This is a genomic window from Clostridium amazonense, from assembly GCF_056431285.1.
The window spans coordinates 403,198-460,868 of sequence record NZ_JBWKMH010000033.1 but is presented as its reverse complement, the minus strand read 5'-3'; the positions used below and the strand labels follow the sequence as shown (position 1 = coordinate 460,868).

General features: G+C 25.7%; 54 protein-coding genes, 1 other RNA gene and 2 riboswitches (2 of these 57 only partly in view). Of the genes, 39 read left to right on the top strand and 16 right to left on the bottom strand.

What is annotated here, in order from left to right; translation table 11 throughout:
• The 5 genes from AC07E4_RS16925 to rnpB all read left to right on the top strand — a co-directional run.
• Positions 1 to 511 carry the 3' portion of a Nif3-like dinuclear metal center hexameric protein gene (locus AC07E4_RS16925; RefSeq protein ID WP_478217033.1) on the top strand. Its footprint begins 305 nt before the window's first position, so 511 of the gene's 816 nt are visible here — the last part of the coding sequence; its start codon lies off the left edge, out of view; its stop codon occupies positions 509 to 511.
• A 291-nt stretch (positions 512 to 802) separates the two neighbouring features.
• A complete protein-coding gene (locus AC07E4_RS16920) occupies positions 803 to 1,255 on the top strand; it encodes a C-GCAxxG-C-C family protein (protein WP_478217032.1) in 453 nt (150 codons plus the stop codon).
• An 11-nt stretch (positions 1,256 to 1,266) separates the two neighbouring features.
• A complete protein-coding gene (locus AC07E4_RS16915; protein ID WP_478217031.1) occupies positions 1,267 to 2,391 on the top strand; it encodes a sodium/glutamate symporter in 1,125 nt (374 codons plus the stop codon).
• Between the two features lie 183 nt (positions 2,392 to 2,574).
• Entirely contained in the window at positions 2,575 to 2,709 is a 135-nt protein-coding gene (locus tag AC07E4_RS16910) for a CPC_1213 family protein (RefSeq protein WP_278245479.1), read from the top strand.
• A gap of 230 nt (positions 2,710 to 2,939) precedes the next feature.
• Positions 2,940 to 3,305: RNase P RNA component class A (gene rnpB / locus AC07E4_RS16905), an RNA gene on the top strand.
• Between the two features lie 57 nt (positions 3,306 to 3,362).
• Here the strand turns inward: rnpB and AC07E4_RS16900 are convergent.
• Together AC07E4_RS16900 and AC07E4_RS16895 are read right to left on the bottom strand one after the other, a co-directional pair.
• Entirely contained in the window at positions 3,363 to 3,638 is a 276-nt protein-coding gene (locus AC07E4_RS16900; RefSeq protein ID WP_478217030.1) for a tyrosine-type recombinase/integrase, read from the bottom strand.
• A 16-nt stretch (positions 3,639 to 3,654) separates the two neighbouring features.
• Positions 3,655 to 3,975, bottom strand: a complete 321-nt coding sequence (locus AC07E4_RS16895; RefSeq protein ID WP_430829656.1) for a hypothetical protein — start codon at positions 3,973 to 3,975, stop codon at positions 3,655 to 3,657.
• A gap of 235 nt (positions 3,976 to 4,210) precedes the next feature.
• On the opposite strand from AC07E4_RS16895, the gene AC07E4_RS16890 reads away from it, so the two are divergent.
• The 3 genes from AC07E4_RS16890 (at position 4,211) to AC07E4_RS16880 (ending at position 7,475) form a co-directional block, all read left to right on the top strand.
• Positions 4,211 to 4,612, top strand: a complete 402-nt coding sequence (locus AC07E4_RS16890) for a type II toxin-antitoxin system HicB family antitoxin (RefSeq protein ID WP_478217029.1) — start codon at positions 4,211 to 4,213, stop codon at positions 4,610 to 4,612.
• Between the two features lie 579 nt (positions 4,613 to 5,191).
• Positions 5,192 to 5,542 carry a hypothetical protein gene (locus tag AC07E4_RS16885; protein WP_478217028.1) on the top strand — a complete coding sequence of 117 codons (351 nt, stop codon included), beginning with the start codon at positions 5,192 to 5,194 and terminating at the stop codon, positions 5,540 to 5,542.
• A gap of 1,006 nt (positions 5,543 to 6,548) precedes the next feature.
• On the top strand, positions 6,549 to 7,475 hold the full coding sequence (locus AC07E4_RS16880; protein WP_478217027.1) for a DUF2935 domain-containing protein: 927 nt from the start codon (positions 6,549 to 6,551) through the stop codon (positions 7,473 to 7,475).
• A gap of 66 nt (positions 7,476 to 7,541) precedes the next feature.
• Here the strand turns inward: AC07E4_RS16880 and AC07E4_RS16875 are convergent, their stop codons facing one another.
• Complete coding sequence (locus AC07E4_RS16875) at positions 7,542 to 7,907, bottom strand: YmaF family protein (protein ID WP_478217026.1); 366 nt, start codon at positions 7,905 to 7,907, stop codon at positions 7,542 to 7,544.
• Positions 7,908 to 9,385: 1,478 nt separating this feature from the next.
• Between AC07E4_RS16875 and AC07E4_RS16870 the strand changes: the two genes are divergently transcribed.
• The 6 genes from AC07E4_RS16870 (at position 9,386) to AC07E4_RS16845 (ending at position 14,002) form a co-directional block, all read left to right on the top strand.
• Positions 9,386 to 9,670: a DUF4491 family protein gene (locus tag AC07E4_RS16870; RefSeq protein ID WP_034440310.1), complete on the top strand. Its 285-nt coding sequence runs from the start codon at positions 9,386 to 9,388 to the stop codon at positions 9,668 to 9,670.
• Positions 9,671 to 9,693: 23 nt separating this feature from the next.
• Positions 9,694 to 9,885 (top strand): hypothetical protein, encoded by a 192-nt coding sequence (locus AC07E4_RS16865; RefSeq protein ID WP_034440307.1) that lies wholly within the window; start codon positions 9,694 to 9,696, stop codon positions 9,883 to 9,885.
• A 219-nt stretch (positions 9,886 to 10,104) separates the two neighbouring features.
• On the top strand, positions 10,105 to 11,124 hold the full coding sequence (locus AC07E4_RS16860) for an asparaginase (RefSeq protein WP_478217025.1): 1,020 nt from the start codon (positions 10,105 to 10,107) through the stop codon (positions 11,122 to 11,124).
• On the top strand, positions 11,117 to 11,875 hold the full coding sequence (locus tag AC07E4_RS16855; protein WP_478217024.1) for a copper homeostasis protein CutC: 759 nt from the start codon (positions 11,117 to 11,119) through the stop codon (positions 11,873 to 11,875). The genes AC07E4_RS16860 and AC07E4_RS16855 overlap by 8 nt, the downstream gene beginning before the upstream one ends.
• Before the next feature lie 2 nt (positions 11,876 to 11,877).
• Positions 11,878 to 12,840 carry an ROK family protein gene (locus AC07E4_RS16850; RefSeq protein ID WP_478217023.1) on the top strand — a complete coding sequence of 321 codons (963 nt, stop codon included), beginning with the start codon at positions 11,878 to 11,880 and terminating at the stop codon, positions 12,838 to 12,840.
• A 676-nt stretch (positions 12,841 to 13,516) separates the two neighbouring features.
• A complete protein-coding gene (locus AC07E4_RS16845) occupies positions 13,517 to 14,002 on the top strand; it encodes a hypothetical protein (protein WP_478217022.1) in 486 nt (161 codons plus the stop codon).
• A 68-nt stretch (positions 14,003 to 14,070) separates the two neighbouring features.
• On the opposite strand, the gene AC07E4_RS16840 is transcribed toward AC07E4_RS16845, so the two are convergent.
• Positions 14,071 to 14,970 (bottom strand): chemotaxis protein, encoded by a 900-nt coding sequence (locus AC07E4_RS16840; RefSeq protein ID WP_478217021.1) that lies wholly within the window; start codon positions 14,968 to 14,970, stop codon positions 14,071 to 14,073.
• Between the two features lie 419 nt (positions 14,971 to 15,389).
• Here AC07E4_RS16840 and AC07E4_RS16835 point away from each other — a divergent pair, with 419 nt between their 5' ends.
• From AC07E4_RS16835 to AC07E4_RS16825, 3 genes are all read left to right on the top strand, one after another.
• On the top strand, positions 15,390 to 15,725 hold the full coding sequence (locus AC07E4_RS16835; protein ID WP_034440297.1) for a hypothetical protein: 336 nt from the start codon (positions 15,390 to 15,392) through the stop codon (positions 15,723 to 15,725).
• Between the two features lie 158 nt (positions 15,726 to 15,883).
• Entirely contained in the window at positions 15,884 to 17,446 is a 1,563-nt protein-coding gene (locus AC07E4_RS16830; RefSeq protein ID WP_034440296.1) for a ClC family H(+)/Cl(-) exchange transporter, read from the top strand.
• 123 nt (positions 17,447 to 17,569) lie between these two features.
• Positions 17,570 to 18,019 (top strand): rhodanese-like domain-containing protein, encoded by a 450-nt coding sequence (locus tag AC07E4_RS16825; protein ID WP_430829679.1) that lies wholly within the window; start codon positions 17,570 to 17,572, stop codon positions 18,017 to 18,019.
• Positions 18,020 to 18,079: 60 nt separating this feature from the next.
• Here the strand turns inward: AC07E4_RS16825 and AC07E4_RS16820 are convergent, their stop codons facing one another.
• The gene (locus AC07E4_RS16820; protein WP_034440294.1) at positions 18,080 to 19,243 is read right to left on the bottom strand and encodes an iron-containing alcohol dehydrogenase; all 1,164 of its coding nucleotides are present in this window, start codon (positions 19,241 to 19,243) and stop codon (positions 18,080 to 18,082) included.
• A gap of 349 nt (positions 19,244 to 19,592) precedes the next feature.
• Positions 19,593 to 20,378, bottom strand: coding sequence for a Cof-type HAD-IIB family hydrolase (locus tag AC07E4_RS16815; RefSeq protein ID WP_430829680.1), 786 nt, complete (start codon positions 20,376 to 20,378; stop codon positions 19,593 to 19,595).
• Positions 20,379 to 20,566: 188 nt separating this feature from the next.
• Between AC07E4_RS16815 and AC07E4_RS16810 the strand changes: the two genes are divergently transcribed.
• Positions 20,567 to 20,713 carry a small, acid-soluble spore protein, alpha/beta type gene (locus tag AC07E4_RS16810; RefSeq protein WP_074432675.1) on the top strand — a complete coding sequence of 49 codons (147 nt, stop codon included), beginning with the start codon at positions 20,567 to 20,569 and terminating at the stop codon, positions 20,711 to 20,713.
• 66 nt (positions 20,714 to 20,779) lie between these two features.
• Here the strand turns inward: AC07E4_RS16810 and AC07E4_RS16805 are convergent, their stop codons facing one another.
• From AC07E4_RS16805 to AC07E4_RS16795, 3 genes are read right to left on the bottom strand one after another with little or no spacing between them, the layout of a single operon-like run.
• Positions 20,780 to 21,601 (bottom strand): MetQ/NlpA family ABC transporter substrate-binding protein, encoded by an 822-nt coding sequence (locus AC07E4_RS16805; protein WP_430829681.1) that lies wholly within the window; start codon positions 21,599 to 21,601, stop codon positions 20,780 to 20,782.
• Positions 21,602 to 21,619: 18 nt separating this feature from the next.
• Positions 21,620 to 22,285: a methionine ABC transporter permease gene (locus AC07E4_RS16800; RefSeq protein WP_278245496.1), complete on the bottom strand. Its 666-nt coding sequence runs from the start codon at positions 22,283 to 22,285 to the stop codon at positions 21,620 to 21,622.
• A complete protein-coding gene (locus AC07E4_RS16795; RefSeq protein WP_478217020.1) occupies positions 22,278 to 23,315 on the bottom strand; it encodes a methionine ABC transporter ATP-binding protein in 1,038 nt (345 codons plus the stop codon). The genes AC07E4_RS16800 and AC07E4_RS16795 overlap by 8 nt, the downstream gene beginning before the upstream one ends.
• A 137-nt stretch (positions 23,316 to 23,452) precedes the next feature.
• Positions 23,453 to 23,551: riboswitch (SAM riboswitch) on the bottom strand.
• Between the two features lie 62 nt (positions 23,552 to 23,613).
• Positions 23,614 to 23,712, bottom strand: a riboswitch (SAM riboswitch).
• Positions 23,713 to 23,915: 203 nt separating this feature from the next.
• Here AC07E4_RS16795 and AC07E4_RS16790 point away from each other — a divergent pair.
• From AC07E4_RS16790 to AC07E4_RS16780, 3 genes are all read left to right on the top strand, one after another.
• Positions 23,916 to 24,704: a polysaccharide deacetylase family protein gene (locus tag AC07E4_RS16790; protein WP_430829683.1), complete on the top strand. Its 789-nt coding sequence runs from the start codon at positions 23,916 to 23,918 to the stop codon at positions 24,702 to 24,704.
• 628 nt (positions 24,705 to 25,332) lie between these two features.
• The gene (locus tag AC07E4_RS16785) at positions 25,333 to 26,130 is read left to right on the top strand and encodes a YhfC family intramembrane metalloprotease (protein ID WP_034440278.1); all 798 of its coding nucleotides are present in this window, start codon (positions 25,333 to 25,335) and stop codon (positions 26,128 to 26,130) included.
• A 63-nt stretch (positions 26,131 to 26,193) separates the two neighbouring features.
• Positions 26,194 to 26,727 (top strand): isochorismatase family protein, encoded by a 534-nt coding sequence (locus tag AC07E4_RS16780; RefSeq protein ID WP_034440277.1) that lies wholly within the window; start codon positions 26,194 to 26,196, stop codon positions 26,725 to 26,727.
• Positions 26,728 to 26,978: 251 nt separating this feature from the next.
• Here AC07E4_RS16780 and AC07E4_RS16775 read toward each other — a convergent pair whose 3' ends face one another.
• Complete coding sequence (locus AC07E4_RS16775; protein ID WP_430829685.1) at positions 26,979 to 27,500, bottom strand: GNAT family N-acetyltransferase; 522 nt, start codon at positions 27,498 to 27,500, stop codon at positions 26,979 to 26,981.
• Between the two features lie 632 nt (positions 27,501 to 28,132).
• Between AC07E4_RS16775 and AC07E4_RS16770 the strand changes: the two genes are divergently transcribed.
• The 9 genes from AC07E4_RS16770 (at position 28,133) to recJ (ending at position 42,278) form a co-directional block, all read left to right on the top strand.
• Entirely contained in the window at positions 28,133 to 28,846 is a 714-nt protein-coding gene (locus AC07E4_RS16770; RefSeq protein WP_478217019.1) for a metallophosphoesterase family protein, read from the top strand.
• Between the two features lie 194 nt (positions 28,847 to 29,040).
• The gene (locus AC07E4_RS16765; protein ID WP_430829687.1) at positions 29,041 to 29,835 is read left to right on the top strand and encodes a hypothetical protein; all 795 of its coding nucleotides are present in this window, start codon (positions 29,041 to 29,043) and stop codon (positions 29,833 to 29,835) included.
• A 35-nt stretch (positions 29,836 to 29,870) separates the two neighbouring features.
• Positions 29,871 to 30,983: an AAA family ATPase gene (locus tag AC07E4_RS16760; protein WP_478217018.1), complete on the top strand. Its 1,113-nt coding sequence runs from the start codon at positions 29,871 to 29,873 to the stop codon at positions 30,981 to 30,983.
• An 11-nt stretch (positions 30,984 to 30,994) separates the two neighbouring features.
• Entirely contained in the window at positions 30,995 to 32,359 is a 1,365-nt protein-coding gene (locus tag AC07E4_RS16755; RefSeq protein ID WP_478217017.1) for a vWA domain-containing protein, read from the top strand.
• A gap of 535 nt (positions 32,360 to 32,894) precedes the next feature.
• Positions 32,895 to 33,947, top strand: coding sequence for a tRNA 2-selenouridine(34) synthase MnmH (gene mnmH, locus AC07E4_RS16750; RefSeq protein WP_034440266.1), 1,053 nt, complete (start codon positions 32,895 to 32,897; stop codon positions 33,945 to 33,947).
• A gap of 96 nt (positions 33,948 to 34,043) precedes the next feature.
• Positions 34,044 to 35,987 carry a DNA gyrase/topoisomerase IV subunit B gene (locus AC07E4_RS16745; RefSeq protein ID WP_034440265.1) on the top strand — a complete coding sequence of 648 codons (1,944 nt, stop codon included), beginning with the start codon at positions 34,044 to 34,046 and terminating at the stop codon, positions 35,985 to 35,987.
• Positions 35,988 to 36,000: 13 nt separating this feature from the next.
• Complete coding sequence (locus AC07E4_RS16740) at positions 36,001 to 38,904, top strand: DNA topoisomerase IV subunit A (protein WP_478217016.1); 2,904 nt, start codon at positions 36,001 to 36,003, stop codon at positions 38,902 to 38,904.
• 26 nt (positions 38,905 to 38,930) lie between these two features.
• Positions 38,931 to 40,148 carry a M16 family metallopeptidase gene (locus AC07E4_RS16735; RefSeq protein WP_478217015.1) on the top strand — a complete coding sequence of 406 codons (1,218 nt, stop codon included), beginning with the start codon at positions 38,931 to 38,933 and terminating at the stop codon, positions 40,146 to 40,148.
• A gap of 363 nt (positions 40,149 to 40,511) precedes the next feature.
• The gene (gene recJ, locus AC07E4_RS16730; RefSeq protein WP_478217014.1) at positions 40,512 to 42,278 is read left to right on the top strand and encodes a single-stranded-DNA-specific exonuclease RecJ; all 1,767 of its coding nucleotides are present in this window, start codon (positions 40,512 to 40,514) and stop codon (positions 42,276 to 42,278) included.
• A gap of 308 nt (positions 42,279 to 42,586) precedes the next feature.
• Here the strand turns inward: recJ and AC07E4_RS16725 are convergent, their stop codons facing one another.
• Positions 42,587 to 43,084: a QueT transporter family protein gene (locus AC07E4_RS16725; protein WP_034440260.1), complete on the bottom strand. Its 498-nt coding sequence runs from the start codon at positions 43,082 to 43,084 to the stop codon at positions 42,587 to 42,589.
• Positions 43,085 to 43,648: 564 nt separating this feature from the next.
• On the opposite strand from AC07E4_RS16725, the gene AC07E4_RS16720 reads away from it, so the two are divergent.
• Positions 43,649 to 44,092 carry a MarR family winged helix-turn-helix transcriptional regulator gene (locus AC07E4_RS16720; RefSeq protein WP_478217013.1) on the top strand — a complete coding sequence of 148 codons (444 nt, stop codon included), beginning with the start codon at positions 43,649 to 43,651 and terminating at the stop codon, positions 44,090 to 44,092.
• Complete coding sequence (locus AC07E4_RS16715; protein ID WP_034440257.1) at positions 44,085 to 45,428, top strand: MATE family efflux transporter; 1,344 nt, start codon at positions 44,085 to 44,087, stop codon at positions 45,426 to 45,428. Before AC07E4_RS16720 ends, AC07E4_RS16715 begins: the two co-directional genes overlap by 8 nt.
• 52 nt (positions 45,429 to 45,480) lie before the next feature.
• On the opposite strand, the gene AC07E4_RS16710 is transcribed toward AC07E4_RS16715, so the two are convergent.
• The 5 genes from AC07E4_RS16710 to AC07E4_RS16690 all read right to left on the bottom strand — a co-directional run bounded on the left by AC07E4_RS16710 (position 45,481) and on the right by AC07E4_RS16690 (position 46,674).
• Positions 45,481 to 45,669, bottom strand: coding sequence for an alpha/beta-type small acid-soluble spore protein (locus AC07E4_RS16710; protein WP_034440255.1), 189 nt, complete (start codon positions 45,667 to 45,669; stop codon positions 45,481 to 45,483).
• Between the two features lie 82 nt (positions 45,670 to 45,751).
• Positions 45,752 to 45,940, bottom strand: a complete 189-nt coding sequence (locus AC07E4_RS16705) for an alpha/beta-type small acid-soluble spore protein (protein WP_034440255.1) — start codon at positions 45,938 to 45,940, stop codon at positions 45,752 to 45,754.
• Between the two features lie 69 nt (positions 45,941 to 46,009).
• Entirely contained in the window at positions 46,010 to 46,210 is a 201-nt protein-coding gene (locus AC07E4_RS16700; RefSeq protein ID WP_034440253.1) for an alpha/beta-type small acid-soluble spore protein, read from the bottom strand.
• A gap of 38 nt (positions 46,211 to 46,248) precedes the next feature.
• Positions 46,249 to 46,446, bottom strand: a complete 198-nt coding sequence (locus AC07E4_RS16695) for an alpha/beta-type small acid-soluble spore protein (protein WP_034440252.1) — start codon at positions 46,444 to 46,446, stop codon at positions 46,249 to 46,251.
• Positions 46,447 to 46,536: 90 nt separating this feature from the next.
• Positions 46,537 to 46,674: a hypothetical protein gene (locus AC07E4_RS16690; RefSeq protein WP_158644451.1), complete on the bottom strand. Its 138-nt coding sequence runs from the start codon at positions 46,672 to 46,674 to the stop codon at positions 46,537 to 46,539.
• A gap of 571 nt (positions 46,675 to 47,245) precedes the next feature.
• On the opposite strand from AC07E4_RS16690, the gene AC07E4_RS16685 reads away from it, so the two are divergent.
• The 7 genes from AC07E4_RS16685 to AC07E4_RS16655 all read left to right on the top strand — a co-directional run.
• Complete coding sequence (locus AC07E4_RS16685) at positions 47,246 to 48,319, top strand: undecaprenyldiphospho-muramoylpentapeptide beta-N-acetylglucosaminyltransferase (protein WP_034440251.1); 1,074 nt, start codon at positions 47,246 to 47,248, stop codon at positions 48,317 to 48,319.
• Positions 48,320 to 49,100: 781 nt separating this feature from the next.
• Positions 49,101 to 50,414, top strand: coding sequence for an MBL fold metallo-hydrolase RNA specificity domain-containing protein (locus tag AC07E4_RS16680; RefSeq protein WP_478217012.1), 1,314 nt, complete (start codon positions 49,101 to 49,103; stop codon positions 50,412 to 50,414).
• A 225-nt stretch (positions 50,415 to 50,639) separates the two neighbouring features.
• Entirely contained in the window at positions 50,640 to 54,158 is a 3,519-nt protein-coding gene (nifJ, locus tag AC07E4_RS16675) for a pyruvate:ferredoxin (flavodoxin) oxidoreductase (RefSeq protein WP_040329492.1), read from the top strand.
• Positions 54,159 to 54,807: 649 nt separating this feature from the next.
• Positions 54,808 to 55,182 (top strand): DUF1292 domain-containing protein, encoded by a 375-nt coding sequence (locus AC07E4_RS16670; protein WP_040329491.1) that lies wholly within the window; start codon positions 54,808 to 54,810, stop codon positions 55,180 to 55,182.
• A 677-nt stretch (positions 55,183 to 55,859) separates the two neighbouring features.
• A complete protein-coding gene (locus AC07E4_RS16665; protein WP_040329489.1) occupies positions 55,860 to 56,501 on the top strand; it encodes an HAD-IB family hydrolase in 642 nt (213 codons plus the stop codon).
• Between the two features lie 8 nt (positions 56,502 to 56,509).
• Positions 56,510 to 57,316 (top strand): aminotransferase class IV, encoded by an 807-nt coding sequence (locus tag AC07E4_RS16660; RefSeq protein ID WP_478217011.1) that lies wholly within the window; start codon positions 56,510 to 56,512, stop codon positions 57,314 to 57,316.
• Between the two features lie 121 nt (positions 57,317 to 57,437).
• A protein-coding gene (locus tag AC07E4_RS16655) for a DUF342 domain-containing protein (protein ID WP_040329485.1) crosses the window boundary here: on the top strand, positions 57,438 to 57,671 show its 5' end (the start). Its footprint extends 1,533 nt past the window's final position; only the first 234 of its 1,767 coding nucleotides appear in the window; the start codon lies at positions 57,438 to 57,440; the stop codon falls past the right edge of the window.

Below are 57,671 nucleotides of genomic sequence, written 5' to 3'. Positions count from 1 at the left end.
AAATTTGGATTCAGTTAAAAATGGAATAAATGATATGGCTGCTAAAATTTTAGGATATAATGATTTTAAAGTTTTAGATTGTAGCAAGGTTTTAGGATATAATGGTGGAAGTCATGGAATAGGAAGAATAATAAAACTTGAAGAACCAATAACTTTAAAAGAGCTATGTATTAAAGTTAAAAATAATTTTAATACTCCGTTTGTAAGATTTTGTGGAGAAGAAAACAAAGAAATTAAAACTATTTCTATAATTAATGGTAGTGGTGAGGATTATCTTACATTAAGTAAAATCAAAGGTGCAGACTGTATAATTACAGGTGATACTACATATCATTATGTAAGTGATATAAAAGAAGAAGATGTAGCTGTCATTGATGCAGGACATTTTGTAACTGAATGGTTACCTATGGTTTCATTTGCAAATGAATTTAAAAGCATATTAGAAAGTCAAGGGTATAAAAATGAAGTTATTATATCAGAAAAAAATTCTGATCCATACAAAGTAATGTAATAGAAAACTACTTAGAATAAATGTTTTGTTCTAGGTAGTTTTTTATTATATAATAATCGGAATTTAAGAAACTAAAATTATATAAATTTATTTAAAAAATTTTAATATAAGAAATACAAATAGTAGAAATGATTGTATTTATATATATAATTGGACATGATAAACTATATTTTATATAATTTACATGAATATAACAAAAATTTCACTAAAATATAAATCAAATTATAGATATTTTCTTAATATAATTTTAAAAGTGAAAAAATGAATTTTTAGAATGTGGGGGATTTTTTTATGAATAAGGATGAGTTAGTTAAAGAAGTCAGAGAAACAGCAGAAGGATATTTCAAAAGAGGCGAATTTTTTTGTTCAGAAGCAGTAGTAAAAACAATAAATGATTTACTTGGAAAACCATTCTCAGATGATGTTACAAAACTTGCATCAGGATTTCCAATTGGTGTAGGTAAGGCTGGATGTTTATGTGGAGCTGTTATGTCACTAGGTATGGTTTATGGAAGATGTCACGGAGAAGCTATGCAAGATGAAATGTTTCCTAAAGCTCAAGAATTACATAATCATATAAAGAGTATTTATAATAGTACTTGTTGTAGGGTTATGACTAAGGATTTTGAATTTGGATCACAAGAGAGAAAAAATCACTGTATAAAAATAACAGGTGAAGTAGCTGCTTATGTAGCAGGAAAATTATATGATGATGGAAAAATTCCATGTAATTCATGTAAATAAAGAGGAAAAATATGAAATTTACAGCAATTCAAACAGTGATTTTATTAATTATATTTTTAATATTAGGATATAAAATAAAAAATAAAACATCATGTTTAAAAAAATATTATATACCAGCTCCATTAATAGGCGGTTTAATATTTGCTATAATTCTTTTAATAGCTAATAGATTTACAAAAGTAGATGGAGATTTTTCTTTAACACCTATATTTGTAGCAGGATTTTTTGGAACTATAGGATTAAGAATTAATAAAGATGCATTTAAAAAGGGATTTAAACCACAAATGATATTTTTATTTTTTTCATCTTTGATATTAGTTATTCAAAATATTTTAAGTTTTTCAGTTGGAGCAATATTAAAAAAAAGTCATGTAGAGTCAGCAATATTGGGTTCGCTTGGAATTGGTGGAGACCATACACTTTTAAGTACTATGCCATTTCTAGCAAATGATATAAAAGAAAAAACTGATATGTTGTTAGGGATATCAGTTTTAATGCTTTATATAGGGACTATAGTTGCATGTATACTATATGCTAAATTATCAGAAAAAATAGACTTATCAAAGACTCTTAAAATAAAAGAACCAACTTTTAATCCAATGAGTTTTTTGAAAAATTTAGCTTTGATAGGTATCACTATATTTATAGGCATGTTACCTACAAAATTTGGATTTGGCAAATATATAAATCCAGCAGGTGGAGGATTTTTAGTAGCTTTAGTCCTTAGATTAATTATTGATGAAACAAAAGTTTATGAAATAGAAGTTCCATCAATAAATTTATTAGGAAATTTTTGCTTATCTATGTTGTTAGTATCAAATTATTCTATGTTTAATTTAAAATCTATATTAAGTTTAGATTTTTATAGCTTAATATTAATAATATTAAACACTATTATAATAATATTAATAGCTTATTATATAGTGTTCAAAGTATATAAAAAGAATGCAATGGCAGCTTATGTTGCAGCAGGATATGTTGGATTTAATTTAGGAATGCCAGCTAGTACAATGTCTACAATTCAAAGCATCACAGAAAAAGATGGTGCAATTCCTATGGTTTTATTTATAGTGCCACCAGTTGGTGCATGGATGGTTACAGTAGTTAACCCATTTATAATGAAACTGTTTTTTTAGAATAAATTTAAAAAAATTGCACAATATAATGTTGTAAGACATAGGACATAAATAAAATTCAATAATGATTGAAAAGTTTAAAGAATATGTCTTAAATATTAAAATTAAAGTCTAAATTTTATTTTTAAGCTTTATCATCTATGTTTTGCATTTTATTAAAGAGAATTAGGAGATGATGTAATTATGGGAAACAAAATGAAAAAGAAAAAAACAAATACGCACAAACATATTAATCATGATCCTAAAACAGAAAGTGCCAAAGCTATTTTTGGTGAACCAAAAGCAAAAGAATATAATCCAACAGACTTTAAAATTTAATATTAATAAAAAAACTTCAAGGATATACTCCTTGAAGTTTTTTTATTTCAAAAATCTAAAATTAGACTAGTTAAATACCTAAATTAAAATTTTGCATATATTAAAAAATAACTTTTAATGAAGAAAAAATTAATAAATATCTTGATTCAAATAGAAAGAATATTACCAATATAAGAGATTAGGGTGAAAAAATTTGCAATTAACATTGAGATGTGATAATATAAATCTTGCGAGTAAGCCAGACAATCGCTGCTGATTTATCAGGAGAGGAAAGTCCGAGCTTCATAGGGCAGGGTGCTGGGTAACTCCCAGTGGAGGTGACTCTAAGGAAAGTGCAACAGAAATATACCGCCAGAACAAGTTTACTTGTGAGTTTAGATTTATCTAACTGGTAAGGGTGGAAAGGTGAGGTAAGGGCTCACCAGCGTACTGGTGACTTTACGGCTATGTAAACCCCATCTGAAGCAAGATCGAATAGAGAGACATATGGGGCTGCCCGTCCCGTCTCTGGGTGTATCGCTTGAGCTTATTGGAAACAATAGGCCTAGATAGATGATTGTCTAATACAGAACTCGGCTTATAGGTTTAGTCGCACCATTGAAAACACTAGGTTTCGTACTTAGTGTTTTTTAATTTGCCATTCTAATGCCATTCTAAAAATTAAAAAGAGCATTTAATTTATTAGTAGCATCTTTTTGCATTTCTTTATTTACATGTGAATATATATTTAAAGTTGTACTTATATCTTTGTGACCAAGTCTTTCTTGAACTACTTTAGAATTAACGCCTTGTTGCAAAAGTAAAGTCGCATTTGTATGTCTTAAATCATGAAATCTAATATTCTTATTAATATTACATAATTTAAGCAATTTAGGTAGTTTATTTGTATAATACATTGGGTGAATATTCTTACCAGTTGACCAACACATAATAAAATCACATTCTTTATTTAATTATTTTCTTTATTTTACAAGTGTCTAAAAAATCTTCACCAAGCAAATTGACACATGTAGTATCAGCTAATGCTATAAATTTAAATTCATAGTTTAATGTGTTATAAGCATGGTCAGCTTCTTCAAAAGTTTCATAAAAGTTATATCTTTTATACTTATCAATTTTAGTCTTTTTAAACATAATTATATATTTTTCTTTTTCAACACGTTCCATATTATCAATATCTATATAGCCATTTTCGTCTATATAGTCATATTTATTTATATATTCAATTAACTTTCTATCTTCATCATTGTACAAATTAATTATCATTGTAACACCCCACAGTTCATATTATAATTTTTATTATAAATTAAAAACTTAGGTTCAACCATATTTTTTAAATAATTAGTTGATTTTTTAGTTGTCTTTGAAGTAATAAAAAATCTTGGACAAGTATGATTATATACAAGGATAGAAAAAGTTACTCATGAATGATAAAGAACTACGTAACACTAAGCTATAAAATTTATATAGATATTAACTAGTTATAATAGGAGGAATAAAAATGTATAAAGAAAATTATATATTTCCAGCTATAGTAGAAAAGTTAGGCAAGGAAGATTATAATGTTAAGTTTTTAGATTTTGACTATATAATTTCTTATGGTGAAACTTTATCAGACGCTTTTATCATGGCTGAGGACGCTTTTAAAATGGCTATATTTGATTTATATGAAGAAAAGAAAGAAATACCGCAAGCAACATCAGCAGATGATATAAAAGTCAATGACAAACAAACATTAATTTTAGTAAAAGCTAACTTAAAAGATATTTTAAAAGAATATGATAATAAGGCAGTAAAGAAAACTTTAACTATTCCATCATGGTTAAATAAAAAGGCTGAGGAAAATAATATTAATTTTTCACAATTATTACAAGAAGCTTTGAAGTCAAAATTAAATTTATAAAATATGTGGAAATAATAAAAAAGACATATAAGTTAATATGTCTTTTTATTATTTTACAATCAATACAGTGTAAATCATTCTAATTTGAATGAAAAACATACTTATACATAAATAAGAGTATACACAACGTTGAAATAAATATAGAATGCAAGACAATATAAACTAGATATTCTTTGAGTTGTAGAATATCTCTAAAAATAAACTGTAATGAAAGAAGGATTTGGCTTAAAATAATTAATAAGAAATGGTGATGTTAAATATATTATTTGTTAAATTTGATTTCAATGCATGGCATTATAAATGAACTCAATAATAGTATATTAAGTTATATAATAAATGGTGAAGAATATAAAATTTTAAATGTAAGAGTGTTTATAAATAAATCCAAAAAATTTGTTAAAAGTATAAGGACGTTAATTGAAAACACCCAGGTTTGGCATTAACAATATATACCAAAAAGAATAAATCAAAATTTAATAGATTTCTTTTTAGTTTAAAAATATCATGTAAAAAATACATCATGTTTGTTAAACAATATACGATATATTCAATAAATCTAACTATATAGGAGTGAATAGTATGAACTTAAAAGGTGTAAATATATCAAATTCTAGTTATTATACAAAATCAGTAAAAGAAAAATTTATGGTTAAAGATAATGAAAAACTTAAAAAAAATATAGAAAAGCAAAATGAAATTAGAAAAAATAATTTAGATTCAAATAAATTTCAAAATGAACAAGAGGAAAATGAAGAAGTCACAAGTTCTAAAATAATTACAACTACTGATGGAATGAAAACATTGCTATTAATGAAAGATTTAAAAGTAGTTTCATCATTAAGTCTTGGAAAAAGTACAAATGATTTAGAAAAAATACAGGAAAATGAAGTTAATAATATAAATATTAATATATCTGAATCAAATAAGTAAATATGCATTTTTATATAAAAAGATGTTTTATGCAATACTTATTATTAAGTTATGTAAAGTTAGGTAATATTACTAAAATAGTAGGTATAATATAAAAGTGTAATAGCAATTTTTTTGCATCACATGATCCAAAGACCCTTAACTTAGGCAATAAAAGATTTAGCATTCTTTTTATTGCCTAATTTTTTATAATAAAATAGTTAAAAGATAATGGGTAGAAAAGCAATTTGAATTATGAATAATTTAAAAGGATAATATATATAATACTAGTGTAGTTAAAAAATAAATATCATAGATGAATTATTTTGAGAGTGTGAAATATAATAGGAATGACTGTATATAGTTGTTCTTATTGTATTTTTTATGGGAAAAGATGGTTTATGTAATATTAACTATTAAATATGGAATTTAAATTAAAGAAAAGTAAATTAAGTGTACAATATAAGCAATAGAAGCAAATTTTTTTGTTTTAAATTATTCAAAAGTCCCTTAACTAAGCAATGAAGAGGTTTATAAAAAAATCTTTTTATTGCTTATTTTTATGCAAGGGAAGGTGAGGAAAGTTGAATGAAGGGTTAATGAAAAAATATGGATTTTCGACTGATTAATACTTGAAAATTTCGAATTATTTACGTGTATAAAGTAGTGAAAATTACATGTGTCAGTCATATATATGATATTTAGGTATTGCTGATAAAAGAGGTTTTGCCTGAAAATGTAAAAGCATCATCTAAGGTAGTGTGTTTTTTGTTAAGTTCTTTATGTAGTTCAAAGAGGATTATTTAAAGAGAAATGAAGCTTAAAAAAGGAATAATTAAAAATCAAGAAACAAATTAAAGAAACGTATAGAATTTAGTTTAAGTAGAACGTAGGATTATTATATCAATATTAAAATTTGTATAATATTTTATTTTTATACTTTAAAATAAATTACAATTGTAACATTTTATGCATAAGAATAATATAATGGTATCAGCAAGTAAGTGTTATATTAAGGAAGATTAAAATGTTATCTAGTATTGAATTTATAAGGCAGTCGTTAGAATTACATCTTTTCTTTGTAAGGATTATGAAAGAACATTCATTTTTCTTACAAATAGGTTTTATGGGAAAAGATTCAGATTTTATATGCAAGGCAGATACTCTAAGAATGGAATTTGACCAACTTTTAGAGGAGATTATATCTATTTCTAATGGTGTTGTAAGCGATGATATATTACAATCTGAAGAAGTTATAACACCATTTACATTAAAGGCTGAAATGGCTTCATCATATTTTACAGGAGTGAAAATTCCAACTAATTTGACAAAGGCAGAATCAACATTGATGGGATATGATTTCAAGAGAAACAACTCTATGCTTGAAGAAAGAGTATTTATGATTAATAAGAAGGCTATGGAGTTGGTTTTAAGCTTAGTACAATTTAAATCTTGTGTATTATCAGGTATTATTCAATGTAAAATATTCACAAATAATTATCCTTTACTTATAGAGCACATTTTAAGAGAAGCAACATTATATTACAAATTAATGGAAAGACTTCAAAATCATGAAGATATGAATTTTGAAAAAGAGGCTTATGAACAAGAAGTTTTCTGGAATAGAATTATGGCTGAACATTCAAAATTTATACGTGGATTATTAGATCCAACTGAAAACGAACTTATAGATATAGCGAATAAATTTGGAAATGAGTTTGACAAACTTACTAAAGAGACAATGAAAGCTATAGATATGACAATTCCACTTTCAGAAATAACAGAGAATAATTTAAAAGAAACTAAAAAAATTAAGGAATTCAAACAACAAGGTACACAAGGGTTAGTAGAGTGTAAAATAAAATCTATAATAATACCATTATTAGGTGATCATACTTTACGAGAGGCAAATCATTATTTACGATTATTAGAGATGTTTAAAACAAAAAATTAAAAAATATAATTATTTTAAAAACACTCACATATTAATTTAATATGTGAGTGCTATATTAAGACATAGTTATACTAAAGGACTTTCAATTAAGGTTGTGAATATGAAATTGTGTCTGTGTCCATCTGCAACAGTTGTCATACCTGTCACTAAATGAATGTGTTTTCCATCTCCTACAAATATAGCTGGGCCAGTAAATATACAAATTTTATGGAAATGATCAAAAAAATCTGTTCTTACTTCAATTTTATGGATATGAGAATTACCTCGTGGAATAGCTTGTCCAGTAACACCTGCAAAACGATGGTTATGCCTTTCATCACATTCTTCAGCAAGTTTTGTACTTCCTAAAAATTCATGAGTATGAGTTTGTTCTCTAGGGCAATTATCATCATAGTATTCATATTCACTATAATCATTGCAATTATAAGTCATAAATATACCCCCTAAAATATAAATATTATACATAATATAATATGACAATATAATATATATGATATTCAAATTATGGAATTAGATAAAATTATAAATAAAATTTGAAGTATATTAGGTTGGTTAATAGAATTAAAGTTCCAAAATAATGTGTTAGGGTTAATTATAGAGCAAAAATATTTTTTAGTTGAGGTGCAGAATTTACAATAAAAGATATAGAGTATAAATGGGCATATATTAGGAATTTTAGAAGATGATATATGTATTTCTAAAAGAGTAAAATTAATAAAGTAAGTTAAATCATGTTAGCTAAATTTTGTTATTTAAAATGATGAATATGTAATATTTTTAAGATATAATAGAGAAGTTCAATTCAAATATAGAAAAAATAAAAACTAGGGATGTTAAATTCCTAATTTTTATTTCGTCAAAAAAACATCAAAAACATTTTTCTAAAGAGTTCTATTTTATTCTAAATGTGAATTAAAAAAATCTTTTAAAGCATTGATTTTACTTGATTATTGAAAACAATTATATTTTAAATCAAGTATTTGCAATAATGAAGTAATATAATAAATTGTTTGAATTTGTACTAGAAAATGTATAGGAAATTTAAGGTTGGAGAGATAGTTATTTTAAATCAAGATTTAAATAAAATATAAAAGAGTATTATAAAATTAAGAATGGCAAATATAGATTTGCCATTCTATTGCCATTCTAAACATAAAAATATTAATAAAACATATGTTTTTATTATAATACAAATATATATTTTAGAGAGTGTAAAGTTAGGTGTAGCAATAACTTATATAATTATATATATACAAAAATACATTAATCTCAACTAATACAGAACTCGGCTTATAGGTTTAGTCGCACCATTGAAAACACTAAGTTTCGTACTTAGTGTTTTTTTATTTGACAGCATTTTGACATTCTAAAAATTAAATTATATTTATTTTAATTAAGATACAAGACACATTTCGCAGTTGAAATAAACATAATTTAATAATAGCTAAAGATAATAAAACAGATTTGAAATTTATAAGTATTATAAATATATTTTTAAAATTAGGTTTTAAAGATACATGAGAACTTGATGAAGGTGAGATAGTTATGAAATTACTAATTTAGGTTTTCATAAAAAGTATTTGAGTAATTATGATGTGAAAAATATTATAAACTGCAAGATAGAAATATCATGTAGTTTTTTATATTTGTACTTTAAAGGAGTTATAAATTTAGTGTTGAAATCTAGATTAGATGAAAATAAATTTATATAAAGGGAGAGGAATATGGATATTTTGAAAATGATGAGATTAATGAATAATTTTCAATGTGAGAATATTTAAATAAAAATTAATTTATTGTTGAGATGTATAATGTATTATATAATAATACTGAATATATTTCCAAATTAGAGAGAAATTTTATATATTGATAAGTATTAAGGTATAAGAGATTTATTTTGAGGTGATAAGATGAATTTTAATGGTATATTGATAGGTGTAATCTCATTTCTTATAATAGGTATATTTCATCCTATAGTAATTAAGGGAGAGTATTATTTTGGAAAAAAGATATGGCCTATATTTTTAATTAGTGGTATTATATTTATATTTTTATCTTTAAGTAGTAATATAGGAGTACTATCAGCTGTTTTTGGAATCTTAGGGTTTTCTTGCTTTTGGAGCATTAATGAAATAATAGAGCAAGAGGAAAGAGTAAAAAAAGGGTGGTTTCCTAAAAATCCAAAGCGTAATTAGTTTAGAATAAGGGAGGAATTATGATGGAAGAAAAAGAGAAGAAATGCCCTATTTGTGGATGTGAACATATAGGTAAAGGAACACAATATTCTTATGGAAAGATGTTTCCACTGGACAAGGTATTTTCAAAAGGATCAGAGGTTATAGCAGAGATTTGCACTGACTGTGGATATATTGTATCTATGAGAGTAAAAGATCCACATGATTTTAAATAGAAAATAAAAGTTAAGAAGATTAATGAGTTTAAAAACTAGGAATTTGTAATAGTTAAGTATATATTTTTTAAAATTTAACTTAATTATTATGAGTTCCTATTTATTTAGAAATAAATGAAATATTACAAATTTGATTTATAGTCCTGTAGTATGAATTTGGAAAAAATGGTACAATGAAATAAAAATTTAGAAATATAAATTAATTTAGGGGGGATTTGTGTGGAAGAAATTCTTGTTAAAGAGTACAGAGGGGATATTGTGGAATGTATTCACAAAGGATATATTTGTATTGTAGGTGATGATGGAAAGGTTAAGTGTAGTATAGGTGATGATAATTTTGTAACTTATATGAGATCATCTGCAAAGCCTATTCAAGCAATTCCATTAATAAAAAGAAATATAGATGAAAAATATAAATTAAATGATAAGGAATTAACTGTTATGACTGGTTCACATAGAGCTGAACCATTTCATGTAGAAGCATTAGAAGGGATAATGAAAAAAGTAGGTATTGAAGAGAGTGAATTAATATGTTTACCAACATATCCTTTAGGTGTGAAAGCTAAGGAAGATATTTTAAGAAACAATGGTGAAAAAAGAAGAATTTATCATAATTGTTCAGGAAAACATTTAGGACTTTTAACTTTATGTAGAGAATTAAAATGTGATACAAAAACATATTGGGATAAAGATAATGAAGCACAAAAAGAAATTCTTAAGTATATATCTAATCTTTCAGATTATAAAGAAGACAAGGTACTTATAGGAACTGATGGATGTGGTGTACCTGTATTTGGTATGCCAATGAAAAATCTTGCAACAATTTATATGAAAATGGCATGTCCAGATTTAATAAAAGAGGAAGATACAAGAACTGCAGTAAAGAAAATAACGACACTTATGAATGAAAATTATGAAATGGTGTCAGGAACAAATTTAATATGTTCAGTACTTTTACAAGATAAAAATATTATAGCTAAAGGTGGAGCTAAAGGAGTTTACTGTTTTGGTCTAAAAAAAGAGAGATTAGGAATAGCAATAAAAGTTTTGGATGGTTCAGAAGAAGAATGGCCACTTATAGTTTCTGAAATATTAACGCAAATAGGGTATGAAAATAAAGAAACTATAGAGAGATTAAATGATATATTTCCAAATGTAATAGTAAATGATAATAATAAAATTGTAGGACATAGTGAAACAGAATTTACAATTTCAATGGAGAAAAATAAAGATGAATAATAAAGTTACAATTGAAGTCTGTTGTGGTTCAGCAGAGGATGCAATTATTGCTGAGAAAGCTGGTGCTGATAGAGTTGAATTAAATTCATCCATATCATTAGGTGGAATTACGCCATCTATAGGAAGTTTAATTGAAACTAAAAGAAATTTAAATATACCAGTTATGGTTATGATAAGACCTAGAGAATCAGGATTTTTCTATGACAAATATGAAATAAAATCTATGGAAGAGGATATTAAACTTGCAATAAAATATGGGGCAGATGGTATTGTTTTTGGAGTATTAAATGAAGATGGAACTATAAATAAAGAAGCTTTAAAAAGATTTGTGGATATTATAGGTGATAAGGAAAAAGTTTTTCATAGGGCTTTTGATATAGTGAAAAATCCAATTGAAAGTTTAGATACATTAATTGAATTAGGGGTAGATAGAATACTTACAAAGGGACAAAAGAATTCAATAGAAGATGGATATAAAACTATAAAAGAAATTATAAAATACTCAAAAGGAAAAATAGAAATTTTAACAGGTGGTGTTAGACCATACAATGTGGAGTGGATGATAAGAGAGTTGAACTTTAGAAATTTACATGTAGCATCATTTATTCAGAAAGAAGATTTATCGATGTCAATTAATCCTAATGTATATTTTGGGAGTTCAAAAGATAAGTCAGAGTGTTCATATAGTGTTGCAAATTATGAGTATTTAAAAGATATGTGTAGAAAAATTAGAAATTTACAAGAGGAGTAGTTATGAGTAAATTTTATTGTGGTATAGATTTAGGTGGAACTAAAATATGTATAGGTATTTTTAATGAGAACTGTGATATATTAGCTTTAAAAAAGATAAAAACTAATGCTACAATTGGAAAAGAAGAAATAATTAAAAATATAAAAAGTAGCATAGTAGAAACATGTCTTGAAGCTAATATAAGTATAAATGATATAAGTAAAATAGGAATAGGTTCAGCTGGAAATATTGATTCTAAAAAAGGTATTATTAATTATGTAGTGAATTTACCAGATTTTATAAATGTACCTATTAAAGATATACTGGAAAATGAATTTAAAATAGAAACTGAGCTTTATAATGATGCAAATGTAGCAACCTATGGAGAATATAAACTTGGAGTAGGAAAAGGTTCGAAAAACTTTGTATATATGACTGTAAGCACTGGTATAGGTGGAGGAGTTGTACTAAATGGAAGGCTTTATGAAGGAGCAAATAGTAATGCATGTGAATTTGGTCATGCAACTATTGATTATAAGGGTGAAAAATGTAGATGCGGTAATTATGGTTGTCTAGATAATTTAGCGTCAGGTACGGCTATTAGAAGAAGAGTTATAAGTGAAATAAAAAAAGGTAGAGAGTCTAGAATCTTGGAAATTGCAAAGAAAAATGTAGATGAAATAAAAGCTGAGGATGTTTTTAAAGGTGCAGAATTAAATGATGAATTATGTAAAGAAATAGTAAGTGATGTAGCATTTTATTTAGGTGTTGGAATATCAAATATAATAATATATTACAATCCAGAAATAATAGCTATAGGTGGTGGAGTATCAAAATCATTAGGATATTTCTATGATGATATGATGAAAATTATAAAAGAAAGAACTTTAAAATCTAGTTTAAGCGTATGCAGTATCAAAGAAGCCAAGCTAAAAGATAATATAGGGGTAATGGGTATAGCTGCATTATTTAAGGATAATATGTAGAAAATGATTAATATAAGAAGCCAATATGAAAGTATTCTTATTTCAATTGAGGAAGAGGTATTTAAATTATCGTATAAAAATTGACAATTAACGATTAACAATGAAGGATAAAACTAAATTTTATAAAATGTCCATAGTAATAGTTATATTTATATTTACTATTAAAACTATGGTTAGTAAGAATATTATAATGGGGAATTTATTCTCCAAAATAAACTTTTTATGGATAAATATTATATTAATTTTATTTGAATTTCAAATAAAACATTGTAGAGGGGATTTCAATCCCAGGTGATATTCACCATAACCCTTCACTCTTACTTCTTATTTAGTTTAAAATGTAAATAATAGGAATAAACTGAAACTCTAGAATTATCATTTGATAAAAAGATTATTTTAAATTTGAACTTGTTTCCCTATATTTTAGAACTTACTGAGAATTGAAGATTTTCAGTGAGTTTTTTTATTGCATATAAATTTAAAATTGAAAATCAAAAAACTATTGATTTAGTAATTAATAAAGTAAATTGTATTTATAAATATTATTTTCAACTACAAATTTCTAAAAAAATATAGTATAATTATGAACAAAGAAAGAGTGATTTTCACATAATAATATATGTGTAGAAACAATACATATTATTACATAAAATTGAAAAGTATGGTGGTGAAAAGCATGAGTTATAATGCAATAGATTTATTAAACAAGTCAGTTGAGACTTCAAAAAATATTTTGACATTATTTGAAAATGCTAAAAATGATATTAATGATTCACATTCATCTAGTATAATTATGAATATATTTATAAAACATCAAAATAAGAAAATTGATTATTATAAGAATTTGCAACAAGAATTGTATGATCGAGATGTTACAGAAATAGATTGTTTTATATATGATAAAATATCATCATTAATTACACTTTATAATAGTAAATTGAAATTTCAGTGTCCTAAAAATACTAGAGAATTGATACAAAGTATTATAGAAATAAATAAAGATCTTAGAGCATTGTATATAGATGTAAGAGGAAGAATCATAAAGAATGAACAAGGTTGGAAAAGCACTGAGTTTGAGGTTTTAACAGAAATGATAACACTTCAAGAATCATATATAAAAGAATTAGAAAAGTCATATATGAAAAATTATGGATATCATTAAAATAAAACGACTATTACAAAACTAACTTTTAGATTAGTTTTGAATAGTCTTTTATTTTATATTAAATTTTACTTTTTTTCCATAAAATCATCAACCATATCAACTAATTGACCAATTTCAGGCTTACTAAGTTGTCCATTAGCACCAACAGAGATACCTTTGTGTTTTAAGTTGTCAGTTATAAGTGATGAAAAAATTATACAAGGTAACTGTCTTAATATAGGATCTTCTTTAACTTGTCTAATTAAAGTATGACCATCCATTTGAGGCATTTCTATATCTGTAATTAGAATTTGAACATCCTCTATAAAATTTTCACCTTTTTCCTGTGATAAACCTTTTAAATACTCTAATGTTTGTTTTCCATCATCAAAGAAAATTAAATTTTTAAATCCTGCTTTAGTTAATGTGTCTTTTAATAATCTTCTAATTAATGCAGAATCATCAGCTAAGACAATTTTAACATTATCTCTATTTTTATATGCTACATTTACAATTCTATCTTCACTAATGCCAGTGCTTGGATTTATGTCTGTTACTATCTTCTCAAAATCTAATAATAATATGATTTTATTATTTAAAATTATATTACCAATTACAAGATTATTAGTAGATATTTCATCAGGTTTTTGAATTTGTTCCCATTTTATACGATGAATAGCAACGACATCATCTATTTTAAAAGCAACTTTTATTTTATTAAACTCACAAATTATAGTTTTAAATTTTGAACTTTGTTTTCTAGTGCCATCAAGTATATATCCTAAATCTATTAAAGTTATAATTTCATTTCTACAAAGAATTACACCTTCTATAGATGGATGGCAATTAGGTAACTTAGTTAAATTGTCAATATCTACAACTTCTTTAACTTTTATAACATTGATTGCATAATTTTTGTTGTTAACTATAAATTCTAAAACCTCTACTTCACCTGTACCTGATTCTAATAATATATCAGATTTCATATTAACACCTACTTTTCATTATTTTAAAATATATAGTGAAATAAGCTCGGAATTTAACTAATTTTAAAATATTTATATTTTAATTATAAATTAGCTTAAGTAAGTTAATTTATGAGCATGTCTTCACTTTAAAGATATAATATATTGTTTTATAAGAAAACAAATAAAAAATGATTTGTTTAATAATTTTTAAATTTTTGACTAGAATAGGTTTTGGTTGAATTTTGATAATTTAAATATCACTAAATCTAATCATAATAATATTTTACCATTGCTAATAATTACATTATAATATAATTATTAGTTTAAATGTGTAATTATTTTTAAAATCAATATAAAACTAATATTTTATAATTATAATTTCGATAAAATAATGTTTTTCTTTATAAGTTTAAAATAAAAATAAGTAGGAGATGTGTATGAAGAAAATAAATAGTTTCAAATGTGGTCTTTTAGGAAGTATTATTGGATTTATCATTGGGATTACATTAATTGTAATAATTTTAATAAGTGGAAACTATGATAAAAAAACTATAGAAGTTTTAGGACCAAGAATAATTTATGTTTTTATATTTTCAGTTGTAGCATTAATAGGTGTATTCATATCTAGAAAAAAATCTCAATTTGGTGCATTGCTTATGGTTATGTGTGCTATTGCAGGTATAATGTATACAACTACATTGTATATAATACCATCAATTTTCTTAATGGTAAGTGGATTTACTATGTTTTCAGACTTGAAAAATAATAGATAAATAGTAGTTATATGACTTTATAAAAATAAAATCTTTACTAAAGATTTGAAAATGAATTAATAACATACTATAATTAATCTTGGTGTTTATAAAATTATAGTCCAAAAATTAACACTGTAAAATTATTTAAATATATACGTATATAGAAGGTGAATAAGATGGATGGTTTAGAGAATAAAACTACAAATGTTTTATCTCACAGAAAAAATTTAAGGGTAAAATTAATTGTAGAAGGAGCTATTATAGGTATAATTACAGGGCTAATAATTGTATTAAATAGGATAGCTATAGAAAAATTATCTTCTATTTTTAATAAGGTTTATAGCAGTTCTAAAGGAAATCCTATGTATATAATGTTATTATTTTTAGGACTTATACTGATAGGATATTTAGTTGGATTATTAGTTAAGAAAGAACCAATGATATGTGGAAGTGGAATTCCACAGGTGGAGGGTATCTTAGTTAAAAAGATAGAAATTAATTGGTTAAGAGTTCTTATAAATAAATTTATAGGTGGGGTTCTATGTCTAGGATCAGGTCTGTCTCTAGGAAGAGAAGGTCCATCAGTGCAAATGGGAGCCGCAATAGGACAAGGATTTAGTAGGATTTTTAAAAGAGTAAATGTAGAAGAAAAATACTTAATTACAAGTGGATCAAGTGCAGGTCTTGCAGCAGCATTTAATGCACCACTGTCAGGGGTTATGTTTTCATTAGAAGAAGCTCATAAAAACTTTTCACCACTTGCATTATTATCAGCAATGGCAGCAGCATTAGCAGCAGATTTTACAACTAAACAGTTTTTAGGTGTTGCACCAGCTTTAAATTTTGCAAAGGTAATAGCATTACCATTAAAGTATTATTGGACACTTATAATATTGGGGATTTTTGTTGGTATAAGTGGAGTTATATTTAATTCAGGAATTTTAAAAACTCAAAAATTATACGGGAAATTTAAAAAAATTCCTGTTCAGTATAAAACAATAATACCATTTATAATTACAGGAATAGCTGGACTTGTATCTCCATTACTAATTGGTGGTGGACATAATCTTATAATGAGTTTACCAGAAAAGAATTTTACTATATTAGCTTTAATTACTTTCCTAATAATTAAATTTATTTTAGTATTTTTATGTTTTGGTTCAGGAGTTCCAGGAGGAATATTCTTTCCGTTATTAGTGTTAGGAGCATTAGTTGGAAATATATGTGGTCTTATTTTTTGTGCTGCAATTGGTATGCCAAACATATATATTATAAACTTTATAATACTTGCAATGGCAGGTCATTTTACTGCTATAGTAAAAGCGCCAATTACAGGTATTATACTTATCACAGAAATGACAGGTTCATTTGAACATTTATTACCTCTTGCTATAGTATCCTTAATAGCATATATAACTTCAGATATATTAAATTCAGAACCAATATATGAAAGTCTTTTAGAAAATTTACTTAAGAAAAATGGTAATAATTTTGAAGGGGATAGTAAAACAAAAACATTAATAGAACATTGTGTGCATATTGGAAGTAATATATCAGGTAAGAAAATAAAAGATGCAAACTTACCAAGTGAATGTTTAGTAGTTGCTATTAAAAGAGGAACTAAAGAGATATTACCTAGAGGAAATAGTGTGATTTTAAATGGAGATTATATAGTTGCTTTAGTAGATGAAGATAAAGCATCAGATGCATTAGAAAATTTAAGAAAAATATGTACTTAATAATAAGAAAAACTTATCATTAACAAATTGATGATAAGTTTTTTTTATTATACAAATATTTAAAAATCAATTACAATAAACACACAAAATTTAAATTAAAAAAATATAAGAAGAGGTAATACAATGAAAAAGGTTTTAGCAATAGTTTTAACAGTAGGTATGACATTTAGCTTAGTAGCTTGTGGAAATAATAAAGAAGAAAATAAAATAAATAGCAATGAAAAAAATATTGAAAAAAATTTAGATAATAAAGATAAGTCAGCTTACAAGAATATAAGTATAGAAGAAGCTAAAAAAATGATTGAAGAAGGTAAGTTTCAGCTGATTTTAGATGTTAGGGGAGAAGATGAGTTTAAAGAAGGACATATAAAAGATGCTAAAGTAATACCAGATTCAGAATTAGAAAATAGATTAAGTGAGATAGAAGAATATAAAGACAAAAATGTTCTTGTATATTGTAGAAGTGGTAAAAGAAGCACTAAAGCATCAGAAATTTTAGCGAACAATGAATTTAAAAATGTCTATCATATGCATGAAGGTATGATAAAGTGGGATGGAGATATAATAAAATAAACATATATTAAAATAGGATTAACTGCTTATAATCAGCTAATCCTATTTGTTTTATAAGTATTATTCAAATGCAATTTCTAGTATATTATAAATATCTTCTCTATATAATTTTTTAAATGTACCAAGTGGTGCAAGCATTGATGCATTGTCAGCTATGAAGTCTAAGTCTTTATGTGACACATTAATAGCCTTTAATGTAGTAGGTGCACCTAATTCGCTATAATAATTTTTTAGGGCATCAATAGATTTAAGTGCAATTTCTTCAGTACTACCTTCAGTTATAGAAAAAATATTTCTCCCCATTTTAGCAAACTTATCTATATCTTCTTTATAAACATATTTCATCCAAGCAGGCATAATTATTGCAAGACCAGTACCATGAGAAACATCATTAAGAACGCTTAACGAATGTTCTATATTATGTGAAGCCCAATCACCTTTTCTTCCAAGTCCATTTAATCCATTTAATGCAAGAGTTGCTGCAAATGCAAGTTCACATCTAGATTCGTAGTTAGTTGGATTTTGAAGTAAAATTTTAGAATGATGTATAACTGTTCTAATAATGCCTTCTGAAAGTTCATCTGACATATCTGTATTTTTAGTTCCACCAAAATAAGCTTCAAATACATGAGTTATTGTATCAATAGCTCCATTAATAGTTTGATTCACTGGAAGTGAACTTTGAATTGTAGGATCTAATATAGATACTTTAGGATAAAGTAGTGGTGATCCAAAAGACCATTTTTTATTTTCCTTTTCATTAGTTATTACTCCGCCACAATTCATTTCAGAACCAGTAGCAGATAGGGTAAGAACAGTAAATAGTGGTAAGGCAGATGTTAGTTTAATATTATTTTCAAACAAATCCCAAACATCTCCATCATAACAAGAACCAGCAGAAATTGCTTTTCCAGAATCTATAACACTACCGCCACCTACAGCAATTATAGCATCTAGTGAATGTTCTTTTACTAGATTGATGCCTTCTTTTACTTTACTAAGTAGAGGATTGGGTTTTACACCAGATAATTCAACAAATTCAATATGGTTTTTCTTTAATGAACTAGTAACATCATCATAAACACCATTATTAAATATAGAACCTTTTCCGTATAATAACAAAACTTTTTTTAAATTATACTCTTTTACATAGTTACCTATGGAAGAAATAGTATTTTTACCAAAAACTAAATTAGTTGGATTTTTAAAACTAAAATTTAACATTGAATACCTCCTGGGGCATATATAAGAAAATAATGGACCAAGTTAATGAAAGAATAATATTAATATTATGATTATTAATGCGCTATTTTAATGAAGTCCTTCACAATATTAATCATTAAATTGCTTCATTAATTTTTGAATATGCCTAAACAATATTGATAATATATATATAATTATACATATGAATTATTAAAAAATATATAATATTAATACTATTAATTAAATATATATCAAATTATAAAAAAACAAGTGAAATTACTGTTATCAGCAGTTTCACTTATTACATCTATAGGGTTCCGAGTAATAGCGTTATCAAAGGATACTAGTAAAATTACATGTTATTCCTATTTTATATTACATTTTCATTTATAGCTTTAATAACTCCATAATTTTCATTTGTATCAGCTAGATAATTACTTACTCTTTTTACTGCATCTACAGCATTTCCCATGGCATAGCTATATTTAGAGCACTTAAGCATTTCAAGATCGTTATAGTAATCACCAAAAGACATTGTTTCATCAAAAGATATATTTAATTTGTTTTGAAGAAATTTAATTGCAACACCCTTATTAGCATCTTTATTCATAATATCAAGCCAAATATCTCCTGAAGTGACAACTTTAAATTGTTCACCATAGATTTTGTTAAAGATATTGTAAGAATTATTATTTGCACCATCAAAATCACATAAAGTAAATTTTAGAATTTCATCATCAATTAAAGAAAAATCAGAGACAACTTCAACTTTTTCAAAGTATTTTTTTACTTCATCATGAACAAATTTTTCATTAGTTTCTAAATAAGCAGCTTTTTTACCACAAAGTAAAACATAACAGTTATCCAAAGATCTACCAAGACAGCATAGCTCATTAAGAATATCATTAGCAATACAATTAGAATATAACTCTTTACCATTTTGCATAATGTATGTACCATTTTCCGCCGCAAATATAATGTCATATTTAACTTTATCAAATGTTTTTAGTAAATTTTGATATTGTCTTCCAGAAGCAGCTACAAATGTTATGTTTTTATCCTTTAATTTACTTAGAGTTTCATAGAAATCTTCATGTAATATTCCATTTGAATCCAATAAAGTACCATCCATATCACTAGCAATTAATTTTACCATCTCAATCACCTTTTCCTAAGTATTTATAATAATTATCTTATGTTAAATTTTCATTAGTAAATAGATTATAATACAAACTAAAACAAAAATAAAAAGATTCAAAAAAGGGAAAAATCAGAAGATGTATAATTTTCAGCTAAATACAAATGATAAATATTGAAAAATTTATTATTAAAGGAGTAGTTAAAATGTCACATAAAAATAATAAAAATAGTAAAGACAATAAAAAGGCAGGTCAAAAAACTAAAAAGGAATTAGAAAAAATGAAAATGGAAACTTCTAATGAAATAGGGGTTTCAAATGAATCTAAAAAATTAGGTAAAAGTGCTAAATAAAATTTAATAAAGTATAAAAAATATGAACTAATTTGTATTAGTTCATATTTTTTTATAGAAACTTAATTAATTACTAGGTATAACTGCTTTACCATATCTTTCTCTAATAAAATTTTTAGTTTCATCACTTTTTAAAAAATCAACAAGTTCTTTGAGTGTTTCATTATCTTTATTATCTTCACGAGTAGCGATTATATTTACATGTTTTTCTATATCAGATATTTCTTCAAGAAATAAAACATTATTTGTATCTAGCTTTGACTCTAAAGCATAATTTCCATTTATTATGGCCAAGGATACTTCATCTAATAATCTAGGCAATTGTGCAGCTTCAACAGTTTTGATTTTAAAGTTTTTGGGATTTTTTTCTATATCTTTTTCTGTTTGAATATCAGAATTTGAATTTTTTAAAGTTATTAAGTTATTTTTTTCTAACAATTTTAAAGCTCTAGTTCCGTTTGAATTATCATTGGGAATTGCAATAATATCACCACTTTTTAATTCATCAATTTTTTTTATTTTATTTGAATATGCAGCTAAAGGCTCAGCATGAATACCACCAACAGAAACTATACTTGCATTATTCTTCTTATTAAAATCTTCCATGTAAGGAACATGTTGAAAATAATTTGCATCTAATTCACCAGAAGCTAAAGATTTATTTGGTATTACATAATCAGTAAATATCTTTACTTGTATATCAATACCTTTAGATTTTAAGTTTTCCTTAGCAAAATTTAAAATTTCTCCATGAGGAGTTGGAGATGCTCCAATAATTAATGTCTTAGCATCAGATTTTTCTTTTGAATTATCTGATGTAGATGCACAACCTAGTAGTAGAATTGAAATCATAGCTATAGAAATAAATTTAAAATAAGATTTTTTCATAAATGTTACCTCCGCAATTTATAATATTTTTTTATTCGATTTTTTTGCAATATGATTACCAGTGATTTGAATTAATTGTACTAGCAATATTAAAATCACAATAGTTGCTAATATAATTTTATTGTTATAGCGCATATATCCTTCACGAATAGCATAGTCTCCAATACCTTCACCACCTACAGCACCAGCCATGGCAGAATAACCAATAATATTTATTATGGTAAGTGTTATATTTGATATAAGAGAAGGAAAAGCTTCTGGTATAAGAACTTTAAATATAATTTGAGATTTAGTAGCACCACAAGCTAAAGAAGCTTCAATTATGCCAAAGGGGATTTCTCTTAATGAAGATTCAATAATTCTAGCAACAAAAGGTGCGCTAGCTATAGATAAAGGAACAATTGATGCTGTAGTACCTATAGTTGTGCCAATTATAAATTTAGAAATAGGGAACAATGCAACTATTAAAATAATAAAAGGTATAGACCTAAGTATATTTACAATAGTACTTAAAAAAGAATATAGCTTACTATTTTCACTAATGTGTCCTTTAGAAGTAATAGTAAGTATTATTCCTATTGGTACACCAATAATTAATGAGATAATAGTAGAAAATGAAACCATATAAATAGTTTGCAATAATGGCTTAATTGTAGAATTTAATATATTAAATAGTTCAGTCAAAATTAATCACCTCTACTTCAACTTGCATAGATTTTAAAAACTTAGTAATAGAATTAATAGTATCTAAATCATTATTAAGTGTTATTATAAGACTTCCAACTTGAGTTTCTTGAATTACATCTATACAACCACAGATAATATTGAACTCTACTTCGAATTTTTTTGAAAGCTCATGAATAACAGGAGAAGTTGCGCTAATTCCTTTAAAAGTTAACTTAAGCATTATGTTTGGATAAAATTTATCTTTAAGACTATTAGGAATACTTAAATTCTTATCAAAAAAAGAATTAGAAATTTCAGTTTTAGGATTTGAAAATACATCTAAAACTAATCCTTCTTCAACTATTTTGCCATCTTGCATAACAGCAACTTTATTACAAATCTTTTTAATTACATCCATTTCATGGGTAATTAAAACTATAGTTATATTAAATTTCTTATTTATTAATTTAAGTAAATTTAATATGGAATCTGTAGTACTTGGATCTAACGCTGATGTTGCCTCATCACACAAAATTATTTTAGGATTAGTACTAAGACATCTAGCTATGCCTACTCTTTGCTTTTGACCACCAGATAATTGGGATGGGTAAGAGTATTTCTTATCTTTTAAATCTACTAATTCTAAAAGTTCATTAACTTTTTTATCAATATATGGTTTAGGAACTTTATTAAGTTTTAGTGGAAATGCAACATTATCATATACAGTAGAATTCATTAGCAAATTAAAGTGTTGAAATATAATACCTATTTGTTTTCTTACTTCTCTTAATTTGTTAGATGATAACTTTGTAATATCTATAATGTTATGAGTTGTACTATTAATTGTTAAATTATCTAGTAAAACTTCACCTTTAGTAGGCTTTTCAAGAAGATTTATACATCTTAATAAGGAAGATTTGCCAGCACCACTAAGTCCAATTATTCCATAAATATCACCTTCATTTACTTTTAAATTTAAATTGTCAACAGCTATAACATTAGAATTCTTAGAATTATATATTTTAGTTAAATTTTTAATGGTTATCATATTAAAAATCGCTTCCTTTCAGTGAATTAATTAAATAAAGCAATATATATATTACATAAAAAGTTAGAATTTAATAATAAATAGTTTTTATCACATAATATAAAAAATCCCCTCTTGAAAGACAAGAGGGGATTTTTCTCTTATCTTTCGGTAAAAAACCGCTGGAATTAGCACCAATGCAAAATGCTGGTTGCTGGGCTTCATAGGGCCAGTCCCTCTGCCACTCTGGATAAGAATATATTAAGTTTTTATTTTAAATATAAAAAAACCTCTTGAAAAATAAGAGGATAGATAACTTCTCTTATCTTTCGGTAAAAACCGCTGGAATTAGCACCAATGCAAAATGCTGGTTGCCGGATTTCATAGGGCCAGATCCCTCAATCACTCAAAATAAGAATTTAATATTTAGTTTATGATTTAATTATATAAGAAAATTTTGAAAAGTCAACACAATATTGGAAAATAAAAAACAAATATATTTAAATAATTATAAACTCAGTAATAAATAACCTTCTAATGTGTAAGAATATTAATTTTAAATAAGAAGATAATATAGTTATAAATATATGAGAATTTGAAAAAGAAAGAAGATGAATAAATTTGAAAAAGAGTAAAGCAATTATAAGTTTTTGTATTTGTGCAATTATGATTTTAACTTCATTTAGTGTTTTAGGGTATATGGATGATATTAAAGAAAACAATGAGGATAATAAAATAGTATACTTAACTTTTGATGATGGACCAACTGAAAATACATTGGAAATTTTAAAAATATTAGAAGAAGAAGATGTTAAGGCCACATTTTTTGTTATAGGAGAACTTGCAAATACAAACAAAGAAATATTAAAGAAAGTAGAAGAAAATGGAAATTCTATATGTGTACATACCAATACTCATAAAAATGAAAATTATAGAAGTAAAGAAATTTATTTTAAAGATTATGATGCTGCATATAGTAAGTTAAAAGAATTATTAGAAAAGGAACCTTGTAATTTTATGAGGATGCCTGGAGGTTCAAGTACAGGTGTTCCGAGCAAAGTAGTTTTAAAATCAATAAGAGATGAACTGAATAATAGAAAAATAAATTATGTGGATTGGAATGTATCAATTGAAGATGCAATGGGCATAAATATTCCAGTGGAAAGATTACTGTGTAATTATAGGAAAGAAATGAGTAAGAAAAATTTAGATAAAGAAAGAATTGTAATTTTAATGCATGATGGAGCTTCAAACAGTACCACACCAAAAGCTCTTCCAAGTATAATAAAAGATTTAAAGAAAAATGGATATAAATTTAAAACTATACAAGATATAGATGAAAATGAGTTTATAAATTTAACAGAAAAGAAATTAATAAATAGATATAATGAAGAGAAAGAAATTAATTAATAAAATAATAAAAATAGCAAGTATTATACTTGCTATTTTTATTATATACAAAATTTATAATTTAGTTTTGTATAAGTATTTAAATAAATATGTAGTTATACAAAAGTTTAATTAAATTTAAAATTAAACTTTTGAATATTATAAAATTAAGTTAATTATAATTTAAAAATATAGACAATAAATATTATAAATAATATAATGTATAGAAAGTATGTAAAATATTCAAATAATAAATTAATCATTTATATAGGAATCCAATATGAAAAATGTAATTATTCTTATTTCAATTGGAAAAAAAGATTTAAACTATTATACAAAAATTAACTATTAACGATGAGCAGTTAATAATGAAGGATAAAATTGAAGTATCAATTTTTTAATCAATTTGTATAATAAATTTCAAAGTAAATTATTTAAACACCATATAAAAACTAGTTTTTATATACTTCTATTTTTAGATATTAGGAACAAAGTGAGTAATATATACCATAACTTTAACTTTTTACTTGGTTCCAAATATAAATATAGTAATAAACTATAATATCACTAGTATTATTTGATAAGGATGTTATTTTAAATTTGAACTTGGAACCCTATATTTTATAAAATTTCATAAAAGGAGAAGGATATGGTAGGTATTGATTCTATTATATTTATTGTTATTACATTTGTATTAAGTGCTATAATGCCAATAATTCTTATTATATACGGTAAAAGAAAGTATAAAATTGATTTGAAATATGCATTTGTAGGAATTATAGCATTTATTGTATCTACACAACTTTTAGAAGCACCACTACATCATTATTTTTTATATCAAAATGAAAAAACTTCACAAATTTTAACTAATCCTATTTTCTATATGATTTATGCTGGACTTATGGCAGGTATATTTGAAGAAAGTGCAAGATATATAAGTTTTAGATGGATATTAAAGAAAAATAAATCATACAAAAATTCAGTAGCATATGGTATTGGGCATGGAGGAATAGAAGCAGTTCTAGTAGCTGGAGTTATGTATTTTAATAATATTATTGCAGTAATTCAAATAAACAACGGAACTTTTGACAATTTAATAAATGCTGCTAGTGGAACTTTAAAGTCAAGTTTAACTTTAGTAAAAACTCAGTTAATTAATGCACCATCTTATACGTGGGGAATAGCTGGAATTGAAAGAGTGTGCACTATAATAATCCAAATAGGATTGTCAATGCTTATTTTCTATAGTATAAAAGAACGAAAAAGAATATATTTTTTCTTAGGAATTTTATTACATGCTGCAGTTGACTTTGTAGTTGCATTATATCAAATAGGAAGTATAAAGAACATAGCTTTTGTAGAAGAATACTTAATATTAATTGCAGTAATAACATTAATTATAATATACAAAAAAAGAAAAATATTTATAAATACTGATGATATATAAAGTGATAATTATAAATTATAATTACATTTAATATATAAGCATAATTATGAGGTGAATAATATTATGAGAGCATTAATAGTATTAGATATGCAAAAACATATCTTAAGTCAAAAAAATTTCAAGGAAGAAAAGGATAATATAAAAAAAGTCATAGATATATGCAAAAGTAAAAATGATAAAGTTATTTTTGTAAGGCATATAGAAGCAGACAATGATAGTCCTTTAAATGAAAGCAGTAATCGTTCTGAGATACATGAAGAATTCGCTGAGGATTATGATGAAATTATTGAGAAAACAACTCCAAGTGCTTTTTATAAAACAAACTTAGATAATATATTAAAAGAAAGTAATGTTGATGAAGTTGTAATAGTAGGCTTCAATACAGAGTTTTGCTGTATGTTTACAGCTATAGTAGCATTTGAAAGAGGATATAAAGTTACGTTCATAGAAGATGCAACTGGCACAATAAATAATAGTGAAATATATGATATGGAAGATTTAGATATTAAAGATTTAGTGGGAACAGTGTTAAATTGGTCTAAAACTGTAGAAGTTTTATATGTAGATGAATTTATAGAAAATGAAAAAAATAAATAATTATATAAGGGGCTATATAAAAATTAAATAATTAGCTCTAAAAATAAAATGACCAAATTCAAAAAATGAATTTGGTCATTTTGTGCATAATATTATTTATGAAACATATAAACAATAAATTTAATAATATTATACATATCCATCAATTAAGATTGCCAATTTTTTTAGAAAATATAACACCTAATGATGATTCAGTAATATTATTTTAATAACTCTTTTATAATTTAAGCTTGTTTTGAAAATTCAGATATTTATTCTTGTTTTAATAATGATAATATTAATACATCATGGCATTTAGATGATGTATAATAAGCTTTTCTCTTAGTGCCTTCTAATTTAAAATTTAAAGATGTAAGCAAAGAATAAGCAATTTTATTATTATCTAATATAGAGATTTCAATTCTTTCAACTCCTATTGAAAAAAGTTTTTCAATAAAAATATTCAAAGCTTCCTTCATGTAACCATTTCTTTTACCATTGTTTAAAGCAAATTCTAAATTTACAATATTTCTTTTCTTATTTAAAAATTTACTTCTTATAAAACCAATGCTAGAGTTATCTTCTTTTAAGGTTAATATAAGGTATATTTCATTATTGTTTTTAATAGTATTTTTTATATCTTGTATTTCAGTATGATTAGAAATGTCATCAAAAGAATTCACTATAGAAAAATTTTTAATAAGTTCATTACTTTTAATATTATATATAAAATTAGAATCTTTAAGTGTAACAGGTCTTAAATATAACCTATTACTTTCACAAAATAAATACATAAAATTCCCCCTTAATATATTGTAAAATAATCAAAGTTATTGAATATATAGATAAAAACCTATTATCATGAACTTAATGTTAATTTTAGAATGTACATATCATTACTAATGAGACTAAAGCATAAAAATTTTCACATTTAAAACTAATTAATAATTAACAATGCTTATAGACATAACTGAAAATTCAAATCACCATTATAATGGTTAGACTTATCTAATTAAAAATCATTTTTATTCATTCTAAAATGATTTTGAGCTAGTCTAACTCTTGAGAGTGTCCAAGTTTTGAAGCTAATAAATTTAAAGATGAATATGGACCCCTATATATTTATAAGATAAATAGAAAATCTAGCAATAATAGGTAAAATTTATAAGATAAGAATATTTTAACATTTATTATTAAAAATTTAAATGATAATATAAGTTCAAATATTAAAAAATAAATGATTTAAACTCTATAAAGTATATTTAGCCCATATAAAGGATAAAATAATTGTTAGGATAATGTGAATTTGAACAACTTTTTAAGGAAAGTTGTGTAAATAGAATAAGATGATATAATAGAAATAACAAATAATTAAGAAAATTTAGAAAATAATGAATTGATTTTCGGAATGAAGGAGAGTTGGACTATGGGGAAGGAAACAATACTAGTTATTGCTGATATTCATAGCAATATACATGCATTTAATACTTTTTTAAAATATGCAGAAGAAAAAAATGTAGAAAAAATTTTAAACCTAGGAGACTTTGTTCAAGAAGGACCTAATCCAGTTGAAGTTTTTGATATTGTTATGAATGATAAGAGGTTTATAAATATTTTAGGAAATACTGATTACTCATTAATAACAGGTGATTGTGAAGAATTTACAGAAGGAGAAAAGGAACATCAACAGTGGAATATAAATATTTTAGGTGAAGAGAGAATTCAAAAATTAAAAACAGTTCCAACAGAGAGAATCGTTGAAATAAAGAATAAGAAAATACTTATGGTACATTCTAGGATAGATAGTATGAATGAACTTCCAGTATTATATAAAGAAGCAACTTTGGATGAATTTACTAAAGATTATGGAGATTTGTGTGATTATGTGATAATAGGACATAGTCATTGTCAAACACTTGTAAAGCACTGGATAGGAAAACCAGTGTTAAACCCTGGTTCAATAGGCTGTTCAAGAGACGGATTTGTAAGTTTTGCTGAAATGGATTTTTATGATAATGGCGTGGTTGATATAATATTTAAGAATTTAAAATATGATATAGACTTTAATGTAATGGAATTCTTTAAAAATAATGTTCCAGATAAAGATAATATAATGAAAGTTTTCTATAAAATGAATTAATAAAAAAACAAAAAAATGTAAAGGTTAGCATCTATAAAATTTTAGCTTTTATAAGAAGATTATAATAGCTAAAATTTTATGGATTTTTTGTCTTAATAATAGGTATAGTAGTAAAATATAAGGGGATAGACAAAAATAATAAAAGGTATATAATTATAATTAAGTAATAACAATTATTAATAAGGGGTAATTTTATGAATGAATCTGAAAAAATAAATATGTTAAAAAGTAATCCAATACTTATAAAAAAAATAGAAAATCCAACTAATGAAATGAAATTAGCAGCTTTACAAGGAAATGGAACAGTTATTAGATATATAAAAAATCCAAGTGAAGAAATGAATTTAGTTGCAGTTAAAAGTAATATTTGGGCAATCGAATATATTGAAAATCCAACTTATGAAATTAAAGAATATGTAGTTAAAGCAGCTTGGAATACGTTGAAATTTATAAAGAATCCAGAAGAAAGTTTAATAATAGAAGGAATAAATCAAAAAGGATGGTCAATACAATATATAAATAATCCTAAAATAGAAACACAAAGATTAGCAATTGAAAAGGATTATGACTCTATAAAATATATAAAAAATCCAAGTGAAGAAATTCAAATGTTGGCTATAGAGAAAAATTATGATGCTATAAGATACATAGAAAAACCTACATTTGCTGCTGAATGTTTTGCAGTTGAAAGAAATGAAGCAGCAATTAAATTTATAAGAAATATAAATAATGATAAAAAGATAGAATTTTTAAAAAGAAATATATTATCTATAAAGTACATTAATATAGAGGGGTTAAACATAGAAAATGCAATAAAAGAAGTTATTTCAGAAGAAATAGTGAGCGAAAAATATATAAGAGATTTTATAAATTGCGATGTAATAGATAAAAGTAATGATAATATATCTATGGATAAAATTTTATTTATCCATAAGTATGGAAGCAAAAGAGCAAAATCTATTGCTGTAGATGAAATGTTAAAATTTTAAAATTTAGTTTTTAAACAAAAGAAAGGGTGGAGTATATGAATTTTAAAGATACATTGTTAAGTGCTGAATTAGTTATAAAAAGTAATGAAGTACCACTAATTGTAGGGGAGAGTGGTATAGGTAAAACTGCATTAGCAAAAGAGTTGTCAATTAAAAATGATTGGAGATTAGTGGTTATAGATGGTAATTTACTTAAAGAAGGTGAAATAGGTGGATTACCATCTATTGAAGACTATACTTATATAGAAAATGAACAAAAAAAGACAAAAAAAAGAACTGTATATGCAGTGCATACTAAATTACAGGAAATAGAAAATTTAACTTTGAGTGGACAAGATGTGTTGTTATTCATAGATGAAATTAATAGATGTGAACATACAGTTCAGCAAGAACTTATGAATTTGATACTAAATAGAGAGATAAATGGTTATCATCTTAATTCAAGTGTTAAGATATTAGCTGCAATGAATCCATCTAGTAAGTATGGTGGAGATTTTGATTATCAAGTTGTAGATATGGATCCAGCACAAGAAGATAGATTTGTTTGGCTATATATGGAAAGTGATGCTAATAACTGGATTAGGTGGGCTAGTAGCAATGAAATAGAAGATTCTGTAATAGAATTTATTTCAACATTTCCGAATTATTTAAGCAGTCATGATGATGAAGAAAATATACAATCTACACCAAGAAGTTTTGAAAGAGTTTCAAAATGTTATAAAATTTATAAGGAATCCAAAGGAGAAATATCTAAAAAAGTGTTTTTAAACGTTCTAAAGGGTAATTTAGGAAATAGAATTGCAAGTGAATTTATGGCATTTATTGAAGAGGGTACAAATCCTTTAATTAATTATAAAGATATATTTAATGATGATAAAATATCAAATAATTTAAAAGCAAGAGTTCAAAATGAACCACATACTAGACTTTATTTAAGTGCAAAAAATATTTTAAAAGTATTAGATAATAATTTTTCAGAAAATGAGATAAATAGATTTGTTGAATTTTTAAATCTTTATCCATTAGATCTAAAAATAGGTGTAATGCAAGAAATAAAACAAAGTTATTCTAATTTTTATAAGGTACTTATAGAAAATGATGAATTTATTGAAATGTATTTTGATTCATATAATGAGATAGTAAGTTAGGGTGATTTAAAGTGGATAAATTTTATTCTAATAGAGATTATTTATATAACTTAATATGTAATATAAATAATATAGATGATATTCCAAGAGAGTTTGAGAAGGAGTTTCTAAAGTTTATTGATAAAATAACATTATCGCTTCTTCAAAATAAAAATAACTTTTATGGTCATTTTTTGATACAAATGAAAAGAAAAATAAAATATGATATGGCTAGTCCTACTGGTGTAGATATAGACTTTTCAAAATATATAATATATTTCAATCCTATATTATTTTTAAACCTTACACTTGAACAAATGCAAGGTACCATTAAGCATGAAATACATCATATAATATATTTACATCTTATAAGAAAAAAAGAGTTAATTAATAAGTATAGCACTTTGGCTTTAAATATGGCTATGGATATTGTAGTTAATCAGTATATAGACTATTTACCACCATATGCAATTACATTAGAAACTGTTAATTTAAAATATAACTTAAGTTTAGAGCCATATCAATCTATGGAATATTATGTACAAAAGATTCAAGAAGAATTGAACTTGATGGATGTTAATGAAGAGGCAGAAGAAGATGATTCAAAGGAAAATGAGTTAGAGAAAGAATATGATATATCAAAAACTCATGATATTTGGAATAGTAATATTGAGATAGATGAAAATATAATAAAAGATGTAACAAGAAAATCAATAGAATTTTCTCAAAAGGGTGATATACCAATATATGTTGAAAATGCGTTAAAAAATTTAAAAAATACTAAGAGTGAAATATCATGGAATCTTGTTTTAAAAAGAATTATGGGAACTATTCAATGTGGAAAGAATAAAACTATAATGAGAAGAAATAGGCGTCAACCAGATAGAGTTGATTTAAGAGGAGAATTATCAAAAAAAATTGCTAAAGTATTAGTAGCCATAGACATAAGTGGGAGTATAAGTGATGATGAATATAATTTAGCTGTAAAAGAAATAATAAATATAGTTAAAAATTATAACTATGAAATAATTATATTAGAATGTGATACAGAAATAAGAAGAGAATATAAAATAAGTAATTTAAAGGATATAAGAAAAAGACTAAACACTAGAGGTGGAACAAAATTTTCACCAATATTTAAAAGAGCAAATGAGATAAATCCTAATGTAGTAATATATTTTACAGATGGAAAAGGAGAAGAAACTTTAGCTGTTAAACCTAAAGGATATAAAGTACTTTGGGTTTTAAATGAAAAAAATGATGTGATTTCATTAAAAGAACCTATAGGCATTATAAAAAAACTTAAGTATATAGAAGAAAAAGAAGAATATGTAGATATTCTAGATGTGAGAAGTGATGGATGGTCAATGAATAATCAACAACCTATATATGATTAAATTTTAGACAATGATATTATCATTGTCTATTTGTTTTGAAGTATATAAACTTTTAAATATGTGTATATATTTACTAAAATATACTATATAATAATTGATATTGTATAATGTTTAAAGGTAGTGGATAAAAATATAACTATGTAAATGTTATACTTAAAAATTAATCTGAACAAATAAAATTTAAATTTTTATAAATAAGTGTACTAATAGTTAGCTTATTGACATTTTCATATATTAACTATTAAAATATAAATTTGAAAAGAATAGTTAATTCAATTCATAATTCATAATGCATAAGCACATATAAATAAAGTAAATTTATATTTTACAAACCTATAGAATATCCAATTTGATTTTTAAAATTATTTATTCTAAATTTTATAAATGGAACATTAAAATAATTAAATTACTAAATAAAAGTATAAGTTTTAAACAAAGAAACATTATTTAATTAATATATAAATACATAAAAACTAATTTATAAAAAGCAAAATTTGTGAATTGTGAACTGTGAATTGAAGAGTTGGAGGAATTAATGTTTAATACAATAAAATATGAGGATCTTAAAGGAAATTACATTTTAGTAGATGTAAGAAGTCCTAAAGAATATGATGAATATACTATACCAGGAGCCATAAATATACCATTATTCAGTGATGAAGAAAGAGCGTTAGTAGGTACTATATATAAGCAAGAATCTACAGAAAAAGCTAAAAAGGTAGGTATAGAAATTGTTTCTAAGAGATTACCTAAGATATACAATGATTTTTTAGAACTTGAGAAAAAATATGGTAAGATAGTATTGTTTTGTGCAAGAGGCGGTATGAGAAGTGGATCGTTAGCTTCATTATTACATTCTTTAGGTATGAGAGTAGAAAGAATAAAAGGTGGATATAAAGGATATAGAGAATATATTAGAGAAGTACTTCCTAAGATTAATGAAGATATTACATATGTTGTACTTCATGGAAATACAGGTGTAGGAAAAACTGAAATTTTAAAAAAGCTTAAAATAGATGGATATGATACTTTAGATTTAGAAGGATTTGCAAATCATAGAGGTTCAATTTTAGGTGCGGTAGGTCTTGGAGAAGTAAATTCTCAGAAAAAATTTGAAAGTTTGATTTTTAGTGAGCTAAAAAGCAGAAAAACAAATTATATTTTTATAGAAGCAGAAAGCAAAAGAATTGGAAGAGTAATAATTCCGGAATACATACATAATAAAATGAAAGATGGTATACATATATTTGTTGATGCTGATATTAACTTTAGAGCTAATCTTATAATTAATGAATACACAAAAAGTGTTAAATCTAATGAAGAAATATGTAATTCATTAATAAGAATTAATAAAATTTTAAGTAAAGAAACATTAGAGGATTATTGTACTCGAGTGATGAATAATGATTATGAAGAAGTTGTAAAAGAACTTATGATTAAATATTATGATCCAATGTATATGCATAGTGCAAATACATATAAATACGAAAAAAATATTATAGTTGAAACAATTGAAGATGCATCAAAAGAATTAGAACAATTTATAGATAGTTATTTGAAAAATGAAGAGATAGATAATATATTTTAAAAGTAAATATGTAAATTAAATAGAAAATAATCATTATGCGATAGAGCATTTTGATTTTTTCTTTTCTTACTTTTATATGTACTGGGAGGTAAAAGAATGAAAGAAACTAATAGCTATGAAGTTACCGACTTAACCTCTTTGGAAAAATTAGAGCCTGTTAGAGTTAGACCAGGAATGTATATTGGAACTACTGGAACAAAGGGCTTACATCATTGCATTTGGGAAATATTAGATAATGCTATAGATGAAGTTGCTAATGGATATGGTGATAAAGCAGAGGTTATTTTAAATAAAGATAAAAGTGTAACAATTATAGATAATGGAAGAGGAATTCCAACAGGAATACATCCTATAAAAAAGAAATCTGGAGTAGAGATGGTTTATACAGAGCTACACACAGGTGGAAAATTTAATAATTCAAACTATAAAACGTCAGGAGGACTTCATGGTGTAGGTGCAGCAGTTGTTAATGCACTATCTTCTTGGCTTGAGGTTGAAGTTAAGCAAAAGGGAAAAATATTTAAACAAAGATTTGAATATGCCTATGACAAAGATTTAAAAAAGAAAATGCCAGGTACTCCAGTTACTGGACTTGAAGAAATTGGAACAACTAAAAAAAGTGGAACAAAAGTCACTTTTATGGCTGATAAGGAAGTTTTTGGTAATATAGATTTTAAGTTTGATATAATTGATGAGAGACTTCAAGAACTTGCATTTCAAAATAAAGGAATAACTTTAGTTTTAAGAGATGAAAGAAAAGAAGAAGTTGAAGAAAAGGTATATCATTCAGATAGAGGACTTTTAGATTTTATTGATTATTTAAATGAAAGCAAGACTATACTTCACAAAGAACCTATTTTTTTTAGTGGAGAAAAATCTATAAATGGACTTAATTTAGAGGGAGAAGTATGCATTCAATTTACAGATTCAAGTACAGAATATATAGCGAGTTATGTAAATAATATTCCAACAACAGAAGCTGGAACACATGAAACAGGTTTTAAAACTGGAATGACTAGAATATTTAAAGAATGGACTAAAAAACTTAACCTTTTAAAGGAAAAGGAAAAAGAGTTTGAAGGCGATGATCTTAGAGAAGGAATGACTGCTATTGTTAGAATAAAAGTAAGTAATCCTATATTTGAAGGTCAAACAAAAACTAAACTTGGAAATGTAGAAGCATATTCAATGATGAATGAACTTTGCTATCAAAAAATTGGTGAATGGATAGAAGATAATAAAGAAATAGCTACAATTATAATAAATAATGCAATATATGCTTCTCAACGTAGAGAAAAGATAAAAAAAATTAATGAAGCAGAGAAAAAAAAGATAGGAAATGGAACATCACCACTTGCAGGTAAAATTGCAGTATGTACATTGAAAAATAAAGATGTAACTGAATTTATTGTTGTTGAGGGAGATTCAGCTGGTGGAAGTGCAAAACAAGCTAGAGATAGAAGATTTCAGAGCATAATGCCTTCAAAAGGTAAAATAATGAATACGGAAAAACAAAAGTTAGAAAATGTAATAGCTAGTGAAGAACTTAAATTGTTTAATACAGCAATAGGAACAGGGATATTAGATAATTACAATGAAGAACAATTAAGATATAATAAAATAATAATTTTAAGTGATGCTGACGTTGATGGATATCATATTAGAACATTGTGGATGACATATATTTATAGATATATGAGACCATTAATTCAAAATGGACACTTATATATAGCATTGCCACCATTATATAAAGTGTATAAAAACGTTAAAAATAAAGAAGTGTGCAAATATGCTTATAGTGATGATGAACTAGAAAAAGCTAAAAAGGAAATAGGAAAAGGAGCATTAATTCAAAGGTATAAAGGACTTGGAGAAATGAATCCAGATCAATTGTGGGATACTACACTAAATCCTGAAACAAGAACACTTCAAAGAGTTACAATAGAAGATGCAGCAAAAGCAGAAAAAATGATTTCACTTTTAATGGGTGATGTGGTAGAGCCAAGAAAAAATTATATGTATAAATATGCAGAATTTTAGGAGGTGTTAAGATATGGCTAAAAAGATAGATAATAATATACCTGTAGATAATAATATTATAAATACTCCTATAGATGAAGCTATGCCAGAAAATTATCTTCCATATGCTGTAGAAGTTTCTAAAGATAGAGCACTTCCAGATGTAAGAGATGGCTTAAAACCTGTTCATAGAAGAATACTTTATGGAGCATATATGTTAAAAGCATATCCAGATAAACCATATTATAAATCTGCAAGAATTGTTGGAGATATACTTGGAAAATATCATCCACATGGCGATACTTCTGTATATGATGCAATGGTAATATTAGCACAGAATTTCTCCACAAGAATGCAACTTATAGATGGACATGGTAACTGGGGAAGTATTGATGGTGATAATGCTGCAGCAATGCGTTATACAGAGGCAAGACTTTCAAATATTTCTATGGAAATGTTAAGAGATATAGAAAAAGATGTAGTTGATATGCAGCTTAACTATTCAGATACAGAGAAAGAACCTACTGTATTACCAGCAAGATATCCTAATTTATTAGTAAACGGAACATTTGGAATAGCAGTTGGACTTGCTACAAATATACCACCTCATAATTTAGGTGAAGTTATAGATGGATCTTTAGCTTATATAGATAACAATGATATAACAACTAAGGAACTAATGGATTATATTAAAGGACCGGATTTACCTACAGGTGGAATAATTATAGGAAAAAAAGCTATTTTAACAGCTTATGAAACTGGAGAAGGTAAGGTAACACTAAGATCTAAAACTAATATAGAGACATTAGAAAATGGAAGAATGGCAATAGTTATTACTGAGTTTCCATATAGAAAAAATAAATCTAAAATACTTCAAAGTATATCGGATATGACTGGCGATAAAAAACATTCAAAAGCATTAGATGTAATATCAGATATAAGAGATGAGTCAGATAGAAATGGAACTAGAGCAGTTATTGAGTTTAAAAAAAATGCTAACTTAGAAATTGTGGAGAAAGTTGAAAAATATTTATTTAAGAAGACAGAATTACAGTGCAACTTATCTTTTAACATGGTTGCACTTGCTGACGGAAAACCTGAAACTTTAAGTTTAAAAGCTATAATAAGACATTATATAAATCATCAAAAAGATGTTGTAACTAGAAGAACAAAAAGAGAACTTGAAATAGCAGAAAGAAGATTTCATATAGTTGAGGGTTTTATAAAAGCAATAAGTATTATGGATGAAGTTATAAAAACAATAAGAGCTTCAAAATCTAAGAAAGATGCAGCTATAAACTTAATAAATAACTTTGGATTTACAGAAATTCAATCTGAAGCTATATTAGAACTTATGTTATATAGATTAACTGGACTTGAAATAAAAACTTTTGAAAAAGAATATAAAGAATTAGAAAGTTTGATGAGAAAGTTAAGAAAAATATTAAGTAATGAAAAAGAATTGTTAAAGGTTATAAAGAATGAATTAATAGGAATCAAAGAAAAATACGATGATGGGCGTAAAACAAGCATAGTAGAAAATGATAATGAAGCTAAAATTGAAATAGAAGAACTTATTATTGAAGAAGATGTAGTTATAACAATTTCAAATGAAGGTTTTATAAAAAGAATACCACAAAAATCCTTTGTAAGAACATCGCAAGATGTAAATGATATAGAGTATAGAGAAGGCGACTTCAATAAATATCTTTTAGAAGGTAATACTAAGAATACAATGCTTATTTTTACTTCTCAAGGAAATATGTATCAACTTAAAATAGATACTATACCAGAATTTAAGTGGAAAGAAAAAGGCGAAAGAATAGAAAATATAATAAAAAATATAGATTTATCAAAAGAAGAAATTGTAGAGACATATGTATTAGAAAACTTTACAAATCCTAGAGATGTTTTACTATTTACATCCTTAGGTATGATGAAAAAGACTGAGATAAGCAAATTCGATACTAATTATTCTAAAATAGTAGCGTTAAAATTAAGAAATGACGAAAAGTTAGTAAAAGTAGATATTGTACCTAAAGATAGAGAAAATCAGTTTATAGAAATTACTACTAAAGAGGGTTTATGTTTTACTGCTGAAGAACCTAATATGGAACCAACGGAGAGAAATGTATTAGGCATAGAAATAGCTTCACTACCAATTAATGATGAGATAATATCTATTGATTATAAAGATACCTATAGTTATAAAGAATTTTATATAAATGTTAATGATAAGAATTCAATAAGAACGTCACAAAGAACTACACAAGATAAAATTTGTGTTTTAACAAGTAGTGTAGAAGATATACTTATCTTTACTGAAAATGGAATTGCATATAAAATTAAAGGATATATGTTGCAAAATAAAAATAAGAAAGTATTTTCTTTAGGTGATTTTGTAAAAGATTATTCTAAGGAAAATAATATAATATCAGTAATATCTTTAAAAAACTACGATAATTTTAATTTTTATTTTATAACAGAAAATGGACTTATAAAAAGAACTTTATCAAATGAATTTGAAGGTGAGTATAAAGACATTTTAGGATATAAAATAAAAGGTGAAGATAAATTGATAAAAGTAATAAAGGAAGATAGCGAATCAGATGTTTTATTAATCACTAAAAAAGCTATGGCAATAAAATTTCCTTTAGAAAGCATAAACCCTATGGGGAAAAATGCTAGTGGAGTTACTGGAATTAGTTTAAAAGATGAAGATAAAGTTAAATTTGTAGATGTGGTTTCAGAAAGAAAAAATTCTAATAAAGATGAAATTTGTGTAGATGAAATAAATACTTATATTAATTTAGTAAGTAAAAGTGGAAAAAACAAAAAACTTCTTATAAGTGAAATATCATCTCAAAATAGAGCTGGAAGAGGAAAAAATATAATGCAACTAATGGATGATGAAATAGAAGTAGTTACAAGAGAGTAAATTAATATAAGAAAAGTGGGGGGAAAATGAAAAAATTTATATTGGATAATGGTATAAAAATAATATATAAAAAAAATGAAAATAATATAACTTCATTTACTATAGCTGTAAATGCTGGAGCAATAGTAGAAGATAGTAATGAATATGGAATAAGTCATGCAGTTGAACATATGGTCTTTAAAGGAACAAAAAATAGAACTGAAATAGAGATAAATAGAGAATGTGATAATATTTTTGGATTTCATAATGCCATGACTAATTATCCCTATGTAGTATATTATGGTACATGTTTAAACGAGGACTTTGAAAAGGGAATTGATATATATAGTGATATAGTGTTAAATCCAAATTTTGATGAAAAGAATTTTGAAGAAGAAATTTCAGTTATATGTGAAGAACTTAAGGAATGGAAAGATGATACTTCTCAGTATTGTGAAGATAAGCTATTTTTAAATGGATTTAATAATAGAAGGATAAAAGAGCTTATAATAGGAAATGAAAACAGTATTAAAAATTTTACAATAAAAGACTTAAAAGATTTTTATCAAAAACATTATAAGTCAGAAAATATGACAATATCTGTAGTTTCTTCTTTAGACTTTGATAAAGTAGTAAGTATTATAAAAAAATACTTTAATATTGAAAGTAATAAAAATGATGAAATAGATAAGAAAGTATCATTATACGAAGAAAATAAAAGTGGTGTATTTGTTGAAAACAAAGATGGCATAAACTCTTGTAAAATTCAATATGTATTTCCAATACATGAATTAAATAATAGAGAAATAGCTTTGCTTAGAATATTTAATTCATATTTTGGTGAAGGAACTAGTTCCATTTTATATGATGAAGTTAGAACTAAGAAGGGCTTAGTTTATGACATTAATGCAAGATTAAAGAATGAGTTAGGAATAAAGTTATATACTATAAATCTTGGAACATCACATGAAAATATAGATACAGCAATAGAAATAATAAACAAAGAAATAGAAAAAGTTAAAAATATAAGCAATGTATTTGATGAAGAAAAGATAAATAGCATAATAAAAACTTGTAAACTTAAAAGAATATTAGGGTTAGAAAAGTCTATAACAATGAGTTTTAATATAGCAACATATGAATTAATGTATGGTGATTGTAATATTCTTTTTGAAGAATTTAATATAGAAAATGTTACAGAAGAAGAAATTTTAAATGTAGTGAATAAAGTATTAAAAAATCCAAGCATACAAATAATTAAATAAATATAAACAAACAGGGTAGTGATATCCTGTTTGTTTTATATTTCTATTTTAAATATTATGAATGAAATGAATAATATTTAAAATAACTATTCACTTTTCACTCTTACTTCTTACTTAGTTCCAAATATAAATGATAGGAATAAATTTGTTATTTTGAATTTGAACTTGGAACCCTATAGTGAATGTTAAGGAAAGTAATTTTTAGATAATAGTTTTTAAATATAAGCTATATAATATTTAAAGCAAATGTGTTAAAATTGATTTGTTTGTAGATTTATATTTAGATGATATAGCTTCGGATTTATTCGGAGTTTTTTAAATACGAAGATTAATTTATAAATAGATAATTTAGGTGGTGGTATATTGAGAAGTAAGTGGATGCTTAGAACTACTAATGCAAATCTAAGAGAAGTTGGGAAAAAAGTAGGGGTAAACCCTTTAATAGCAAAAATTATGATTAATAGACAAATAAATACTATAGATGAAATGAAGAAGTTTATAAATCCATCGTTAGACAATTTATATGATCCTTTTTTAATGAGGGGGATGGATGAAGGAACAGAAATAATAAAAAATGCCATTTTACAAAATGAAAAAGTAATGATATATGGCGATTATGATGCTGATGGAGTTACAAGCACTGTAATTTTATATAAGGCATTAACTACATGTGATGCGGAAGCAAGTTACTATATACCAGATAGGGAAAATGAAGGATATGGTCTATCTACGTCTAGACTTGAGAAAATGTATGATGAAGGATATAGAACTATAATAACTTGTGACAATGGAATATCTGCTGTAGAACAAGTTAAAAGAGCAAAAGAACTTGGAATGACAATAGTTATTACTGATCATCATGAATTACCATTTGAAGAGCAAGAAAATGGTGAAAGAATTTATAAAACACCAAATGCAGATGTGGTTATAAATCCTAAACAAGAAGACTGTGAATATCCATTTAAGCAACTTTGTGGAGCTGGAATAGCCTTTAAATTTGCAGAAGGTTTATATAGAAAAATGAATATATCTGAAAAAAAGGCTTATGAATTAATAGAAATAGCAGGTATAGGAACTATATGTGATGTTGTTGATTTAGTAGATGAAAATAGAGTCATAGCAAAAAATGCATTAAATAGATTAAAAGATACTGATAATTTAGGAATATGTGCACTAAAAGATGCTCTAAATATTAAAGGTGAAGTTTCATCTTATCATATAGGTTTTTTAATAGGACCATGCATTAATGCTACAGGTAGACTTGAAACTGCATTTTTATCAGTAGATTTGTTTTTAGCAGCGGATGAAAATAAAGCAAAAGAACTTGCTAGCACTTTAGTTGATTTAAATAAAAAGAGACAAGAACTCACAAATGAAGCAGTTGAAGAAGTAATAGAAATGATAGAAAGTTCTAATCTTATAAATGATAAAGTGTTGGTAGTTTATAATGAGAAAATACATGAAAGTATAGCAGGAATAGTAGCAGGAAGAATAAAAGAAAGGTATAACTTGCCTACTATTGTTTTAACAAAAGGTAAAGAAATGCCTAAAGGCTCAGCGCGTTCTATACCTGAATTTAATATGTTTGAAGAACTTATTAAATGCAAAGAGTATTTAGAAAAATTTGGTGGACATCCAATGGCAGCAGGTTTATCTATAAAGGAAGAAAATATAGATAAGTTTAGAAAATATATTAATGATTGTTGTACATTAACAGAAGATGATTTAATATATAAGATACGCATAGATGAAAGATTAGAATTTAAAAATATAGACTTTAAATTAATAGATGAAATTAAAGTTTTAGAACCTTTTGGAAAAGGCAATGCAAGTCCTGTATTGGCTGAAAAAAATGTAGCTGTAGAAAAAATAAGTATACTAGGTGAGAATAAAAACACATTAAAATTAAGATGTAGAATAAATGGTACTAATAGATACATAGATGGAATTTGTTTTAATAAGGTTGATGAGTTTATAGAAGAAATGAAAGAAGCATATGGTGAAAGTTATGAATATATGTTAGAAAATCCTTGTGGAATGAAAATGGACTTAATATTTACACCATCTATAAATGAATACAATGGAAATGTGTCTATACAATTAAAAATAAATAATTTTAAAATAAAATAAAAAAAGGAGCTGTCGAATTAGTAGATAACAAATCTACTAACGACAGCTCATTTTTTATATATTGTATGATACATTTAATATAAAAGTTATGTTGATAGACAAAATGAGTGGAAACATTATGAAAAGTAAATGGATCATGATGTTAATATTGTAGTTATTATTGAAAAAAGATACATTAGAGATATGAAGTGGTTTTTCACATGGTAAAGTATTTTTGAAGTTAAACAATAAATAAAAGTAGCAAGGTATTCTTGCTACTTTTTCCCTTATTTTAACATCTATTTTATAAAAATATAATTTTTAATATTTTAATTTGAAAAAACTTTTTTTACATAAGAGTTTTTCTCTATAAATGACATTATAGGAAGACCTACACCATAACAACATATAAGTTGTCCCAGTCCTACATAAAGCATATTTAAAACTAATGGAACATTTTGAACGTATAATACTTTTAACATAGTTCCAATTATTAATGCATTAATTAACACTGGTGGTAATGGAGCAAGTAACTTTTTATGTTTTAAATTACTTTTTCCAATTTTGTAGGTTAAATAAGCACCTAATAAAGTTGCTATAGATCCAAAAATTAAATCAGGAATTCCCATAGGACTTATTATATTAGATAATACACATCCTAAAAAAAGTCCAACAATTGCATAAGGTGAGAAATAAGGCAAAACTGTTAATCCTTCTGCAATTCTAAATTGAATAGGCCCATAGCTCATAAAGTTAAGACCTACAGTAAGTGTTGCATAAATAGCTGCTAAAAGAGCTGAAAATGCAATTTTTTTTGTTTTATTCATAATAATACCTCCATAGTTTTGTTTTAGGACAGGATGGTTACGAACTGTCCTTAGTTAATTGCCAAACATTATTATATGATTTTATTTAATTAAAATCAAGGTTAACTTTCATAAATAAATCAAATATATTCAAATAAAATTATTACTATAAAAATAAATTAATAAAGATGTAGCTATGAAGAAGCTACATCTTATTAGGACATCTATATATTCTATAGATAATAGTAACGGACAAATTTTATATTATCACAATTTATTAATAGAATCTAAAAGTATTTACAGTTTATATAAATAATAATATACCTATAGGAAAAGACAAATTGAATTTAGTTAGTAAAAATTTAATTTGTAAATTATCTAGTATTGAAAGACTTATGATTTTCTCTATATATAATATATAAAGCTATAAGTATCACTTGGTAAAGACATTATTTGAATGTATAAAGTTTATATTTAATATTAAATTGTAAGTAATTTAATTGACAAATAATAAAAAGTTGATATAATAGTACGAGTTGGTACTAAATTAGTATTAACTCGTACTATTTTTGGAAGGGTGATGTTATGAGAAGTAGTAAAGAGTTTAATGAACATATTCTATTAGGTAGATTAGAATCTAAAATTTATTACGAATGGTGTCAGAAAAAAGGTATTTCATATTCTTTATTACAAATATTAGATTTGTTATATGAGTACCCTGGTGGTGTAGAGGCTAAATTTATAAGTGAAACTATGTTTATTTATAAACAAACACTGACAGGACTTTTAAAACAATTACATAATAATGGATATATAAAAACTGAAAAAGATATCATTGATAAAAGAAGAAAACTGATATCTCTTACAGACAAAGGAACCATATATGTAGAAAGTATTTTAAATGATTTGTATAAGAAAGAAGATTTAGTTTTTAACTGCTTAAATGATGAAGAAAAAATTACTTTTAACAAACTATACAAAAAAATAGTTACAAATTTGCAAAAAGAGTTAGGTGAGGAAAGTGAGTAAACAATTTGATTTAGTAAAGGATAATGAGAAAAAACTATTTTTCCGTTATCTTATTCCAGGATTATTAGGAATGATAATGTTATCAGGATATGTTTTTGTTGATGCATTATGTGTTGGTAGAGCATTAGGTGGAAAGGGACTAGCTGCATTAAATGTTAGTACACCATCTATTTCATTAATGTATGCAACAGGATTTTTATTTGCAACAGGTTCAGCAACATTATATTCTATATTTAAGGGGAAAAAAGAAGACAAGACGGCAAAAGAAATTTATACTTTTGGATTTGTATGTGCATTAATAGTTGGATTAATTTATGCAATCTTAGGTTTAATATTTATTGAAAAAATTGCTTATTTTTTAGGGGCGACTAAAAATAACATATCATTTACTAAACAATATCTAGGTACAATATTATTATTTGCGCCATTCTTTGTAATAGATATTTTTATGAATGTATTTGTGCGTAATGACAAAGCACCTCATATAGCTATGATGGCAACAATTGGTTGTTGTTCGCTTAATGTAGTTTTAGATGTGCTATTTGTATTTGGTTTTGGAATGGGAATGTTTGGTGCGGGACTAGCTACAGCTTTATCAGCCGTACTTAGTGTTATTATTAATTTTTCATATTCTTTAACTAAAAAATCAGGAATTAAACTTGTTAAATTTAAACCACAATTTAAAATTTTAAAAAGAATATTATCTAATGGAATAAGTAGTTTTATTAGTGAAATGTCTGTTGGAATTGTTACTATAGCTTTTAATAAAGTAATATTAAATTTAATTGGAGATATCGGTGTATCATCCTATGGAATTATAGCAAATATTAATTTAATTTTCTTTTCTATATTTATGGGTACAGCTCAAACTATTCAGCCTTTAGTAAGTGTTAATTATGGTGCTGAGAAAATAGAAAGAGTATTTAAGTTCTTTAAGTTGGGTGTTGTTTTTTCAACTTTAGCAGGAGTTGTATTTACAACTATTTGTGTAGCGTTCCCATATGAATTATCATCTATATTTGTAAAGGATAAAGAAATTATAGATATAACAGCAAATGCTATAAAAGTTTATGGAATTGCATATTTATTTATGGGAATAAATATTTTATTTGATGCATTCTTCTATTCTGTAGAAAAACCAAAGTTTGCAGTAACTATTTCTTTATCACGTGCGTTAATAATTGTATTAATTATGCTATTTACTTTATCCAATATGCTTGGTATTAAAGGTGTTTGGATTACTGTTCCAATTACAGAGATAATAACTATAGTTATAGGTGCAAACTTATTCTTAAGTTATAAAAAAATATATAATTTAAAAACACAAGTAAACTAAATAATAAAGGAATATGCATTAGCATATTCCTTTATTATTTTTTAATTCATTATTATAAACTTTTTTCGTAAGCTTCAACCATTTTTTTAACCATTTGGCCACCGATTGAGCCTGCTTCTCTAGATGTTAAATCTCCGTTATAACCATCTTTAAGAGTAACTCCTACTTCTCTAGCGGCTTCCATCTTAAATTGATTTAATCCTTCTTTAGCTTCAGGAACTAATACTCTATTTCTGCTCATAATCATTGCCTCCTTAATTTAATGGTATTTTATATAATATATTACGAATTTGAAAGTATATTATATAATGATTTTATTCATCTTATAAAGATTTTTCGTAAGCTTCAACCATTTTTTTAACCATTTGGCCACCAATTGAGCCTGCTTCTCTAGATGTTAAGTCTCCGTTATAACCATCTTTAAGAGTAACTCCTACTTCTCTAGCGGCTTCCATCTTAAATTGATTTAATCCTTCTTTAGCTTCAGGAACTAATACTCTATTTCTGCTCATTTTTATTGCCTCCTTAATTAAATGGTTTATATTTTAAAGTTATATTATAAGATATATTAAATTATAGTATTATAATGATTTTTCATAAGATTCAACCATTTTTTTAACCATTTGGCCACCGATTGAACCAGCTTCTCTAGAAGTTAAATCACCATTATATCCTTGTTTTAAGTTAACTCCAACTTCGTTTGCAGCTTCCATTTTAAATTTATTTAATCCTTCTTTAGCTTCAGGAACTAAAAGTCTGTTACTTCCATAATTGTTACTCATAAAATACATCTCCTTATATATATAAATTTATTGTAGTATTATAATGATTTTTCATAAGATTCAACCATTTTTTTAACCATTTGGCCACCGATTGAACCAGCTTCTCTAGAAGTTAAATCACCATTATATCCTTGTTTTAAGTTAACTCCAACTTCGTTTGCAGCTTCCATTTTAAATTTGTTTAATCCTTCTTTAGCTTCAGGAACTAAAACTCTATTGTTACTATAGTTACTCATAACAAATACCTCCATATATAAGATTTTAAATTTGTAAAGATACTATTTTAAAAAGTAATATCTTTTGGGTATAAATGAATCTTAGAAAGTTTACTCCATAGAATTCATTTGAGTTTTATTTTGTTTTCTATTTTGTTTTTGTTCACATTGTACTTCTGAATTTAATTCATTATATTTATTTTCTGAACTAAATTGATTTCCTTGACGTTTGTTTTTTGTCTTTCCCATTTCTTTTGTCACCTCCTTTGTTTGGTGTAATGTTATTTTAACCGAATATAAAACTTTTATTTTATAACTTTAAAGGAAAGTTGTGAATATAATGTTTCTTTTGTAACAAATTAGGATATAAGTAATATATAAAAAAATAAAAAAATATTATATAATATATAATGTAGGGATTATTAATATAAAAATTATAAAAAAATATTGATATATTAATAAAATAGCTACTTGTAGTCAATAAAATCTAATTTTAATTTAAAAATTGAAAAATATCAGTTATAAGTTAAAGGTAGGTTATAGGACATTATAGGAATTCAAGTTTAAACTTTAAGTTATGCATATTTTAATTCTAAGTTTTAATTTATATATTTTAATAGGTATTTCTATTGTAAATTATCAACTGGTTCCAAAGAGAAAGCTATTAATTAAATTTAAAATTAAGATTATGAATCAATAAAATGTATAAACTCAAATATTAGCTTGGAAACCTATGCATATACTAAAGTTAAATTTAGCATGTAAATTATTAAGTTTATTTTGTTAAAAGAAATTAGCATTTATTTTAGGAGGTTTCATTTTGAAAGATAAGAAAAAAATAATTTTAACTGGAGGCGGAACAGCAGGCCACGTTACACCAAATATAGCGCTTATGCCAAAGTTAAAAGAGTTAGGTTATGATATAGAATACATAGGAACAAAAGAAGGTATAGAAAGAAAACTTATAGAAGAAATAGGTGTAAAATATCATGTGATATCAAGTGGAAAACTAAGACGATATTTTGATTGGAAAAATTTTAGTGATCCTTTTAAAGTAGTAAAAGGGGTATTTGATGCAAAGTCTATATTAAAGAAAGAAAAACCAGATATAATATTTTCTAAGGGTGGATTTGTTTCAGTACCAGTAATATTAGCAGCTAAGTCTAGAAAGATTCCAGTGATAATACATGAGGCGGATATGACACCAGGACTTGCAAATAAAATATCTATGCCATATGCAACAAAAATTTGTGTAACATTTAAAGAAGCATTAAATCATGTAGATAAAAGCAAGGCAGTTCTTACAGGGCTTCCAATAAGACAAGAATTACTTCAGGGAAGTAATTTAGAAGCACTTAAAATATGTAAATTTAAATCTGAAAAACCAATAATATTAGTTATTGGAGGCAGTTTAGGTTCTAGATTTATAAATAATGCTGTAAGAGATAATTTAGATGAACTTTTACAAAAGTTTAATATAATACATGTTACAGGAAAGGGAAATTTAGATTCATCTATAGAAAAAGAAGGATATATTCAATTTGAATATGTAAAAGAAGAATTACCGCATTTTATGAAGTGTGCATCAATCATAGTTTCTCGTGCTGGAGCTAATACTATATTTGAAATTTTAAGTCTTAAAAAACCAAATCTACTTATACCACTTTCAGCTAAGGCAAGTAGAGGCGATCAAATATTAAATTCTAGATCTTTTGAAAAAGATGGATATAGTATGGTTATAGAAGAAGAAGAAATAACATCAGAGTTATTTTTAAATAAAATTAATGAGTTATATAATAATAGAGAAAAGTATATTAATGCTATGTCAAAAAGTGAAGTTAAAGATAGTATAGATAAAATAATTGAACTTATAGAAAAGTATAGAAAGAAATAATATATTATTAAAATAAAAAGAGACCTTAAGGTCTCTTTTTATTATATAGGAATTAAAAATTTTATATAAAAACAATAAAAAAATATATAGGAAAACAAGTTGAAAAATGAAATTATTCAAATATTAAATGAGAATAGTAGTATTCCAAGAAACAGGAATTATTTAAAACGTTATTCATAAAAATCTCAAAGAAACTCTAATGAATTTGCTATTTTATTTCCAAGACTAAACGGCTATAAGTGAACTAAATTAAGAGCTATGTAATTAAATTCTAGTCTATTTTTCATAACTTTTCATCAGTAATTCACATTAATAAAATTCATTATTGATGTGAATTACTTCCTTGATTTATAAAAAATATACATTGAATTTTCAATTACATATTTCTAAATTTAGTTCACACGACGTCCTGTCTAGGCAGTCGCTGAACCCGTCCTTGGGTTCAGGTCTTGAAAATAAAACACAAATTAATAAGAGTTTCTAAATCAATTTTAAAAGAAATACTAATTTAAATAATTCCTGTTTCTTGATGAAAGAAAAAAGTTTTTCAATTGATAAATCTGCTATTTTGAATTTGAACTTGGATACCCTTAAGAGTGAGACTAGCTCGGAATCATTTTATAGTAAGTATTTCTTTTGAAAACAATATATTTACAGTTTAAAAAATAGTTTTGAATTTGAGCTTGTTTCCCTATAGCATGAAATTTATTTTTATAAATAAAATTTATTTAGGAGAAACTATTTATAAAGTAAGAATAAATTTAAGCTTAGAGGTGATTTTGTGGAAATTAAATTTTGTGGTGCTAATAAATGTGTGACAGGGTCTTGTCATCTATTAAAAATAAATAATAAACAAATTTTATTAGATTGTGGTAAGTTTCAAGGTGAAGATGAAAAAATAGGAAACAATGAAGACTTCATATTTAATCCAAAAGAAATCAGTTTAGTGATATTATCACATACACATATAGATCATAGTGGTAGAATTATGTTGTTGTATCAACGAGGATTTATAGGAAAAGTTATATGTACAAAAGCAACAGTAGATTTATGCAAAATTATATTAGAACAAAATGAAGAATTATCAAAAAAAGAAATTGAAAGTTACTTAGATAAATTTGAGGGGTATGACTATAATCAAGTTATAAAGATAGATGATAAAATTCAACTTGTTTTTAAAGATGCAGGACATATGTTAGGGTCAGCAATATGTGAACTAAATATAAAAGAAAATAATAAAAATATAAAATTAATATACAGTGGAGACCTAGGAAACTTAGATTTACCTTTAGTTAAAGATCCTGAAAAAATATATCGTGGTGATTACTTAATATTAGAAAGTACTTATGGCGATAGAGTACATAAAATAAAAAGAAATGAATTTGCGAAGCTTATAGATATTATAAGGGATATTACTGAAAAACAAGGAAATGTGCTAATTCCAGCTTTTTCATTAGGTAGGACTCAAGAGATACTATATACATTAAATAAATTTATAGAAAAAGAAAAGTTAAAGGTAAAAGTTTACGTAGATAGCCCTTTAGCGTCAAAAATAACAGATGTTTTTGAGAATAATTTTGAGTATTTTGATAAACAAGCTAAAAAATATATAGAACAAAATGATAATCCACTAGATTTTAAAAATTTATATTTCACAAGTTGTATAGATGAATCTAAGGAACTTAAAAACTTAAAAGGTGTTGTTATTATAGCTGCAAGTGGTGATTGTAACAAAGGTAGGATAATTCATCATATTAAAAACAACATTGAAGATGAAAATAGTGCATTAGTATTTGTGTGTTCGCAAGGAAATAAAACATTAGGACGAGAAATTTTAGAAGGTAAGAAAGAAGTAACAATTTTAGGTGAAACATTAGAGGTTAAAAGTAAAATCTATAACTTGCAAAGTTTATCAGGTCATGGTGATTGTGAAACTATAAAGGGCTGGATAGACAATTTTTTAGAGAAACCAAAAAAAATATATTTAGTTCATGGAGAGGAAATTGTACTTTCAAAATTTAAGGAAAATTTAGAAAAAGCAGGATATTCCGTGAAAATACCTAATTATGGAGAAAGCGAAATCATAGATAGTTAAAAATATAACAAAGAAAGTAAAGGAATAATACTTGAAATTTAGTTAGGATGGCATTATTATTATAAATGAAGGATGTATAAAATGTTATTTTAATAAAAATATTATAAGGTTAGGTTTTTTTGACTTTTTAAGCAAATTTTTTTGTTATTAGAATAATTATATTATTTAGAATTTTTTGCTTAAAATGAAATCTTAAAGTAAATATAAAGAAAGAAGGTTTGGACGATGAGACAAATGAAAACTATGGATGGAAATACAGCTGCTGCTCACGTAGCATATGCTTACACAGATGTAGCTGCAATATATCCAATAACACCATCATCACCAATGGCAGAACACTGCGATGAATGGGCTGCCCAAGGAAGAAAAAACATCTTTGGTCAAACTGTAAAAATGATGGAAATGCAATCTGAAGCAGGAGCAGCAGGAGCAGTTCACGGATCATTACAAGGAGGAGCATTAACTTCTACATTTACAGCTTCTCAAGGATTATTACTTATGATTCCTAACATGTATAAAATAGCAGGAGAATTACTACCAGGTGTATTTCACGTAAGTGCTAGAGCTTTAGCAGCTCAAGCATTATCAATCTTTGGAGATCATCAAGACGTAATGGCTGCAAGACAAACAGGTTTTGCATTACTTGCAAGTAATAGTGTTCAAGAGGTAATGGATTTATCACCAGTATCACACTTAGCTGCAATAGAAGGAAGAATACCATTCTTAAACTTCTTTGATGGATTCAGAACTTCACATGAAATACAAAAAATAGAAGTTTGGGATTATGAAACATTAGCTAAATTTGCAAATATGGATGCTGTAGAAGCATTTAGAAATAGAGCATTAAATCCAAATAGCCCAGTAACAAGAGGAACAGCTCAAAACCCAGACGTATACTTCCAAGCTAGAGAAGCTTCAAACAAGTTCTATGATGCAATTCCAGAAACTGTTGAGAAGTATATGGAAATGGTAAATAAAGAAATCGGAACAGACTATCACTTATTCAATTACTATGGAGCAGCAGATGCTGAAAGAATGGTAATAGCAATGGGTTCAGTTTGTGATACTATAGAAGAAACAATAGATTATTTAACAGCACAAGGAGAAAAAGTAGGTTTATTAAAAGTTCGTTTATATAGACCATTCTCACTAGAACACTTCTTTAAATATATACCAAAAACTGTTAAGAAAATTGCAGTTTTAGATAGAACTAAAGAACCAGGTTCAGCTGGAGAACCATTATATCAAGATGTAAGAAATGCATATTATGAATGTAGTGAAAAACCAGTTATAATTGGTGGAAGATATGGACTTGGATCAAAAGATACAACTCCAGATCAAATAGTAACTGTATTCGATCACTTAAATGGAGAAAACTTAAAGAATGGATTTACATTAGGTATTAATGATGATGTAACTCATACTTCAATAGATATTACAAGAAGCATAAATGTTGCTGATGAAGGAACTACAGCTTGTAAATTCTGGGGATTAGGATCAGATGGTACAGTTGGAGCGAATAAAAGTGCAATAAAAATTATCGGTGATAATACTGATATGTATGCTCAAGCATATTTTGCATATGACTCTAAAAAATCAGGTGGAATAACAGTTTCTCACTTAAGATTTGGTAAAAAACCAATAAAAGCAACTTATTTAATAAACGCAGCTGACTATGTTGGATGTCACAACCAATCATATGTTACAAAATATGATGTTTTAGCTGGAATTAAAGACAATGGAACATTCTTATTAAATTGTATCTGGGATGAAAAAGAATTAGACAAACATTTACCAGCATCAATGAAGAGATACATTGCAGAACATAATGTTAAATTCTATACAATTAACGCTGTAAAAATAGCTCAAGAAATAGGCTTAGGCGGAAGAATTAACATGATAATGCAAGCTGCATTCTTTAAATTAGCTAACATAATTCCAGTTGAAGAAGCTGTTAGACATTTAAAAGATGCTGTAGTTAAATCTTACGGTAAAAAAGGCGAAAAAGTTGTTAACATGAACAATGCTGCTATAGATAAAGGAATAGAATCAATTGTTGAAGTGAATGTTCCAGCATCATGGAAAGATGCAGTAGATGAAGCATTACCAATGAAATCAAAACCAGATTTCGTTAAGAATGTAGTTGATGTTATGAATAGACAAGAAGGAGACAAGCTTCCTGTAAGTGCATTTAATGGTATAGAGGATGGTACATTTGCTCCAGGAACAGCAGCTTATGAAAAGAGAAATGTAGCTATAAGTATTCCAGAATGGATACCAGAAAATTGTATTCAATGTAACCAATGTGCATATGTTTGTCCACATGCAACAATAAGACCATATGCAGTAACTGAAGAAGCATTAAAAGATGCTCCAAAAGCTATGAAAATTGCAGATGCTAAAGGCGGAAAAGCATTTGAAGGATTAAAATTTGTTATGACAATTTCAGCAGAAGATTGTACTGGATGTGGAAACTGTGCAGAAGTTTGTCCAGCAAAAGAAAAAGCATTAGTAATGAAACCAGCAAATACTCAAGAAGCACAAGCTGAAGTTTGGGATTTTGCTACTGAAAAATTACCAGCTAAAGCTCAAAATCCAATGGGTGTTTCTAACGTAAAAGGAAGTCAATTTGAGACTCCACTTTTAGAGTTCTCAGGTGCTTGTGCAGGTTGTGGAGAAACTCCATATGCAAAACTTATAACTCAATTATTTGGAGATAGAATGATGGTGGCTAATGCTACAGGATGTTCTTCAATTTGGGGTGGTAGTGCTCCTTCAACTCCATATACAGTAAATCATAAAGGACAAGGTCCAGCATGGGCAAACTCATTATTTGAAGATAATGCAGAGTTCGGTCTTGGAATGTTCTTAGGTGCAAACCAAATGAGAGACAAATTAGTTATAGAAGTTGAAAAAGCTGTTGAAGCTAATATAAATGCTGATTTAAAAGCATTATTAAATGAATGGTTAGAAAAGAAAAATTGTTCAGAAGCTACTAAAGAATTAGCAGCTAAAATATTACCATTACTAGAAGCTGAAAAATCAAATGAAGCATTAACAGAAGTAATAAACAAAAAAGACTTCTTTGTTAAGAGATCTCAATGGATATTCGGTGGAGACGGTTGGTCTTATGATATCGGATATGGTGGAGTTGACCACGTTTTAGCAACTGGTGAAAATGTTAATATTTTTGTATTTGATACGGAAGTTTATTCAAATACAGGTGGACAATCATCTAAAGCAACTCCAACTGCAGCTATAGCTAAATTTGCAGCATCAGGTAAGAAAACTAAGAAAAAAGACTTAGGTATGATGGCAATGAGCTACGGTTATGTATATGTTGCTCAAATAGCAATGGGTGCTGATCAAAATCAAACACTTAAAGCTATAAAAGAAGCAGAAGCATATGATGGTCCATCATTAATAATTGCATATGCACCATGTATAAACCATGGAATCAAAAATGGTATGGGCAAAACTCAATTAGAGTCTAAATTAGCTGTTCAATCAGGATACTGGTCATTATATAGATTTAATCCAGTATTAAAAGAAGAAGGAAAAAATCCATTCTCATTAGATTCTAAAGAGCCAACACTATCATTTAGAGATTACTTAATGGGTGAAGTAAGATATGCATCTCTTCTAAAATCATTCCCAGAACAAGCAGAAGCATTATTTGCTAAAACAGAAGCTGATGCTAAGGAAAGAAGAGAAAACTACAAAAGACTTGCAGAACAACAATAGTCTTTAAAATATATAAAACAGTCTCGAATTTATATTTGAGACTGTTTTTTTATTTACTATAGAAATATAAGTTAAAATTTTAAGTTATTCATATTTTAGTTGAGAAAGAGCAATTTAAAATGTTATACAAAATTAACAATTAACGATGAACAATTAACAATGAAGGATAAAACCGATGTCTCAGTTTTTTAAAATCAAATTTTATAATAATTTGCAGAGCAAATTAGTGGAAAACAATATAAAAACTTAGTTTTTAGGTATTTCTATTTTAAATATTAGGAATGAGATGAGTAATATTAACCATAACTGTCAATTATCAATTTTCAATTGTCAACTGGTTCCAAATATAAAAATAGGAATAAACTGCAACTCTAGAATTATCATTTGATAAATTTGTTATTTTAAATATTAGAAATGAATAATATATTTAATAACTGTAAATTAATAAAGTTGATGAAGTTTGTTTTTGTAAAACAATATAAAAATAATGAAATGCATATTTTTATGAATAGGATTAATTTTTAATTATGAAATATTTATATTAAATGTGAATTTTAAATAAAAATTATATTTTTATAACAAAAAGCTTTTAAAATATTAGATTTAAGGGTACAATTAATACATAACGAGATACAGGAGGTATTTAACAATGAGTGACGAAAAGAAATGCGGATGTGGATGTGGCTGTGAAGGTACAGAAGAAGTAAAACATGATGGATGTGGATGCGGACATGATCACAACCATGAAGATTCAGATTGTGGATGCGGATGTGGATGTGAAGATCACGAAGTTTTAACAGTTGCATTAGAAGATGAAGAAGGAAATAGCATTATTTGTGAAATAGTAGATGGTTTTGTATTTGAAAATAACGAATATGCATTAGTTCAAAATCCTGAAGATGATTCAGTTTACTTATTTAAAGTTGTTGGTGATGATGAAATAGGAGAACTAGTAGTTCCAGAAGACGACGAATATAATGCTGCAAGAGCATATTATGAAAATGAAGTAGCTTCTCAAAACTAATGAAATATGAAAAAACCGTTGTAAAAGACGGTTTTTTTTATTTAAAAATGAAAATAATATATAAGTATAGGGTTTGAAAATTAAAATTTTAGTTATTTATGTTTTGGGTGAAAATGGGCAGTTTAAAGTGTTGTACAAAAATTAAAAATTAATTATGAAGAATGAAATTGAAGTCTCAGTTTTTTTGAATCAATTTTTATGATAATTTGCTAAGTAAATTAGTTAAAACATATATTACAAAAATATTCTAATTAATAGTTAGAGTTACTATTAAAACTATGATTAGTAAGAATATTATAATGGGGAATTTATTCTCCAAAATGAACTTTTTATGGATAAATATTATATTAGTTTTATTTGAAGTACAAATAAAACATTGTAGAGGGGATTTCAATCCCCGGGGATATTCAGCATCATTGTTAATTACTAACTGTCAACTGGTTCCAAATATAACAATGTAATAAACTGCAAGATAAGTAGTACCATTTGAGTAAGAGATTACTTTGAATTTCAGCTTGAAACCCTATAAAATACTAAATGTATAAGTTGAAAACTAAATTTTGAATAATATAAAGGTATATGAATATAAGTAAAAATATTCTATAATAATATTAATAAATGAGAACAAATATTAAAGATTAAATTTATTTAAATATAAAATAGGAACTGGAGTATATATGGAAAAATTAGCTATATTTGATGTAGATTACACTATAACTAAAAGGGAAACCTTATTTGAATTTTATATGTTTATGATAAAGAAAAAGCCTAAAGTTGTATTGCACGCACCGAGAAATATAATATCAACTATATTATTTTGTTTAAAGATTAGAGATGCTTCAAAGGCAAAAGAGACATTTATAAGATTTATAGATGGCATAGAAGATGTTGAAATGAAGTGTTTGGTTAAAGAATTTTATGAAGAAAGATTGTGCAAGATTTTTTATAAAGATGCAATTGAAATGATGAAAAAGTTAAAAAAAGAAGGCTGTAAGATATATTTAATATCTGCATCAGCTGAATTCTATTTAAATGAATTATATAATATAAAAGAAGTTGATAAGGTGATTGGAACAAGATTTAAATTAGAAAATAATATCCATAAACCTAAGATAGAGGGGGAAAATTGCAAAGGTGAAGAAAAAGTTATAAGGCTTAAGGAAGAGTTAAAAAAAGATAATATTGAGGTGGATTTTAAAAATTCTTATATGTTTTCTGATTCATTATCAGATATGCCATTATTCAAATTGGTAGGAAATCCATATTTAATAAATTATAAGAAAAAACATGATTATATAAAAATACTAAAATGGAAGTAGGGGTAAAAATGAGTGAAGCTTTAAAAGAATATTTTATATACAATGGGGATGAATATTTAACTAATGAATATGAAAAATTTAAATTGCAAGGCAATAATCAAATATATGAAGTTATAAGAATAATAGAAGGTAAACCATTATTTTTTAAAGAACATATGGAAAGATTGAGAAACTCAAGAAGAATGATTTCTAATAAAGATAGTATAAGTGATGATAAAATAATACAGTCTTTTGAAAAGCTTGTCACATTAAACAATGTTAAAGAAGGAAATGTTAAAGTTATATTACAAGAAGAAAATTTTATTATGTTTTTTATAAAACATAGTTACCCTACAGAAGAAATGTATAGGAATGGTATAGATACTATATTATATTTTGGTGAAAGAGAAAATCCTAATGCTAAAATCATAAATAATGATTTTAGGAATAAAGTTGATATAGAGATAGACAATAAAAATGTGTATGAAGCTATTTTAATTGATAGAAATGGAAATATAACAGAAGGAAGTAGATCTAATATTTTCATGGTTAAAGATGGAAACGTAATCACTTCTCCTGTAAAAAATGTTTTACCAGGTATAACTAGGATGAAGATATTAGAAGCTTGTAGAAGATCTAATATAAAAGTAATTGAAAAAGAAGTTAATTATAAAGAAATTGAAGATTTGGATGGAATGTTTATTTCAGGAACATCACCAAAAGTTTTGCCAATAAGAAACTGTGAAAATATAAAAATAAATTCTCAAAGTAATGAATTAATTCAAAAAATATTAAAAGAATTTAACAAAATAATAAAAGAGGATATAAACTATTAAAAATTAGTGAAAAAGATAAAGTTATAGGGACTTTTGACGATAATTTATATAAAACATGGGTATTAATTATCTAAATAAGTTCCACAAAGATAAAAAATATTTTAGCTTTGGAGGGGAATAGATGGGGGATTTAAAAAGTAAAGGCATAGGTCTTATAAAGTTTGAAAATAATCAGATTATTATTATTGATCCAAAAGAAGGAAACTTACCAGCTAGAATACTACCTTCATTAGATGTGGCGGTTATAATAGATGGTAAAGAAGTTTCAATTCCATCAGAAGTTCATGAAAAAAATAAAATAGAACTTAAAATAAAAAAAGAATCTATACCTAAGAGAGAAATCATATTAAATGTC

Excerpts from the sequence above, each read along its gene's own strand:
- AC07E4_RS16920 (WP_478217032.1), top strand. The coding sequence starts at position 803 with ATGAATAAGGATGAGTTAGTTAAAGAAGTCAGAGAAACAGCAGAAGGA.
- AC07E4_RS16915 (WP_478217031.1), top strand. The coding sequence starts at position 1,267 with ATGAAATTTACAGCAATTCAAACAGTGATTTTATTAATTATATTTTTA.
- AC07E4_RS16910 (WP_278245479.1), top strand. The coding sequence starts at position 2,575 with ATGGGAAACAAAATGAAAAAGAAAAAAACAAATACGCACAAACATATT.
- AC07E4_RS16900 (WP_478217030.1), bottom strand. The coding sequence starts at position 3,638 with ATGTGTTGGTCAACTGGTAAGAATATTCACCCAATGTATTATACAAAT.
- AC07E4_RS16895 (WP_430829656.1), bottom strand. The coding sequence starts at position 3,975 with ATGATAATTAATTTGTACAATGATGAAGATAGAAAGTTAATTGAATAT.
- AC07E4_RS16890 (WP_478217029.1), top strand. The coding sequence starts at position 4,211 with ATGTATAAAGAAAATTATATATTTCCAGCTATAGTAGAAAAGTTAGGC.
- AC07E4_RS16885 (WP_478217028.1), top strand. The coding sequence starts at position 5,192 with ATGAACTTAAAAGGTGTAAATATATCAAATTCTAGTTATTATACAAAA.
- AC07E4_RS16880 (WP_478217027.1), top strand. The coding sequence starts at position 6,549 with ATGTTATCTAGTATTGAATTTATAAGGCAGTCGTTAGAATTACATCTT.
- AC07E4_RS16875 (WP_478217026.1), bottom strand. The coding sequence starts at position 7,907 with ATGACTTATAATTGCAATGATTATAGTGAATATGAATACTATGATGAT.
- AC07E4_RS16870 (WP_034440310.1), top strand. The coding sequence starts at position 9,386 with ATGAATTTTAATGGTATATTGATAGGTGTAATCTCATTTCTTATAATA.
- AC07E4_RS16865 (WP_034440307.1), top strand. The coding sequence starts at position 9,694 with ATGGAAGAAAAAGAGAAGAAATGCCCTATTTGTGGATGTGAACATATA.
- AC07E4_RS16855 (WP_478217024.1), top strand. The coding sequence starts at position 11,117 with ATGAATAATAAAGTTACAATTGAAGTCTGTTGTGGTTCAGCAGAGGAT.
- AC07E4_RS16850 (WP_478217023.1), top strand. The coding sequence starts at position 11,878 with ATGAGTAAATTTTATTGTGGTATAGATTTAGGTGGAACTAAAATATGT.
- AC07E4_RS16845 (WP_478217022.1), top strand. The coding sequence starts at position 13,517 with ATGAGTTATAATGCAATAGATTTATTAAACAAGTCAGTTGAGACTTCA.
- AC07E4_RS16840 (WP_478217021.1), bottom strand. The coding sequence starts at position 14,970 with ATGAAATCTGATATATTATTAGAATCAGGTACAGGTGAAGTAGAGGTT.
- AC07E4_RS16835 (WP_034440297.1), top strand. The coding sequence starts at position 15,390 with ATGAAGAAAATAAATAGTTTCAAATGTGGTCTTTTAGGAAGTATTATT.
- AC07E4_RS16830 (WP_034440296.1), top strand. The coding sequence starts at position 15,884 with ATGGATGGTTTAGAGAATAAAACTACAAATGTTTTATCTCACAGAAAA.
- AC07E4_RS16825 (WP_430829679.1), top strand. The coding sequence starts at position 17,570 with ATGAAAAAGGTTTTAGCAATAGTTTTAACAGTAGGTATGACATTTAGC.
- AC07E4_RS16820 (WP_034440294.1), bottom strand. The coding sequence starts at position 19,243 with ATGTTAAATTTTAGTTTTAAAAATCCAACTAATTTAGTTTTTGGTAAA.
- AC07E4_RS16815 (WP_430829680.1), bottom strand. The coding sequence starts at position 20,378 with ATGGTAAAATTAATTGCTAGTGATATGGATGGTACTTTATTGGATTCA.
- AC07E4_RS16810 (WP_074432675.1), top strand. The coding sequence starts at position 20,567 with ATGTCACATAAAAATAATAAAAATAGTAAAGACAATAAAAAGGCAGGT.
- AC07E4_RS16805 (WP_430829681.1), bottom strand. The coding sequence starts at position 21,601 with ATGAAAAAATCTTATTTTAAATTTATTTCTATAGCTATGATTTCAATT.
- AC07E4_RS16795 (WP_478217020.1), bottom strand. The coding sequence starts at position 23,315 with ATGATAACCATTAAAAATTTAACTAAAATATATAATTCTAAGAATTCT.
- AC07E4_RS16785 (WP_034440278.1), top strand. The coding sequence starts at position 25,333 with ATGGTAGGTATTGATTCTATTATATTTATTGTTATTACATTTGTATTA.
- AC07E4_RS16780 (WP_034440277.1), top strand. The coding sequence starts at position 26,194 with ATGAGAGCATTAATAGTATTAGATATGCAAAAACATATCTTAAGTCAA.
- AC07E4_RS16775 (WP_430829685.1), bottom strand. The coding sequence starts at position 27,500 with ATGTATTTATTTTGTGAAAGTAATAGGTTATATTTAAGACCTGTTACA.
- AC07E4_RS16770 (WP_478217019.1), top strand. The coding sequence starts at position 28,133 with ATGGGGAAGGAAACAATACTAGTTATTGCTGATATTCATAGCAATATA.
- AC07E4_RS16765 (WP_430829687.1), top strand. The coding sequence starts at position 29,041 with ATGAATGAATCTGAAAAAATAAATATGTTAAAAAGTAATCCAATACTT.
- AC07E4_RS16760 (WP_478217018.1), top strand. The coding sequence starts at position 29,871 with ATGAATTTTAAAGATACATTGTTAAGTGCTGAATTAGTTATAAAAAGT.
- mnmH (WP_034440266.1), top strand. The coding sequence starts at position 32,895 with ATGTTTAATACAATAAAATATGAGGATCTTAAAGGAAATTACATTTTA.
- AC07E4_RS16745 (WP_034440265.1), top strand. The coding sequence starts at position 34,044 with ATGAAAGAAACTAATAGCTATGAAGTTACCGACTTAACCTCTTTGGAA.
- AC07E4_RS16740 (WP_478217016.1), top strand. The coding sequence starts at position 36,001 with ATGGCTAAAAAGATAGATAATAATATACCTGTAGATAATAATATTATA.
- AC07E4_RS16735 (WP_478217015.1), top strand. The coding sequence starts at position 38,931 with ATGAAAAAATTTATATTGGATAATGGTATAAAAATAATATATAAAAAA.
- AC07E4_RS16725 (WP_034440260.1), bottom strand. The coding sequence starts at position 43,084 with ATGAATAAAACAAAAAAAATTGCATTTTCAGCTCTTTTAGCAGCTATT.
- AC07E4_RS16720 (WP_478217013.1), top strand. The coding sequence starts at position 43,649 with ATGAGAAGTAGTAAAGAGTTTAATGAACATATTCTATTAGGTAGATTA.
- AC07E4_RS16710 (WP_034440255.1), bottom strand. The coding sequence starts at position 45,669 with ATGAGCAGAAATAGAGTATTAGTTCCTGAAGCTAAAGAAGGATTAAAT.
- AC07E4_RS16705 (WP_034440255.1), bottom strand. The coding sequence starts at position 45,940 with ATGAGCAGAAATAGAGTATTAGTTCCTGAAGCTAAAGAAGGATTAAAT.
- AC07E4_RS16700 (WP_034440253.1), bottom strand. The coding sequence starts at position 46,210 with ATGAGTAACAATTATGGAAGTAACAGACTTTTAGTTCCTGAAGCTAAA.
- AC07E4_RS16695 (WP_034440252.1), bottom strand. The coding sequence starts at position 46,446 with ATGAGTAACTATAGTAACAATAGAGTTTTAGTTCCTGAAGCTAAAGAA.
- AC07E4_RS16690 (WP_158644451.1), bottom strand. The coding sequence starts at position 46,674 with ATGGGAAAGACAAAAAACAAACGTCAAGGAAATCAATTTAGTTCAGAA.
- nifJ (WP_040329492.1), top strand. The coding sequence starts at position 50,640 with ATGAGACAAATGAAAACTATGGATGGAAATACAGCTGCTGCTCACGTA.
- AC07E4_RS16670 (WP_040329491.1), top strand. The coding sequence starts at position 54,808 with ATGAGTGACGAAAAGAAATGCGGATGTGGATGTGGCTGTGAAGGTACA.
- AC07E4_RS16665 (WP_040329489.1), top strand. The coding sequence starts at position 55,860 with ATGGAAAAATTAGCTATATTTGATGTAGATTACACTATAACTAAAAGG.
- AC07E4_RS16660 (WP_478217011.1), top strand. The coding sequence starts at position 56,510 with ATGAGTGAAGCTTTAAAAGAATATTTTATATACAATGGGGATGAATAT.